At 44.5% G+C, this 57,671-nt stretch carries 46 protein-coding genes (2 of these 46 only partly in view); 24 read left to right on the plus strand and 22 right to left on the minus strand.

The features are described 5' to 3' along the window. Positions 1-260, plus strand: partial view of a hypothetical protein gene (locus tag MKY52_RS07735; protein ID WP_042184178.1) — the end only. 574 nt of this gene lie to the left of the window's left edge; only the last 260 of its 834 coding nucleotides appear in the window; the start codon falls outside the window, past its left edge; its stop codon occupies positions 258-260. A gap of 75 nt (positions 261-335) precedes the next feature. Here MKY52_RS07735 and MKY52_RS07740 read toward each other — a convergent pair whose 3' ends face one another. The 6 genes from MKY52_RS07740 to MKY52_RS07765 all read right to left on the minus strand — a co-directional run bounded on the left by MKY52_RS07740 (position 336) and on the right by MKY52_RS07765 (position 6,257). Next, the gene (locus MKY52_RS07740; protein ID WP_341050780.1) at positions 336-791 is read right to left on the minus strand and encodes a hypothetical protein; all 456 of its coding nucleotides are present in this window, start codon (positions 789-791) and stop codon (positions 336-338) included. Between the two features lie 34 nt (positions 792-825). Continuing rightward, positions 826-1,746: an ABC transporter ATP-binding protein gene (locus MKY52_RS07745; RefSeq protein ID WP_143759515.1), complete on the minus strand. Its 921-nt coding sequence runs from the start codon at positions 1,744-1,746 to the stop codon at positions 826-828. Next, positions 1,736-2,755 (minus strand): ABC transporter ATP-binding protein, encoded by a 1,020-nt coding sequence (locus MKY52_RS07750; RefSeq protein WP_076299926.1) that lies wholly within the window; start codon positions 2,753-2,755, stop codon positions 1,736-1,738. Before MKY52_RS07750 ends, MKY52_RS07745 begins: the two co-directional genes overlap by 11 nt. A 15-nt stretch (positions 2,756-2,770) precedes the next feature. Next, a complete protein-coding gene (locus MKY52_RS07755; RefSeq protein WP_042184173.1) occupies positions 2,771-3,616 on the minus strand; it encodes an ABC transporter permease in 846 nt (281 codons plus the stop codon). 4 nt (positions 3,617-3,620) lie between these two features. Then, positions 3,621-4,571 (minus strand): ABC transporter permease, encoded by a 951-nt coding sequence (locus tag MKY52_RS07760; protein ID WP_042123467.1) that lies wholly within the window; start codon positions 4,569-4,571, stop codon positions 3,621-3,623. Between the two features lie 69 nt (positions 4,572-4,640). Beyond that, on the minus strand, positions 4,641-6,257 hold the full coding sequence (locus MKY52_RS07765) for an ABC transporter substrate-binding protein (protein WP_341050783.1): 1,617 nt from the start codon (positions 6,255-6,257) through the stop codon (positions 4,641-4,643). Positions 6,258-6,585: 328 nt separating this feature from the next. On the opposite strand from MKY52_RS07765, the gene MKY52_RS07770 reads away from it, so the two are divergent. After that, positions 6,586-8,226, plus strand: coding sequence for a glycosyltransferase family 2 protein (locus MKY52_RS07770; protein ID WP_341050784.1), 1,641 nt, complete (start codon positions 6,586-6,588; stop codon positions 8,224-8,226). A gap of 92 nt (positions 8,227-8,318) precedes the next feature. Here the strand turns inward: MKY52_RS07770 and clpB are convergent, their stop codons facing one another. From clpB to MKY52_RS07785, 3 genes are all read right to left on the minus strand, one after another. Then, the gene (gene clpB, locus MKY52_RS07775; RefSeq protein ID WP_341050786.1) at positions 8,319-10,961 is read right to left on the minus strand and encodes an ATP-dependent chaperone ClpB; all 2,643 of its coding nucleotides are present in this window, start codon (positions 10,959-10,961) and stop codon (positions 8,319-8,321) included. A gap of 293 nt (positions 10,962-11,254) precedes the next feature. After that, complete coding sequence (locus MKY52_RS07780) at positions 11,255-12,262, minus strand: J domain-containing protein (RefSeq protein ID WP_341050788.1); 1,008 nt, start codon at positions 12,260-12,262, stop codon at positions 11,255-11,257. 175 nt (positions 12,263-12,437) lie between these two features. Continuing rightward, positions 12,438-12,905 carry an Hsp20/alpha crystallin family protein gene (locus tag MKY52_RS07785; RefSeq protein ID WP_341050790.1) on the minus strand — a complete coding sequence of 156 codons (468 nt, stop codon included), beginning with the start codon at positions 12,903-12,905 and terminating at the stop codon, positions 12,438-12,440. 342 nt (positions 12,906-13,247) lie between these two features. Between MKY52_RS07785 and MKY52_RS07790 the strand changes: the two genes are divergently transcribed. Further along, positions 13,248-14,891 carry an SWIM zinc finger family protein gene (locus MKY52_RS07790; protein ID WP_341050793.1) on the plus strand — a complete coding sequence of 548 codons (1,644 nt, stop codon included), beginning with the start codon at positions 13,248-13,250 and terminating at the stop codon, positions 14,889-14,891. Further along, complete coding sequence (locus tag MKY52_RS07795; RefSeq protein ID WP_341050795.1) at positions 14,888-17,908, plus strand: DEAD/DEAH box helicase; 3,021 nt, start codon at positions 14,888-14,890, stop codon at positions 17,906-17,908. The genes MKY52_RS07790 and MKY52_RS07795 overlap by 4 nt, the downstream gene beginning before the upstream one ends. Positions 17,909-18,010: 102 nt before the next feature. Here the strand turns inward: MKY52_RS07795 and MKY52_RS07800 are convergent, their stop codons facing one another. After that, positions 18,011-18,814, minus strand: coding sequence for a hypothetical protein (locus tag MKY52_RS07800; protein WP_341050798.1), 804 nt, complete (start codon positions 18,812-18,814; stop codon positions 18,011-18,013). 590 nt (positions 18,815-19,404) lie between these two features. Here MKY52_RS07800 and hflX point away from each other — a divergent pair. After that, complete coding sequence (hflX, locus tag MKY52_RS07805; RefSeq protein ID WP_341050801.1) at positions 19,405-20,670, plus strand: GTPase HflX; 1,266 nt, start codon at positions 19,405-19,407, stop codon at positions 20,668-20,670. Positions 20,671-20,781: 111 nt separating this feature from the next. Here the strand turns inward: hflX and MKY52_RS07810 are convergent, their stop codons facing one another. The 6 genes from MKY52_RS07810 to MKY52_RS07835 all read right to left on the minus strand — a co-directional run bounded on the left by MKY52_RS07810 (position 20,782) and on the right by MKY52_RS07835 (position 30,309). After that, entirely contained in the window at positions 20,782-24,576 is a 3,795-nt protein-coding gene (locus MKY52_RS07810; RefSeq protein ID WP_341050803.1) for an S-layer homology domain-containing protein, read from the minus strand. 298 nt (positions 24,577-24,874) lie between these two features. Continuing rightward, positions 24,875-25,603, minus strand: a complete 729-nt coding sequence (locus MKY52_RS07815) for a protein-glutamine gamma-glutamyltransferase (RefSeq protein WP_341050806.1) — start codon at positions 25,601-25,603, stop codon at positions 24,875-24,877. Positions 25,604-25,681: 78 nt separating this feature from the next. Next, on the minus strand, positions 25,682-26,941 hold the full coding sequence (locus MKY52_RS07820) for a PucR family transcriptional regulator (RefSeq protein WP_341050808.1): 1,260 nt from the start codon (positions 26,939-26,941) through the stop codon (positions 25,682-25,684). 428 nt (positions 26,942-27,369) lie between these two features. Next, positions 27,370-27,546: a hypothetical protein gene (locus tag MKY52_RS07825; RefSeq protein ID WP_341050810.1), complete on the minus strand. Its 177-nt coding sequence runs from the start codon at positions 27,544-27,546 to the stop codon at positions 27,370-27,372. A gap of 121 nt (positions 27,547-27,667) precedes the next feature. Next, a complete protein-coding gene (ald, locus tag MKY52_RS07830; RefSeq protein ID WP_341053364.1) occupies positions 27,668-28,801 on the minus strand; it encodes an alanine dehydrogenase in 1,134 nt (377 codons plus the stop codon). Positions 28,802-29,082: 281 nt separating this feature from the next. Then, complete coding sequence (locus MKY52_RS07835) at positions 29,083-30,309, minus strand: Zn-dependent hydrolase (protein WP_341050812.1); 1,227 nt, start codon at positions 30,307-30,309, stop codon at positions 29,083-29,085. Positions 30,310-30,537: 228 nt separating this feature from the next. Between MKY52_RS07835 and MKY52_RS07840 the strand changes: the two genes are divergently transcribed. Genes MKY52_RS07840 through MKY52_RS07855 form a run of 4 tightly spaced genes read left to right on the plus strand, consistent with a single transcriptional unit; the run spans position 30,538 to position 35,551 of the window. Beyond that, on the plus strand, positions 30,538-31,569 hold the full coding sequence (locus tag MKY52_RS07840; protein ID WP_341050815.1) for a glycosyltransferase family 2 protein: 1,032 nt from the start codon (positions 30,538-30,540) through the stop codon (positions 31,567-31,569). Continuing rightward, entirely contained in the window at positions 31,566-32,693 is a 1,128-nt protein-coding gene (locus tag MKY52_RS07845) for a polysaccharide pyruvyl transferase family protein (protein WP_341050818.1), read from the plus strand. The genes MKY52_RS07840 and MKY52_RS07845 overlap by 4 nt, the downstream gene beginning before the upstream one ends. Further along, on the plus strand, positions 32,668-34,215 hold the full coding sequence (locus MKY52_RS07850) for a sugar isomerase (protein ID WP_341050821.1): 1,548 nt from the start codon (positions 32,668-32,670) through the stop codon (positions 34,213-34,215). Before MKY52_RS07845 ends, MKY52_RS07850 begins: the two co-directional genes overlap by 26 nt. Before the next feature lie 19 nt (positions 34,216-34,234). Continuing rightward, positions 34,235-35,551, plus strand: a complete 1,317-nt coding sequence (locus tag MKY52_RS07855; RefSeq protein WP_341050823.1) for a glycosyltransferase family A protein — start codon at positions 34,235-34,237, stop codon at positions 35,549-35,551. On the opposite strand, the gene MKY52_RS07860 is transcribed toward MKY52_RS07855, so the two are convergent. Continuing rightward, entirely contained in the window at positions 35,525-36,637 is a 1,113-nt protein-coding gene (locus MKY52_RS07860) for a threonine aldolase family protein (RefSeq protein WP_341050825.1), read from the minus strand. The two genes, MKY52_RS07855 and MKY52_RS07860, sit on opposite strands and share 27 nt — an antisense overlap. 157 nt (positions 36,638-36,794) lie before the next feature. Between MKY52_RS07860 and udk the strand changes: the two genes are divergently transcribed. The 5 genes from udk to MKY52_RS07885 all read left to right on the plus strand — a co-directional run bounded on the left by udk (position 36,795) and on the right by MKY52_RS07885 (position 41,768). Next, positions 36,795-37,421, plus strand: a complete 627-nt coding sequence (gene udk, locus MKY52_RS07865; protein ID WP_042184138.1) for a uridine kinase — start codon at positions 36,795-36,797, stop codon at positions 37,419-37,421. Positions 37,422-37,583: 162 nt separating this feature from the next. After that, positions 37,584-39,176, plus strand: coding sequence for a spore germination protein (locus tag MKY52_RS07870; protein ID WP_341050827.1), 1,593 nt, complete (start codon positions 37,584-37,586; stop codon positions 39,174-39,176). A 3-nt stretch (positions 39,177-39,179) separates the two neighbouring features. After that, complete coding sequence (locus tag MKY52_RS07875; RefSeq protein WP_341050829.1) at positions 39,180-40,379, plus strand: Ger(x)C family spore germination protein; 1,200 nt, start codon at positions 39,180-39,182, stop codon at positions 40,377-40,379. 21 nt (positions 40,380-40,400) lie between these two features. After that, on the plus strand, positions 40,401-41,513 hold the full coding sequence (locus MKY52_RS07880; RefSeq protein ID WP_341050831.1) for a GerAB/ArcD/ProY family transporter: 1,113 nt from the start codon (positions 40,401-40,403) through the stop codon (positions 41,511-41,513). A 24-nt stretch (positions 41,514-41,537) separates the two neighbouring features. Next, positions 41,538-41,768, plus strand: coding sequence for a hypothetical protein (locus MKY52_RS07885; RefSeq protein ID WP_341050833.1), 231 nt, complete (start codon positions 41,538-41,540; stop codon positions 41,766-41,768). Positions 41,769-41,830: 62 nt separating this feature from the next. Here the strand turns inward: MKY52_RS07885 and MKY52_RS07890 are convergent, their stop codons facing one another. From MKY52_RS07890 to MKY52_RS07905, 4 genes are all read right to left on the minus strand, one after another. Next, on the minus strand, positions 41,831-42,862 hold the full coding sequence (locus tag MKY52_RS07890; RefSeq protein ID WP_341050835.1) for a LacI family DNA-binding transcriptional regulator: 1,032 nt from the start codon (positions 42,860-42,862) through the stop codon (positions 41,831-41,833). Between the two features lie 100 nt (positions 42,863-42,962). Further along, positions 42,963-43,796 carry a carbohydrate ABC transporter permease gene (locus MKY52_RS07895; RefSeq protein WP_042184128.1) on the minus strand — a complete coding sequence of 278 codons (834 nt, stop codon included), beginning with the start codon at positions 43,794-43,796 and terminating at the stop codon, positions 42,963-42,965. After that, entirely contained in the window at positions 43,796-44,638 is an 843-nt protein-coding gene (locus MKY52_RS07900) for a carbohydrate ABC transporter permease (RefSeq protein ID WP_042184126.1), read from the minus strand. The genes MKY52_RS07895 and MKY52_RS07900 overlap by 1 nt, the downstream gene beginning before the upstream one ends. A 156-nt stretch (positions 44,639-44,794) precedes the next feature. Continuing rightward, positions 44,795-46,177, minus strand: a complete 1,383-nt coding sequence (locus MKY52_RS07905) for an ABC transporter substrate-binding protein (RefSeq protein ID WP_341050838.1) — start codon at positions 46,175-46,177, stop codon at positions 44,795-44,797. A gap of 285 nt (positions 46,178-46,462) precedes the next feature. Between MKY52_RS07905 and MKY52_RS07910 the strand changes: the two genes are divergently transcribed. The 3 genes from MKY52_RS07910 to MKY52_RS07920 all read left to right on the plus strand — a co-directional run bounded on the left by MKY52_RS07910 (position 46,463) and on the right by MKY52_RS07920 (position 49,591). Then, a complete protein-coding gene (locus MKY52_RS07910; RefSeq protein ID WP_341050840.1) occupies positions 46,463-47,113 on the plus strand; it encodes a hypothetical protein in 651 nt (216 codons plus the stop codon). A gap of 67 nt (positions 47,114-47,180) precedes the next feature. Further along, positions 47,181-48,227: a hypothetical protein gene (locus tag MKY52_RS07915; protein WP_341050843.1), complete on the plus strand. Its 1,047-nt coding sequence runs from the start codon at positions 47,181-47,183 to the stop codon at positions 48,225-48,227. Between the two features lie 14 nt (positions 48,228-48,241). After that, positions 48,242-49,591 (plus strand): bifunctional folylpolyglutamate synthase/dihydrofolate synthase, encoded by a 1,350-nt coding sequence (locus MKY52_RS07920; protein ID WP_341050846.1) that lies wholly within the window; start codon positions 48,242-48,244, stop codon positions 49,589-49,591. On the opposite strand, the gene MKY52_RS07925 is transcribed toward MKY52_RS07920, so the two are convergent. After that, on the minus strand, positions 49,586-50,383 hold the full coding sequence (locus MKY52_RS07925; protein ID WP_339799751.1) for an ATP-grasp domain-containing protein: 798 nt from the start codon (positions 50,381-50,383) through the stop codon (positions 49,586-49,588). The genes MKY52_RS07920 and MKY52_RS07925 overlap by 6 nt on opposite strands. A gap of 360 nt (positions 50,384-50,743) precedes the next feature. On the opposite strand from MKY52_RS07925, the gene MKY52_RS07930 reads away from it, so the two are divergent. The 7 genes from MKY52_RS07930 to MKY52_RS07960 form a co-directional block, all read left to right on the plus strand. Continuing rightward, positions 50,744-51,637, plus strand: coding sequence for a carbohydrate ABC transporter permease (locus MKY52_RS07930; RefSeq protein WP_042184117.1), 894 nt, complete (start codon positions 50,744-50,746; stop codon positions 51,635-51,637). Next, complete coding sequence (locus MKY52_RS07935; protein ID WP_042184115.1) at positions 51,634-52,512, plus strand: carbohydrate ABC transporter permease; 879 nt, start codon at positions 51,634-51,636, stop codon at positions 52,510-52,512. Before MKY52_RS07930 ends, MKY52_RS07935 begins: the two co-directional genes overlap by 4 nt. 53 nt (positions 52,513-52,565) lie before the next feature. Beyond that, complete coding sequence (locus tag MKY52_RS07940; protein ID WP_339244322.1) at positions 52,566-53,951, plus strand: ABC transporter substrate-binding protein; 1,386 nt, start codon at positions 52,566-52,568, stop codon at positions 53,949-53,951. Positions 53,952-54,084: 133 nt separating this feature from the next. Next, positions 54,085-55,074: a LacI family DNA-binding transcriptional regulator gene (locus MKY52_RS07945; protein WP_042184112.1), complete on the plus strand. Its 990-nt coding sequence runs from the start codon at positions 54,085-54,087 to the stop codon at positions 55,072-55,074. A 30-nt stretch (positions 55,075-55,104) separates the two neighbouring features. Further along, positions 55,105-56,118, plus strand: a complete 1,014-nt coding sequence (locus MKY52_RS07950; RefSeq protein ID WP_341050849.1) for an N-acetylglucosamine kinase — start codon at positions 55,105-55,107, stop codon at positions 56,116-56,118. Continuing rightward, positions 56,108-57,412, plus strand: a complete 1,305-nt coding sequence (locus MKY52_RS07955) for a 6-phospho-beta-glucosidase (protein WP_445670987.1) — start codon at positions 56,108-56,110, stop codon at positions 57,410-57,412. Before MKY52_RS07950 ends, MKY52_RS07955 begins: the two co-directional genes overlap by 11 nt. Before the next feature lie 21 nt (positions 57,413-57,433). After that, positions 57,434-57,671: the 5' end (the start) of a polysaccharide deacetylase family protein gene (locus MKY52_RS07960; protein WP_341050853.1), read on the plus strand. It continues 860 nt past the right edge of the window; 238 of the gene's 1,098 nt are visible here — the first part of the coding sequence; its start codon is at positions 57,434-57,436; its stop codon lies beyond the right edge, outside the window.

Below are 57,671 nucleotides of genomic sequence, written 5' to 3' on the forward strand. Positions count from 1 at the left end.
CCATCATCAAACGCCGCCCAGAACTCTACATCATTGCGCGGGTCTATACATTAGCGGCACATTTACTTCTACGCGCCTGCTTCGTTAGCCTGTTCCCGACACTAATGGATGCTTCATCGTGGTACAATGCAGACGTCATGAACTATTGGGGAATCATCAACTTTATTATGATTGTTCCGTTTGTATTCTGGCATATGTGGCAGCTGCACACCGGCAAAGCAGAAATCAGCTTCCGGCGTGGCCGGATTGAAGTGAACTAACCAAGAACGCCCTTATCCTTTCCATGAGGAAAAGGTAAGGGCGTTCTTTCTTTATTTCTTCTCTGCTCGGAGAGGTTATCGTTGAATCGGCTCGATCCGGTAGCTTGCGTTAGCGCTGGCATCGTCTTCCACGCCGGCTCCACCGTGAATCTGCCAGCCGAATGACAGCACAGATTCCAGCCGGTTCTTCTCGGCTGTCGTCAATACTATTTCTATGGCTTCTTTACCCTCTTCAAGCTCCAACTCTGCCTCTTTACCAAGAACAATCCATATCCAGCTACGAATGCCACGAATCGTGTTGTACTTGATCTGATAGCCTGTCTTCACCGCTTGCTCGAACAATTCTGGCTGCTCCGCTTGTAAAGTGGTCAACTGCTTATAATCAAATTCGTATTCACTCTCGTCAACGGGCAAATCGCCCTCCGCCACTTTACGAAGAATATCCTCGTTGGACCAGCCCAAAGCGCGAAGTGATTCTACCAGTAAAGCATCCCACTGGGATAACTTTACTCGGTTCAAATTGTCTGACATCCTGATTCCCCCCATACCTGTATATAGATTCTACTTATTCCGTGAAATCATAAGCAACATAATGACCCGGACTAACTTCCTGCAATGTAGAGGTCTCAGCCCTGCCGTACTCTGCCGAATATCCATCTAAAATAATTCTCTGATTAGCCCGCTTAGGGTCCGTCTCCAAAATCGAAGATAGCAGCGCCTTCGTATAAGGATGAATAGGGTTCTCGTATAGTTCGTCACTTTCGGCTACCTCTACGAGACGACCGCCATACATCACGCCAATCCGGTCCGAAATATGCCGTACCATCGACAGATCGTGCGCAACAAAGAGGTAGGTCAACCCAAATTCCGACTGCAAATCCTCTAGCATATTCACTACCTGAGCCTGAACAGATACATCCAGCGCTGAGATCGGTTCATCACACACTACGAATTCAGGCTTCACAGATAATGCTCGAGCGATCGAAATCCGTTGGCGTTGCCCACCACTGAATTCATGAGGAAAGCGATAAAGATGCTCTCTTTTTAAACCCACCTTATCCAGCAGTGCCGCAACTGCCTCTATACGCTCGTCGCCTTCGTGGATCCCGTGGATTTTCATAGGCTCACTGATCAGATCAAGCACATTCAGGCTTGGATTCAACGAGGAATATGGATCTTGAAAGATCGATTGAATCCGTCTGCGAAAAGGCTTAAGCTGCTTCTCTCCAAGCTTGCTCAGCGGCTGCCCGTCAAAAGACACTTCACCATCTGTATAGTCATACAATCGCAGCAAGCAGCGTCCAACCGTGGACTTGCCGCTCCCCGACTCTCCGACCAGTCCAAAGGTCTCCCCCTGACGAATCTGAAAGCTTACGCCATCTACCGCCTTAAGCACTGATGTATTACGTCCCCATATATCCTTGCCTTTGGAGAAATGTTTCTTCAGATTATTTACGTCCACTAGAATCTTATTATCACTCAACAGAACCGCTCCCTTCAACACCAGCTACGGCTGGAGTCTCCTGCACACCGTCTGCCAGCCAGCACATCGAACGATGGCCAGGCGATAATTCGATGACTGGAGGACGTTCGCTGCAACGGGCAAAAGCATTAGGGCAACGTTCCATAAAGGGACAGCCCGAAGGAGGATTCAGCAAATCCGGAGGTGTGCCTTCGATAGGGACAAGGCGTTCCCGCGACTTGCCGTCACGTTTTGGAATCGAGCGAAGCAGACCTTTCGTGTAAGGATGCTGTGGGCGATAAAAGATATCCTCTACCGTGCCCTCCTCCATTACAAGTCCACCATACATTACGATAACCCGTGTACATACCTGTGCTACCACACCCAAGTCATGGGTAATGAGCGCTACAGCTGTACTGGTATTATTTTTCAACTCTTTAAAAAGATCGAGAATTTGCGCCTGTATTGTTACATCGAGCGCAGTTGTCGGCTCATCCGCAATTAATAGCTCTGGCTTACAGGAAAGAGCCATGGCGATCATGACCCGCTGGCGCATCCCGCCGCTGAATTCATGCGGATATTGCTGCAGCCGCTGTTCAGGATTATTAATACCTACCTGACGCAAGATGCTTGCTGCCTCTTTAAGCGCTTCTTGTTTATTTAAACCTCGATGCCGACGGATGACTTCCGTAAGCTGCTGGCCGATTTTTTTTACAGGATTAAGAGAGGTCATGGGGTCCTGAAACACCATTGCTATACGATTGCCGCGTAGCTTTCTCCACTCTTTTTCCGAAAGGTTCGATAAATTCTCACCACGAAAATTAATATTTCCACCGATAATTTTACCCGGAGGTGTAATTAACGACATAATCGCCTTGGCAGTTACACTCTTCCCACTACCAGATTCTCCGACGATTCCTACCGTCTCACCAGCATCTATATGAAAGCTAACGCCGCGAACTGCTTGATTCTCTCCGTCCCTTGTATGGAACGAAACCTTCAAATCCTCGACAGACAATAGCCGTTCCGTCATGATGTCTTCACACTCCTATCTTCGGATCAGCTTCGGTTCAAAGCCTACCCGCAAAATATCACCCAAAACATTAAAGCTCAGTACCGTTAATAGTATCAATAATCCAGGGAATAAAGCCAGATATGGCGCTTGAGCGATATATCCCTGCGCATTGTTAAGCATACTGCCCCAAGTCGCATTCGGAGGCTGTACCCCGAACCCGAGGAAACTTAGGGACGACTCCATCATTATCGCCGAAGCGATATTATTCGTCGCACCTACAATGACAACAGGCACTAGCCCCGGAAGAATATGACGCCAAATAATTCCGAAATTGCTCTGTCCGGAGGCTTTTGCATAGAGTACATATTCGCGTTCCTTAATCGTCATCGTCTCTGCCCGAATGACACGGGCGATATTCATCCACATTAATAGAGCAATAATAATGATGATATTCCCAACACTCGGCTTCAGAAATACGCTAAGCAGCAGCAGAACTAAGAAAGAAGGAATGGACAGCACTACATCAAGCATCCGCATGAGAAGATTATCAACCCATCCGCCAAAGAATCCACTGATTACGCCCACCGTCACACCTATGCCTGTAGCAATGATCATTGAAGCAAAGCCAACTAGCAGTGATACCCGGCCACCATATAATGCGCGGGCAAAATAATCCCGGCCATAGTCATCCGTCCCGAACCAGTGATCGGCTCCCGGCGATTTCAGACGTGCCAGAACATCCATCGCATTCGGATCATGTCCAGATAAAAAAGCAAATATAGAGCCCAGTGAGAAGATGATTAAAGTAATGAGGGCTGCGACGCCCAATTTATTCGTAAATAGCTCATCTCCAACACTTTTCCATTTACTGCGATTCATGAGGTCACCTCGTTAATTTAATTCGTGGGTCCACGAAGCTATATAGAATATCCGCGACCAGATTACCGATGATCAGCATTAAAGAGGAGAATAGAGTAATTCCCATAATCACGGGGTAATCCATCCCTTTAACTGCAGTCATCCCCAAAGAGCCAATACCTGGCCATGAAAATACTGTTTCTGTAACAATTGCGCCTGCCACCAGATCACCCATAGACATCCCGAGCAATGTAATTACAGGAAGCAACACATGCTTCATTACATGACGGAACAGAATCGTTGTCTTGTTAGATCCAAAAGCATATTGAATCTGCACGTACTCTTCTTTTAGCTGTCCAATGGTACTAGAGCGAATGTATCGCACATAACCAGCCAAGAATCCAAAAGCAAGCACGGTGCAAGGCAGGATACCATGCTTGAATACATCAAACGCCGATTCCACACCAATCGTTCGCATCCCCATAATAGGAAGCAGATGCAGCTTAATCGCGAATAAGTACATTAGTAAGATGGCAAGCCAAAACAAAGGCACGGATATTCCGACATAGGATAAGAAATTAATCAGCTTATCTACCCAGCGGTTCCGGTTTGCTCCAGCAATAAGACCGAGTGGAATCGCCAGCAAAACAGCGAGACCGATCGCAGAACCCATCAAACCTGCCGTTGCAGGCAGGCGTTCTAGAATTTGATCCAATACTGGCTGATGATTCACTAGGGAATAACCGAAATTCCCCTGCAATATTTCTTTAATCCAGATTAAATATTGAATGTAGGCTGGCTTATCCAGCCCAAGGTTATGCCGGATGCGCTCAATATCATCTGCGTGCATATTCGGCGTAACGAAGGATAATACCGGATCCCCCGGAGCCAGCTTAATCATCGCAAAGCACACAACCGAAACAAAAAACAACATCGGCAGGGTTTGCAGTAATCTTCGGACGATAAGTTGTCTCATACGTTTATTCTCCCAGTTCTGTATCGGTAAAAAAGTAAGCTGGATAACCCAGCTTACTTTTTCCCGTTTTTATTTAAGGTAGATTTTCGATAAATCTTCAAAAATAACGACAGGCTTCAAGACTGCTTCTTCTAGACCGCCGTAGTTCTTGGAGACAGCTACAATAGTCTTAGTATTAGCAATTGGATAAATCGGTGCATCGTCAGCAATGATCTCTTGGATCTTCTTATAGATCTCACCACGTTTAGTCACATCTGCTTCTCCTGCACCTTCATTAAACAACTTATCGACTTCAGCATTATTATAATGCGAGTAGTTAGAGTCAGCAGTAGAAGTATACAAAATTCTGTAAGCATCAGGATCGTAACCCATAATATAACCCGCAATCGCAAGTTCAAAATCTGTTGAATTCATATCACTGAACTTCTGACCATATGCCGAGGCATCCATATTTTGCAGTTCAACTTCAGCGCCAATGGCCTTTAGCTTTTGCTGCACGTATAGTGAAATAGCTTCCTGAGCTTTATTACCGCTCGATACAATCAATCTCAATTTCAGATTGCTAACCCCTGCCGATTGCAGAAGCTCTTTCGCTTTTTCCACATCATTATCGAAAGAAGGTACGTCATTAGTATAGAACAATGCATCCGGAGTCAAGAATGACTTCGCCGGGTCAGCATACTCGCTAGAGGAATAAGCAGCCTGAATGATTTCATCACGGCTTAGTGCTAGAGACAAGGCTTGACGAACTTCTTTTTTAGCAAGAGCACCTCTATCGCTGTTCGCATTGAACAACAGGTAGGACAATCGGCCTTCACTATAAGGAAGGATCTCGAAATTGTTCGAAGCTTCAATCGTTCCAACATCCTGAGGATCGAGATATTTAATGTTGATCTCACCACTCTGAAGTGCGAGATTCGCAGCATTCGTATCTTTAGCAATCCGGTACGTTACAGAATCAAGATGTGGCTTGCCGCCGAAGTAGTTATCAAATCTTTCTAATGTAACATATTCGCCTGCTTTATATTCTTTAAATTTAAATGGTCCAGATCCAACAGGATTAGCATTCTTGGTGCTTTTCTCTAGATCCGTCTCATTTTCAAAAATATGCTTTGGAATCGGAAATACTTGCACTAGTGTAGCTTCAAAAGCTGGGCTGACCTGCGGAAGCTTGAACTCTACGGTCAGATCATCCACCTTAACGGCCTTAACGGGTTTATCACCGATGAATAAGTTCGCTCTCAACATGCTGTTTTGCTTCTCATCGAGGATACTATCAATCGTGAACACGACATCGTCAGCAGTAAGCTTTTCTCCGTCATGCCATGTCAGTCCGCTTTTCAGCTTCAACGTATAAGTCAGGTTATCTTCTGAAAGGGTTAGGCTGTCTGCCAAGTAGAAGGTCTTCTTACCATCATTTACTTGGAACAGTGGAGCATATAGCGCTTGGTCAATCGTAAGACTGACACGGTCACCCGCGTAGTTCGGATTTAGAATAACAGGATCAGCAGCGACTCCAATAATCAAGTTGCCTCCATCTTTTATCTCAGTGCTTGCTGTCGTTCCATCATTAGTAGCAGGTGTCTGATTTGTATTTGTAGAAGTGGCGGTGTTCCCTCCGGAGCACGCACTAATCAAAAATGTTAACAAAATCAAAGTAATAACTCCAGATAATCCTTTACGCATAAGTTTCTCCCCCGTATTCTATGTTCTGCGTTGCTTGTGTTTTTTATATTGTATATCGGAATACTAGGAATTACAATGGATAGCATTTCACATTAATGTAATATTGAGGGAATCGATTGATGGTTTATCCATAGCGCTCATCCTTTGCTGTTCATATTGTCATCTAATTATTCGGTTATTGTACAGCAGATCGTTACGAATTAATACATCTAATACTCATTTACTTTACAGAACTTTGAAAAATAAGGATTATTGCCGCTCTCCTGTAAATATATTGAGAACATAAGGATCATCCAAGGAAAGAGGGGCGTTCCCCAAGGAGGCGGCAATGACGGAAAACAAGATTCGCGTATTGATTGGCAGTCCAATCCACCAGAAGCCTATGGTTTTAAAAGAATTTCTGAATTCCCTGCTTCGTCTGAATATTGCCGATATTGAGCTGGATTTCCATCTAGTTGATGATAATGATGATGGGGAGTCAAGTCGGCTGCTCCAGGAATTCCAAAGCATGGGTGATCATATTTATCTTCAGAGCTCCGGCTTTCACGATGCGTATATTCGCAATGACACTACCCACTTTTGGAATACCAACTTAGTCTGGAAAGTAGCCAATTTTAAGAATCTCATGATCAACCGCGCCCAAACCTTGAACTATGATTATTTATTCCTTATTGACTCTGATCTCATTCTCCATCCCGATACCCTCAGACATCTAATAGGTACGAACAAGGATATTATTTCAGAGGTATTCTGGACGCAGTGGCAGCCCGAGACTATGTTTCAGCCGCAGGTATGGATGCACGACGAATACAATCAGTGGGAGTTACTGCCCGGTGAAAAACTGCAACCAGAGGAGATTAATCGCAGATTTCATGAATTCATAGCAAAGATGCGGATTCCCGGAATCTATGAGGTGGGCGGACTCGGGGCTTGTACATTGATTAGTCAGCATGCGATAAAAGCTGGAGTTAGCTATAATCAAATTCGCAACATTTCATACTGGGGAGAAGACCGTCATTTCTGCATTCGTGCCGCAGCCCTTGGTATTCCCTTGTTCGTCGATACCCATTATCCGGCGCTACACTTGTATAGAGACAGTGATTTGAGTAAAGTAGAGGATTTCATCAAAGAAACTACGGAGACCAAAGCTGAAGCCACTGATACTGAGAACAGTTCATCTACGGACGAAGTACCTGCATCAGTAATGCCAACACCCACAACAGACAATCCAGACAACGAAAGCTCCAAGGAGACAGTCCCTCCAGCCAGAAAACGGCCCAAGCTAACCCTCACCATGGTTGTGAAAAATGAAAGTGGACGCTTTCTGCGACAGGTTCTGGAAGAGCATCGCAAATACATCGACGAGGCCGTCATTATCGATGATGGCAGCACCGATAATTCAGCAGCTATCTGCCTGGAGGTGCTTGAAGGCATTCCCGTCCATCTCGTGCACAATACCATATCCAAATTCAGCAATGAAATCGAGCTGCGAAAGCAGCAATGGGAAGAGGTTCTGAAGACGAAGCCCGAGTGGATTCTAAGTCTGGACGCAGACGAAATCTTTGAAGCGAGCTTCGCGGCAAATATCGAACCCCTGCTGTACGCTGACGAGGTCGATTTATTCTGTTTCCGTCTCTATGATTTATGGAACGCCACCCATTACAGAGAAGATATTTACTGGCGCTCTCATTTGAATTACCGTCCTTTTTTGCTTCGTTATAAAGAAGACTTCAACTATGTATGGAATGAATCTCCACAGCATTGTGGGCGATTCCCGGAGAATGTCTTCGAGCTTCCCCACCAGCTAAGTAACTTGCGACTCAAGCATCTAGGCTGGTCGAAGGCAGAATTCCGCTTAGAAAAATATCTGCGTTACATGCTCCTTGATCCCGATGGCCAATACGGCTGGAAGGAGCAATACCTGTCCATTCTGGATGAACACCCTCATTTAATACCTTGGGTGGAATGAGGGTAATCATAAAAAGGACGTCCACAAAACCTTAGTGGCTTTGTGGACGCCTTTTATTTTTACATAGTACGATCCGTTTTGCTAACTTCTTCTTATTCAGTACGCTGTGGTTCATCGAGATCTGGTTTCATAATGCTCACCGTCAGGCCGCCGCCGGATTCGTCTACTTGAATCACCGTACCTTCTGCGGCTTCACCAGCAATGATCGCACGTGCCACACGGGTCTCCAGACTTCGCTGGATGAAGCGTTTCAGCGGTCTCGCCCCATACACTGGATCAAAACCTTCCTTAGCGATAAAACGTACCGCGGGCTCAGTTAACTCAAGACCAATCTCCCGGTCAGCAAGACGTAAACGTAATCCGTCTACCAGTTTGTCCACGATTTTCTCGATCTCGCCCAGGGTCAACGGCTTGAACATCACAATATCGTCAACCCGGTTCAGGAACTCTGGACGGAAATGACCAGTTAGTTCCTTCATTACGCTATCCTTGGCAGCCTCCGTAAGCTGACCCTTCTCATCGGTGCCTTGAATCAGATGTGGTGAACCGATATTTGAGGTCATGATAATGATCGTGTTCTTGAAGTCGACCATCCGGCCCTGCGAATCGGTCAGCCGTCCATCATCAAGCAGTTGCAGTAGAATATTAAATACATCGGGATGCGCCTTCTCCACTTCATCGAGCAGCACTACTGTATACGGTTGACGCCGTACAGCTTCTGTAAGTTGGCCTCCCTCCTCATATCCAACGTATCCCGGAGGTGCACCGACTAGGCGAGAAACACTGTGCTTCTCCATATACTCCGACATATCGATACGGATCATGCCATCTTCGCGATCAAAGAGAGAGACCGCGAGCGATTTAGCCAACTCCGTCTTCCCCACCCCAGTCGGACCGAGGAACAGGAAGGAACCGATCGGCCGATTCGGATCTTTGATCCCGGCTCTTGCCCGAAGCACGGCATCGGCCACCAAGCTGACAGCTTCATCTTGGCCCACAACTCGTTCATGCAGCGTTTCTTCCAGACGCAGCAGCTTATCGCGTTCGCCTTCAACCAGTCGGCTAACCGGCACACCCGTCCAGCGCGATACAATATCTGCGATTTCCTCCTCGGTTACAGCTTCACGCAATAATCTTGTATCCTGATCCTGCTGTGCCGCTTCTTCCGCTGCCTTCAATTGCCGCTCCAGATCAGGAATGATGCCATAGCTGAGTTCGGCCGATTTATTAAGATCGTATTCCTCCTGTGCATCGACCAGATCCTTGCGGGCTTGCTCCAGCCGTTTTTTGAGGTCGCGGATGCCTTGAATCGCTGACTTTTCCTTCTCCCAACGCGCCGTCATCCCAAGCTGCTTCTCCTTCAGATCGGCGAGTTCACGTTGCAAGATTTCCAGACGGCGTTTGCTGGCGTCATCGGTTTCTTTTTTGAGTGCCGCTTCTTCAATCTCCATCTGCATTAGGCGGCGGGTCACTTCATCCATCTCACCCGGCATGGAATCAATCTCTGTACGGATCATGGCACAAGCTTCATCTACTAAGTCGATCGCTTTATCCGGCAAAAAACGATCCGTAATGTAGCGGTTAGACAGAACGCCTGCAGCGACGAGGGCGCTGTCATGGATTTTGACTCCATGATGGACTTCGAACCGTTCCTTCAGACCGCGTAGAATGGAGATCGTATCCTCTACATCCGGTTCACTGACCAGCACCTGTTGGAAACGGCGCTCCAGCGCAGGGTCCTTCTCTATATACTTGCGGTATTCATCGAGCGTTGTGGCACCGATACAGTGCAGTTCGCCGCGAGCCAGCATCGGCTTCAGCATATTGCCCGCATCCATCGAGCCTTCGGTTTTACCTGCGCCTACAATCGTGTGCAGCTCATCAATAAAAAGAATAATACGGCCGTTACTTTCACGAACTTCCCTAAGCACCGCCTGCAAGCGTTCCTCGAATTCACCTCGGAACTTCGCGCCTGCTACAAGGGAACTCATATCCAGCGAGAAAATCGTCTTGTCCTTCAGCCCCTCTGGCACGTCTTTGCGTACAATCCGGTGAGCCAAGCCTTCCACAATCGCTGTTTTACCTACACCTGGCTCACCGATCAATACAGGGTTATTCTTCGTTTTACGGGACAGAATTCGGATCACACGACGTATCTCAGCGTCACGTCCGATGACTGGATCGATCTTACCCGCGCGAACCTCTGCTACAAGATCACGTCCGTATTTCTCCAGCACCTCATAAGTAGCCTCCGGCTCCCGACTCGTTACACGCTGATGCCCACGAATCTCAGCAAGGATAGACATCAGCTTCTCGCGTGTTAATCCACGACTGACAAAAAGATCACGCAGCTCACGGTTATCCCTGCTCGAATCCGACACCATGGCCAGCACAGCATGCTCTACCGAAACAAACTCGTCTTGCATCTTCGCTGCTTCTTTCTCCGCCTGTTCCAGCAGATGAATCAGCGATTGCGAGGCATAACGCCGTACTGTGCTTGCTCCTGATCCGCTTATGCTTGGCTTACGCCCAAGCAGTTCATCCGTGCTGCGCAGCAGCTCAGCTATGGGGACGTTCATCTTTTGCAGCAATCTTGGCAGCAAGCCTTCTTGCTGCTGGAGTAATGCTTTTAACAGATGGAGATTATCGATCTCCTGATGACCGCCGCCCGAAGCAAGCGACTGCGCCGCAGCCACTGCTTCTTGCAGCTTTTGAGTAAGTTTATTGAAATCCATAGCTCTCTCACCTTTCTATTTAAGAATGATATATGGGATCGGCCGTTTTGGCCGGGATAGATTAATTTAGCGGGATTAATACCTTTGAATTGGGGCGGATGAGCCGAATCCGGCTCATTCTGGGGCATTTTCACCCCTCTTTTCACTCGTCGAGCCGAAATCGGCACCTTTAGAACACTTTTACCCTTCCTTTTCCCGACACTTCTCACAGGTCTCTACTATAGTTAGTTTCTAATTAAGTTACTTTTCTACTACTAGCACTCTATTCATACAAAGTTACCTCTACCTACCTATTAATTACCCACTTTTGCCTTCGGGCGCTGCGCACTAGCGCTTTGACGTTTAGCTCTAGCCTCGAAATGGCTGGATTCAGCCAGTTTACGGTACAAATTCTTCTCCGCTTCGCTGGTTGGCTCAGGGACAACAATCTCAATACCAAATAAAATATCACCGTTCGCACCATTCTCACGCTTCAAACCTTTGCCTGGGATGCGCAGCGTTTTACCACTTTGAATTCCTGCAGGAATCTTCAATTTCACGGCACCGCCACCCGGTAATGGAACCTTCACCTCACCACCCAATACCGCTTGCCATGGAGCAACTTCAACTACACCGTATAAATCGCCAGCACGAAGCTCGTATATATCATGAGGAAGAATATGAAGTACCAGCAGTATATCCCCACCTGGAGCTATGCCACTCTGAGTGGTTACTGCGATTTTTAAAATCGTGCCTTCACTAGAACCCGGGGGAACTTGAACGTCCACAGTTTTATCACTGATCTGCACTCTTACAGTTGCTCCCTTATAGGCCTGCTCCAACGTAATATCCAGCTTCGCCTGCGTCGAACTACGCGCCTCACCCCATGGATTGCCGTTCGAACGCCCACTACCACTACTAGAAAAGAAATCAAAGCCAGCGCGATCCGCCGATCCCCGATTCCCAAAAAACATTCCGAACAAATCTTCCTCCGAAATGCCAGAACCACCTGCAGAATAAGTTCCGCCGCTCCAGCTTCCACCATAGTTTGAATCCCACGAAGAGGCTCCGCTCGACGCACCTCCACCAGCTCTACCACGCTGAGCCCCATAAAGCAGCTCCTCATCGTAAAGCTTGCGTTTCTCCTCATTGCCCAGCACTTCATAGGCTTCAGCCGCTTCTTTGAATTTCGCCTCTGCCTCAGAGGCTTTGTTCACATCGGGATGCCACTTCTTGGCCAGCTTTTGATAAGCCTTCTTAATTTCCTGTTTAGTTGCTGTTTTGCTCACGCCCAAAGCATCATAATAGCTTTTGTTAGCCATTCGGATTCCTCCTTTCAACGCTTGATTAAATACAACTCATCGTACGATTCCGAGAAAAGACGCACCATAGCCGGAATCCTCCACTACAATGCGCCTTTTATTCATAACACTATATTAAAAGCTCGCTGCCTATCTCTAAGATGCTGAGCGGAAACTATTACCGCCTAAATTATGCTTATTCAGACTGCGATGCGCTAGAATCTCCGTCTTGAATCTCAATGCGTTTCCCTTGTGGTTTTTGCTGTTTTGGAACTTCCAGCTTCAGTAATCCGTCTTTCAAAGACGCGCGAATCTCTTCCACTCCAATATCCTGAACATAGAATCTGCGAACATATTCACCATATCGACGTTCTCTACGTACAATTTGATGATCCTTGTTCTCCTCCGCATTCTCTTCCTTCCGCACCGCTTTAATCGTCAAGTAAGGGCTGGCATAATCAATGTCGATTTCTTCTTTTTTAAAGCCAGGAAGTTCAGCTTCAATCAGGTAAGCCTGCTCGCTCTCGTGGATATCCGTTCTGAAGGACATCGTCGAGCTCTTGATCGGTGCAAAAAAATCATCATTAAAAACATCATTCAAAGACTTAGCCAGCATACCAAAAGCATCATCTCTACGTTTACCAAAAGGAACTAAATCAAACATTATCCATTCTCCTCTCATTGACTTTGACTTTATTTGACCTATGACCTTATTATAGTCCCCTATCAAAGGAATAACAAAACCGATTTAAGCGAATTTTCGGTCAAATTCAGGCAAATCAGCTGATTTAATGCTACAAATTTTAATGTTTTTAATGTTTTGACCTTTTTTGACCTTTGTTTGATCTATACTTCAAAATTCAGCACGATTAGTATATGTTTAGGCCCCACGTTCCATACAAGCCAGCAATTTCGCTTTCATTACAACGCCAAAACATCCTACTCAAAAAGAAATGATATAATGAAGGTCAAATAACGACCATTTTTCTTACGGGAGACCAATTGTATGCAACCAACCTATACTATGGATGATACGCAGTGGAGTAAGCTCATCCAGAATGTCGCCTATTATTTCGATGACCTCACCCTCAAACGAGGGTTCCAATATTATAAGCAAAGCCGTATTCGTTCGTTCACTATGACGGAGCCATCTAAGATTAATGCCCTTGTTGAAGGTAGAGAAGATTACCGCGTTACTATTGATCTGGACAGCTTCACTCGGTGCCATTGCAACTGCCCAGTTTCAGGACATTGCAAGCATATGGCCGCCGTGCTACTCAGTTTTGCTGAACAACAGAATAGGTCTGTACAAGTTCTAGCTAACGCCAAAGCCGCATCTTTTCTCCCAAAAACATCAAGTAGTTCACCTGTCGGAACCGATGGAAAGCACCAGCAGCAGCTAAAAGAACATGCCAGCAGGATCGCTGACGGAGGCATCACGGAGTGGCGCGAGTATTTTGCGTTCTGCATCACGCCTCTGGCACATACCACTCGGAATCCTGAATATGTGGATCGGGCATTGTCTTCCATTACTAAATTTAAGCCGAAGTTATCACCGGAAATGGACAAGTTATTTACCCTGCATGCCCATCTTTTTCTTCTAGAAAAGCTGGCTAAGCCTTCCGCCAATCTACCCGGTCAGGTCGCCTTTACCTCATCACTCGGCTATTACACGCAAGTAGCGGTCTCTGAACTACAGGAAGCAATCACACGTCTGTTAAAAAGCACACTTCCGCTGTCGCCCGAGCAAGAGCAGGAATACGATCTGTGGCCGCATATCGTCGAGACCCTCTCCTACTTGCGGCGTGAGATGTTGACGGAGTCGCGCGATCGCTTGCGAGATCAACCCTCTTTTTCACTGTGCTATGACCTGCTGTGGAGAAACTGGATTTATCCGAATACAGGTGGAACTAAGCTTTATCTGGATGAAATCAAACAGCTTCAGCAGGCAGAAAGTGAATTAGGCGCTTCCCTGTCACGCCATGCGTGGCTGTTAGCCCAGAGCCGCATGTATTTTTATCTGAAGGATGACCAGAAGGCTTGGGAATTATTGACTACGGCTGCCGAGCGCCCAGGTCTCCATCCTGATGAGCTTATGAGCTTCACCTCCCCGCTTCTGGATGCAGGTGAATGGTCACGCTTGGTCGGCTGGCTTGCTCAGATCGGTCCACTGCTGAGCAGCAGACTCTATAATCTGAATAACTATTCGAACAGATGGGAAGAGGCCGTTCGCCACCTTCCTGAAGCTGAGCCGCAGATGTGGAATATATTAGCCACCATGTTACCTATCTCTGGAGAAGTATACGAAGAGAAATTAATTACCTATGAAAAATGGCAGACATGGATGGATTATCAACTGTCCATCGGTAAGCTGCCTTCCGAATTTCGTGTTACAGACCTCCAGCCTATGGAGAAAAATGCACCCGAAGTTCTACTCCCCTTCTACCATCAGGCCGTCGAAAGATTTGTGCTGGATAAGAATAGACATAGCTACAAGGCGGCTGTGAAACTATTGAAGCGATTATCCAAGTTGTATAAAAAAATGAAACAAGAAGAACGGTGGGAAGAGTTCCTCATTGCCTTCACCACAAAGCACAGCAGACTCCGTGCGCTGCAAGAGGAGCTTCGGAAAGGAAAGCTAATACCATGAACATGCATTTGCGCACACTGACCATCCGGCTTGCATTAAGCCAGTATGGCGACGCTTTAATATACGGAATGAATGAAAGAGAAGATCTCGTGCCCGGTTTGCAGCTTAAACAGCGGTTATTCGCCTGGCATGAGGCGTCTTTTTATGGAACGGAGTTAACGGTTCAACCAGCTGGCGAAGGTGTAGAGCTAGTGATTCTACCTGCGGAGCAGGTCATCCCTTTCTTTGCAGAGCAGAAGCTGCTGGCGCATATCGAATGGAACTGGGAGGGCGATGCGGCTCACCTGACTGAACTGGCGCCACTTCTAACTATATGTCTGGAGAACAAACAGTATATTCCAGATATCTCCGCTTATCGCGCTGGGAGGTTGCAATGGACCTGGGATGAGGGCGCTTTTGCGCAGGTGGCAGTGGAGAATGACACTGCCAAAGGGGCCCTTGAGGCGCTAAATGGCGGCAGCGAATTTAGCCGTGGGTTACGCGCGGCGTTCTCCGCCGCCGTGTCGCAGAGGTATTACAGCACGGAGGCCGAGGCAGGCGACCTCCGGAGCGAATTCCCGCTTCTATTCGATAGAAGCGGGGCCCTTGCAGCGGGCATGGATACCGCTGCATGGCTTATCGCCATTGGCTGGAAAGCGGATACCGCGCCTTTCCGGCCTGCACTTCAGCTGCTGGAGCCGGAAGGGGATGAATCCCCTTGGCGGCTGCAGCTGATCCTTCAGGACAAGCGCGATGAATCCGCGCTTGTTCCCATCAGGCTCGCCGATGATGGCGAGCCGCACGGCTTGTGGCCGACAGCATGGTCGGCCCACGTGCACGAACGCGCCGCGGGATGGCTGGAGCGCCTCCGCGGCAGTCTGCCGCCCGAGCGCTTCGCGGCGGGCGGCGACGTGCTGGCCGAACCGCTCAGCGATGCCATCGCTTGGCGGTTCTTGACGGCCGAGAGCCAGCGGCTGCTGGAAGCAGGCTGGCAAGTGTTGCTGCCGGCGTGGTGGGAAGCCGCCAGCCGGAAAAAACCGCGCCTGCGCGCCAAGATCAGCTCCGGCGAGGACAAACGTAGCGGCGGCGAGTCGCTGTTCGGCCTCGATTCGATCATCGATTTCGATTGGCGAATCTCCATCGGCGACGTCGACCTCACCGAAGCTGAATTTGCCGAGCTGGTCGCAAGAGGAGAACGACTCGTCCGCTTCAAAGGCAAATGGGTCTCGCTCGATCCCGCGCTGCTGGCGCAAATCCAAAGAGCCATGGCTGGTATGGACAAGTCGCAAGGCTTGTCTTTCCAAGATGTGCTTCAGCTTCATTTGCTACAAGCGAGTGAGGAAGCTGATGCTGAGGCTACAGAAGAGCAGCTTCAAGAGGATGCGGCGCGCCTGCGGCTCGAGGTAGAGCTAAACGAGCATTTGATCAGCCTCATTGGTCAGCTCGGCCAGCGCTCACAGTGGCCGAAGCCTCCAGTGCCCGCAGGTCTCCAGGCAGAGCTACGCACCTATCAGCATGAAGGATATGCTTGGCTGACTTTCCTGCGTCAATTCGGTTTGGGGGCTTGTCTAGCCGATGATATGGGGCTTGGCAAGACCGTCCAACTCATCGCATATTTACTTCATATCAAAGAAAATACCGATCCTAGCTCATCCCGTCGCCAGACCGACCCTCCGGGGTGGCCTGCTCTGATCATCTGCCCTACCTCCGTGCTGGGCAACTGGCAGAAGGAATTGCAGCGCTTTGCGCCTTCTTTGAATGTGATGCTGCACTACGGAAGTCGCCGTTTGGACGCAGGATTCTTCTATGGCGCTGCTTCGCAAGCTGACGTGGTACTCACCTCTTATGCGACTGCAGCGCTTGATCAGGAGTTGCTGAAGGAATTCACTTGGGCGGCGATTTGCCTGGACGAAGCACAGAACATCAAGAATGCTCAAACGAAGCAGTCGGTAGCTGTGCGCAGCTTCCCGGCTTTACACCGGATTGCGCTGACAGGAACACCTATTGAGAATAGATTATCTGAGCTGTGGTCCATTTATGATTTTATAACCCCAGGTTATCTGGGTAGTGCCAAAGCCTTTAACGACCGATTCAGTAATGCCATTGAGAAGGAACGCGACGAGAAGCGTACAGCGGACTTACAGAATCTCGTGAAGCCGTTCATGCTACGCCGTAAGAAAAAGGATCCTAACATTCAGCTCGATCTTCCAGATAAAAACGAGATGAAGACCTATGTCCATCTGACAGCTGAACAAGCTGCGCTCTATGACCAGACCGTAAACGGGCTGCTCGACCGTATGCAGAAGTTGGAAGGTATTGAGCGTAAGGGCGCCATTCTTGGGGCTTTGACCGGACTTAAGCAGCTATGTGATCACCCGATGCTTGTGACTAAGGAGGCCCTCCCTGAAACGGATTCGGACAACAAACTGGATACCAGTCTACTCATTAACCGTTCCTCTAAACTTGAAAGACTGCTGGATATGGTTAAGGAACTGCGTGCAGAGGATGAGCGCTGTCTCATCTTTACGCAATATGTCGGGATGGGAAAAATGCTTCAGGCTGTTCTACAGCAGGAGCTTGGGGAGCCTGTCCTTTATTTGAACGGAAGCACCTCCAAACAGGCGCGTGACCGAATGATTGAGCGATTCCAGACGCCTGCACCTTCCGCGGACGAAGGGTCCAGACGTCCAGATGCACCACCGTCTGATCAGCCGAATGTATTCATCCTTTCTCTCAAAGCCGGAGGTGTCGGTCTGAACTTAACCGCAGCCAATCACGTATTCCACTTCGATCGCTGGTGGAATCCGGCCGTTGAGAATCAGGCGACAGACCGCGCCTATCGGATGGGCCAGACGCGTGATGTACAGGTGCATAAGTTCATCGCTCTCGGGACGCTCGAGGAAAAGATTGATGAGATGCTGGAGAGTAAGCAGCAGCTAAGTGATAATGTCATCTCCAGCTCCGAAGGCTGGATTACCGAGCTGTCTACTGAGGCTTTGAAAGACCTATTTACATTACGGAGAGGCTTAACAGACTAATCTTAACGCTTGCAACGACCATCAAAAGGAACATTCGCATCTACGCGGATGTTCCTTTTTTGAATTACTAGAATTTATCTTCAGTACTGGATTAAAGAACGCTCACCATTGCTCGGACATCTTAAAGGTGACTGCGAGATCATCATCACCTGAAAGTGAGTTAACCACCAAAGTAACCGGCTCATTCTGAAGCTCGTAAGAGAGTCGCTCGTTAAGCAAATTAACAGCCAAATTCGCATAAGCACCGGAGATTCCCGATCCTGTACCTTGCATAATCACCTTTCCACCCGTGACCGTAGTGCAGGTGTAATTCACCAGCAGTGCCGTGTCCGTGACAGGAATATCCGTAGTTGGCGTTGGAAAATTTTCGAATGTCCCATCCAGAGTGCCACCTGCGACGACCATATATCGCACAGGTCTTTTGGATAGAATATCTAAAGCCGCCGGTCTAATCTCAGCCGCAAGACCTTGTGGAATAGTAAAGGCAGAACTCCTCATAAAGCTAATCGCCGCGAAGTCAGTCGATGTAACCGATACGTTATCACGGATTTCCGAGGTTATACGGCTTACTTGAAACACTTCCAGATTAACAGCCGTCCAGACACCGTTCACATCCACAAGAAAAACCTGAATCTTCAATTGTTCCTGTGAATACACAAAATTAAATTGGAATAAATCCTCTACAATCGTGTAGGTCTTGCTTGACGTTTCCTGATATTGCAGCTCAAATAATTCTTCAATAAAGACTGTCTGAGGACTTGCACTATTGGCTAAACCCGTTAAATAACAAGCCACGCCAGCTAATCCATTGTTAACCACTTTAATCACAACTTGATCTATTGGACGAGTACCGTCGACAGGTAAATTAATGATGGTGTTTGTAGAGAGGACAGGCAATGTCTTCACACCTCCTATTCATATCAAATTATATATATATGGTATGCAATCATTCTTTAGAATTCTTGGATTGATATTAAAATAGAGATGTGCTCCACCGAGCATAAAATACAGATTTGCCACCAAATAAAGGATGTGGTAAACTCGACTTAACTTTTTATGAACGGAGGGTTACGTGTGATAGACTTTATCCGAGTTAGAACTTTGCGCGGCTAATTGAATAGCGCTAAAGCTCTGCCCATGTGCAGAGGACTCAGGATAGGTCTACCCATTTAACTCCATAGAAGCCAACAAACTAAAACGCCTTCGGCGTCCTTATAAGGACGGTAGCGTTTATGTGAGAATTATAAGGATAAAGTATATCGTGAAACTTATACTTTCTTATAATTTAAACCAACTGCTGCTCGTAAGGGATTAGGTTATCATTTCCCTACGCCCCAGCCGTTGTTTAATTCGATATATCTATGGAAGACCCTAATGTCGTAATGGAGATTTCTCCTTACACATTTGTTCTGACGTCCTCTAACGAACCGTAAGCACAGGCAGATGTCCTGTGTTTTTTTGCGTTTACTATTTACTATTGGAGGATGAATAAATATATGAAACAACTACGAGAAAAAGCTATTATAGTCGGTGTTCAGCTACAAAACGAAACAAACTTCGATTATTCTATGGAAGAACTCAGTAATCTGGCAGCTGCCTGTGACCTAGAAGTTGTCGGAGAACTTAGTCAGAAGGCAAGCCGGATCAACCCTTCCCACTATATCGGCACAGGCAAAATCCAAGAAGTATCTGCGCTCTTAGAAGCGCATGATGCTCCTATTGTTATTTTTAATGATGAGCTGTCTCCTTCACAGATTCGCAATTTGGAGTCTTCTCTAGGCCGTCAGGTCATTGACCGAACGATTCTGATCTTGAATATTTTCGCAGAACGAGCAAAGACCAAAGAAGCACAGCTGCAAGTAGAAGTAGCCAAGCTGCAGTATATGCTGCCCCGCCTGACAGGTCTCCGAGAATCCCTCGGAAGACAAGGCGGTGGTGCTGGGCTGAAGAACAGAGGCGCTGGTGAAACGAAGCTGGAGCTGGATCGCAGAAGAATAGAAGAACGTATTTCAGCGTTACAAGTTGAGCTTCAACAGCAAGTAGCAAGGCGCCAAATTCAGCGAAAGCAGCGGCATAAGAATGAGGTTCCTGTCGTCTGTCTCGTCGGCTATACGAATACCGGCAAGTCCAGCTTAATGAATGTGATCGTGGAGACGTATCATCCCGGCTCTAATAAGCAAGTGTTCGCCAAGGATATGTTATTCGCTACGCTGGAGACATCCGTTCGGAGCATTGAGCTACCGGATCACAAAACCTTTTTATTAACAGATACCGTCGGATTCGTCAGCCAGCTTCCCCATCATCTGGTCAAAGCCTTCCGCTCCACGCTCGAAGAGGTGACCGAAGCTGACTTATTGATTCACGTAGTCGATATTTCCGATCCACAGCATGAGCAGCATATGGCCGTCACTGATGAGACTTTGAAAGCGCTCGGCGCGGACCAAATTCCAACGGTTTATGCCTACAACAAAGCTGACCTAACTGACTTGCCTTACCCTCACCTTGAGGGTGACAATGTCTATCTCTCTGCCAAACAAAATAGTGGGGTAGCTGAACTTACAGATCTGATTCGCAGCCATGTGTTTACGGATTATGTACAGTGTGAAATTCTGATTCCATTTGATCGCGGCAATGTAGTCTCCTATTTCAACGAGCATGCCCATGTTCAATCCACTAGCTATGAAGAAACAGGCACACGGCTTGCGCTAGAATGTAGAAAATCTGATTTCGAGAAATTCCGCAACGACTTTGTTGAGCTTTAGGCTATTAGACACAGCAAAGGGGCTGTCCCATAAGTCATAATGACTCAGGGACAGCCCCTTCTTTTTCTTATTGGTGGAGCTGAATCCGGTTAACTACCCGAAACATTTCACTTAGTGTGCAAGTAATTTATCCAACAAACGAATGATCATCGCAACCGACTCCGCACGGGATGCAGCATCATTTGGTTTGAACAACTCGTTGCCTTTACCAGTTACTATGCCAGCAGTTGCAAAAGCATTGATTTGTTCTGAAGCCCAGTTCGTAGCTACATCCAAAAATAGATTGGATGCGTTAGGAACATAGTTTGTCAGACGAGCAAGCATTGCAACGATCTCAGCGCGGGAAATTTCTTGATTCGGATGGAAAGAACCATCACTGTAACCCGTAATTACCCCTTTAGCTTGTAATGCTGCAATCGATTCTGAAGCCCAATGCCCTTGCGTGTCAGAGAAAGATGAACCGCTTGAATTCGGTAGACCAAAAGCTTTTGCTAGCATTGTGGCGAACTCGGCGCGAGTTACCTTTTGATTCGGATGGTAAGAACCATCACTATAACCCGTTACAATCCCCATCTTAGCTGCACGCTCCACTACAGAGGCACTCCACGATGATGCCGGAACATCCGTAAAGTTTATAGTGGGAGCAGACTTCTCTTTTTCCACGATAGCCTTAACTGCATCTACATTTACCTTGTCGTTGAATACCGGCTTCGACGCTGTTGGCTTCGATGTCGATGTTGGCGGTGTTGGCATCGCTGTTGGCTTCGGTGTTGATGTTGGTGTAAGCGTTGCTGTTGGCTTTTGTGTAGATGTTGGTGGCGTTGATGTTGAGTTCGGTGTTGGTGGCGTTGATGTTGGTGTCGGTGTTGGTGTTGGTGTTGGTGTTGGTGTTGGTGTTGGTGTTGGTGTTGGTGTTGGTGTTGGTGTTGGTGTTGGTGTTGGTGTCTCAGTTTCCTCCCCTTTCTCGACAGAAAACTCATCGATTAATGTACCCGCACTTGTACGTGCCTCCACATGAATCGCATCCTCAGTAATTTTAATAGCGGAGTATACAGGAACGTCTTCATCAAAAATATAATTCAAATAATTATATTGGGTGCCATCATAGAATTTCCAGCCTGAAGCACCACCATCAAGGTATACAGTACCCTCATTGGTAGCTTTATTTGGCTTTCCATCCATCATTGGATAGGTGCGCGCATATACATGATCATGACCAACCAGAACCAAATCGACTTTTTTCTTTTCTAATATGGGTGCAAAATAGGTTTGGGTGTACTCAACAAGGGATTCTCGACCATTCTCTGTATGATAAGCTGGACGGTGGAACATAACGACAGTCCATTTTTTATCATTCTGATCCAAATCGTCCTTTAACCATGTTGCTTGGTCAACCATCTGTTCCTCTGTGCCTTCTGAGTTCAATACGACAAAATGAGTATCATCGACTTCATAAGAGTAAGCATATTGCAGTTGCGATTCTGGTCCGTTTTCCGGGAAATTTGCACCTTTGGTGAACACATCTTTCCCTTCACTCTTCACATCATGGTTGCCCAGTGTTAGTGCAGTCGGGAGTTTTGTTGCATAGATAGAAGATGCTAGCCAGAACTTTTGCCATTCTTCGAATGCACCGCCTACATCAACCATATCTCCACCATGCATAATAAACTGTGTTAATGGATATTGTGTCAAAGCGTTAGTCATTAGCTCTTGATAGATTTGTAATCCTGGCAGTTGATTCGTATGGGAATCCGTAATAAACAAGAATGATGTCGGTGTTGATTTATCCTGATCGACAGTAGAATATTCATTCCACTCCGACCATTTGTCTTCATCACCTACACGATATTTGTAAGTGGTATCTGCTTTCAAACCCTTAACCAGGACATTATGAAAACGGATTTCACCCTTCGTTCCATTTTCCTTCATACTAAGCACCTGCAGCTCACTCTCGGCTTGCTGCTGCTTTACACTATTGATGTCTGGGCTTGCACCTGCTCCCCATTCACCAGCTTCGATGTATTGAATATACGTAGAGGTTTGATCTGGTTTTGTTTGCCAGGCAGCACTCAGTTGTGAAGACATATCCTCTGCGACATAGGTTTGAATATATTGCGGTTCATTCATACCATACTGCTCTACAACTTCATAATTGACAACCTTACTGTTCTGATCACCGATGACTGCTTGAACCTGATAGGTTCCAAGTGCCAATGTAGTGAGGTCTGTTATTAACTGTCCTTTAGCATCTGTTTTACCAAGGCTGCCGCTCAATAACTGACTACTAACATCAGCTTCAGAGATATAACCTGTTGTTTGTCCGTCTGCGAGAATAACCTCGTAAAATCCATTCTTAGCTGCTGTTGAAGCATAGTAACGTTCACCAGCATTTGCAACCATGATTACATTAGAAGATGTATCATCATCCTCATATACACTAGACGTAACAGTGTTAACTGTAACGACTGAGCTTTGCTTTAATAATCCAGTGAAAACAATATACGCACCTTCATACGGATTGCCTCCATGGTCTAACACTGTAAAGGTAGACGGTGTACCCAAACCAACTCCCGTCATTTTTAGCTGATAAGGGAAACCGATTGTATAATGAATAGGCGCAGCTAACGGTGTACTCGTCTGAACGCCGCCAGCAGTAAGACTCGCATTACTCATTGTTATGGTTTTGTACGCTTCACCACGCCCTAAGACGGCATGAGAGCTCACTCTGAAGTTAACAGTAACGACATTTTGAGCTGCTGCTATTACGTTATCAAGCGCTACTTGAACCATGCCGTGCTCATTATCAATATCTGAGGTTAGGGAGACTCCAGCCGCCTGAGTAATGCTTTCAACTTGAAGGGTGCTTGCATCATAATTTAAGCTGAATTTTGCCTGCTCTGCTTTCAAGTAATCTTTGATATTAATATGAACAGGATAGATTTCATTACTTATGGCTTCTTCGTCTGCAGTCATGAACAAACGCTCTCCTGCATTTATTGTGAAGGTGAGTTTTTTTGCTGCCGGGTTACCATTCTTGTCCTTCACTTCAATCACAAGCTCATGATAACCGCCATCTACATATTCTCCTGGGTAAGTTAATAAATTTGTATCTGGAGAATAGTGCACTTCATCCGTGATATCCGTTCCATCTAACTGAACAGATAAGGTACCCAAATCCAGACCTGATCCGTTATCGGTCAGCTCAACCTTCAATTCATCAAGTGGAGTGTTTAAGACTTCATTTTCAACAGGGGCTTTAGGTTTAATGGCAGGAACGTCCTTATCCTCATCAACTTCATCATAGATAAAGGTAATATCATCTACCCAAATAGAGCCCTTGTTTTTCTTGCTCATATTCGATTGTTTCAATTGGAAAAACAATTCAAGAACAATCGGACCCGGTTTACCCTGCGGAATATCTGCCTCGATATATTTCCAGCCGGACCAGTTGATACCCACTTGATTTACATCATAAAATTCTGCCTGGAAAGAAGATCCGCCTATATCTCTAAATTTTGTCGTCAGCAAATGTCCTTCATTGTTTGCATAAACCCACATACCTACTTTAGTAGGGTAACCTGTAACTGGGATATTCCCCGTTTTATACCCGACTTCAATTTGAGAGGGGTTATCTACTATGCCGATCATATCGTAATCAATTCTAGCCGAATATTGCCCATTTCTTACAAGCTTCTTGTTATCTTCCAAATGCAGCGTAGCATTATACATACGTTTAGGATTAAATTTCACATCATTGATTCCATCTTCAAAATCTTCGACCAGGATGGATGGCGTAGTATCATCTGCTGCGTAGACATAATTATTTTGACTAAAGCCTGTATTAAACCCTCCTCCTAGCAACGTTATCGCTGATGCAATCACTATTGTCTTACGTACTGTATTCATGCGCTTATCCTTCCCCCTGTTAGTAAAGTATTGATCAATGAGTACTATAACAGTTCAATGTAAAATTAAACCTTTGCTATTATTAAAGATTTAAATTGTATGCATGACGTAATATGCAAGAATCACAAAGAGGTGCAATACAGCTGCTCAAGCTTTAATGACTACGAACTAGAACTATTGAATCCACACGAAAAAAAGACACCCTAGATGGTGTCTTTACTGAAACTACGTATGACGGATAAACGGATGGTGAAGTGATTTTTCAGGAAGATTGCTCTTCTTGGTACCCTCTTAGCTGTTAGATCTTATTAATGTAGCTTCTAGTCCCTATTCTTGAAAACACAGTGCACTCAGAGCCTCTATTTTCCGCTCCGGGTAAGACAGAACCTGAAGATAATCTCTGTAAATAGTTAAAATCAGGATGAATGGATTCATTCGTAAGAAACGCTGAGGTATTGCTTCCGGGCGATCTTTCCTCATTAAGAGAGGCTATGATGACTTCTGCAGTGGTTATCCCAATGCCGTGGCCATAATACAGGTCTTCTTCAAGCTTAACAGCATTCTCACCCTGCCATTCTGGCTTGCTAGGCGCATGATCTGGATTCCTGAAATACACAATATCTCCCCGCAGCATCTGATCCTTATTATAGTTCGTAACTAAGCGTAGATTCTCGTCGTAGTTCCAATCCCATAAGAACAAATCCTTAAAATACCTATTAAAGGCTTCTTCACCTATAGCTTCAATTGTCGCCCTGTACATAACAATGACCATCGCTGTCGCGCATTCGAAGGCATATAAATGTCCGTTCTGAAAAATGTCTTTAATCCCCACCGAAGGCGCCACACCAGCGTTCAGCTGTAGTCCTCCAATATCTGTACGCGTCCAAAACTGCGGGTTGCAGCGCGACTCATCAAATGTTGCAAAATCCGCTCCACTATTATTTAAAGCTTCCGCCGATTCCACGATGCTGTCTCTCATTTTCCGTTCAAAGTCAAGGGCATCGGGTGAACGAACTTCCTTCACCATGCTTAGTCCCTCCAATATTATAGGTTCTAAATATAGGTTATTGTACGTGTTCGCTGCCCAGTTGGTGCTTAATTCATTTTATTCCCCTGACTCAACAAACCACTGATTGAGCTGCCTGGTCTCTTCCGTCAAAATATCCAAATATATAGAAGTGCGGTATCCCGTATCCTTTAAGCTTTTTCCCGTAATCTCTGCTATGCGATTTAATCTGTACAGCAATGTGTTGGTATGAATATGTAAAAAAGCGGCGGATTCCTTCAAGTTTCCACTGAGTGATAAATAAACGGCAATCGTTTTTAGAAAATCACTTTTATGCTCGCGATCATGCTCTTTTAACGGATACAGTAAAGGACTTTTACGGGTCCGACTACGTTTTTGCTCTATAATAGCCGGAACATACGCCCAAAATCCAATATCCTCATACAATAGTAACTCTCGGCCGTGAAAAGGCAGCAGCTTCTTGATTTCCAGAATGGAACCCGCTTCCCAGTACGCAATGGCTGCCGACATATATTCAGTGTAATCCAGGCTACAGCCTGCAGCCAGCATACAGTTCTCACTCTTACGCATATCCTCGATAATTTTGTGCATGAACGAATACAGACCACCCGTCCCTTCCATGCGGAAGCTGAATGAAAACAATATAATTAACCGATTGTGCTCAGCAGTCAGAAACAATAATTTCAGCCCCGGATAGGAGGTCATAGTTTGCCGAAACCGAAGTACGAAGTGGTCATTGATGACCTTGTCACTCTCAAACACGCTAATATAATATTTGTCCGGCAAAAGAATCGACCAAACTTCCGCATCCTGCTTGATATTCGCTTCATTGTCGTAATGGGAGGTGAGCAGCTTCCAGAAAAAATCCTCCTGCGTTTTCTCCTGCTTCGTCTTCCAACCCCGTTGCTTCAATATATAACGACCAACGATGGCCGCCGCTTTCTCTACAATATTCTCTGCGTGTCCTTCAACTAGATTGCCTGCATCCACTACCCATATGTACCCGAGTATTTCCTTCTGATGTTTGATGCAAATAGCGAGTCGGGGGCCAAGACCTACCTCCATGACCGCAGGAATCCGAATCGGACGTGTAGCGCTCTCAAGCTGCTGCATAATCCCCTTCTTGCGCAAGCCAATAATGACAGCGTTAGGCACGCGCTTTCCAATAATGGTCGAAATTCTCGCGGAATCACTCTCAAATTGATGGGAGCTGTATCCGATCACATGATGATTGCTGTCCTCAATCGTAACTTGGGATTGAAGAGATTCACTAATCGCATCCGCCAACGATTCCATACTATCGAAGAAACGATCAAACAATGGATCCTTTTCCGTCACTAGCCCCACCCCTGCCTGAAAAAATAGCCGAACCTTGTACTCTAGAGTGATTTTATTATAGTATGCGTGCTCCTAGCTGACTATAAGATAATGGGATGGGGGCGAGATGGCGGGCCTTGAGATCGCCGGGTGGAGGAGTTACGAGGTTATAGATTTCAGTGAGAACGGAGTTGCTGAGTTACGGGTTACGTTGGTTACAGGGTTGCGGGTTTGCATGGGACGGAGTTGCCGGCTACGTTGATGCGGGTTACGGCGTGACGGAGTGGCGCGACAGCACATAAACCGCTACTTGAGAGAGCCCCTTTAGAGTTTTTAGGGAATTCCTCCCTAAAAATCATCTTCAACAAATCTCTCACCGTAACAAAAAACCAAATACTAACTAATCAAGCTGTAACTAGCCAAATCAGGCTACACATAGTTGAAACTTGCTAGTTTTGATCGAATTCAAACCAACTTCTACGTTGTCTATCCACCTTTAGCGTCGCGCTGGCAACATCAACAGTACCTAACCATACCAAATACAACTTAGCTACTTTTAACAATACACCAACAAACATCCACCCGATCCAACGATCTTCATAACGCAGTCCTACAACCTTTAACACCGAACTGAGCCGAAAATATTACTCCCAGAAACAACAAACAGCAAACTCCCAAAGTGGGAATTCGCTGTCTATTGGTTTTCAAATATTATAAATCATTTGGAATGCATCTATTTAGCTCTATTTAGCTCATCATGAACGTCTGCTCCATAGCTAGTTCTACCGTAAAATGTTTCTCGCCAAGTGCTTCAGCCACGGCTTGGCAGGTGATTTTTCCATTGGCGACATTTACGCCGCTTCTTAGACCGGCATTCTCCTGAATCGCCTTGATCACGCCTTTATTGGCAATTTGCAGGGCGTATGGCACGGTGACATTGGTTAAAGCGATCGTCGAAGTTTTGGCCACAGCGCCCGGCATATTAGCAACAGAATAATGCAGCACGCCGTGCTTGATAAACACAGGATTATCATGTGTTGTCACTCTGTCGATCGTCTCTACGATACCACCTTGGTCAATGGCCACATCGACAATCACCGATCCCGGCTTCATGGTCTTGACCATTTCTTCTGTAACCAGCTTCGGTGCTTTCGCACCCGGAATCAGCACCGCACCTACCAACAGATCTGCCTCAGCTACCACTTTGGCAATATTGTAAGGGTTAGAGATCAGCGTATTGATCTGTGCCCCAAAAATATCATCTAATTGACGCAATCTTTCAGCACTGAGGTCAACAATTGTAACATCAGCACCCAAACCGATAGCCATTTTTGCAGCGTTTGTACCTACTACTCCACCGCCGATGATGCTAACTTTGCCACGACTAACCCCGGGAACACCGGAGAGAAGAATCCCTTGTCCGCCATAGTTTTTTTGCAAAAACTGAGCGCCAAGCTGCACAGACATCCGGCCCGCTACTTCACTCATCGGTGTTAATAACGGCAAGGTACGTTCATGAACAACCGTCTCATACCCGATGGCAAAGACACCCTTGTCTTTGAGCGCAGCGGCCAGAGAAGGTTCAGGCGCAAGATGCAGATACGTGAACAAGATAAGGCCTGGACGGAAATAAGGGTACTCGCTTTCCAGCGGTTCTTTCACTTTCATCACCATTTCGGCAGAGCTCCAGACCGTAGCTGCGTCCTGAATCAGCTTCGCTCCGGCAGAAGCATACTCTTCGTTCGGAAATCCACTTCCCACACCAGCCCCAGCTTCCACCAGCACTTGATGTCCTTCTTTAATAAGGCTAACTACACCCGCAGGCGTTATGGCTACACGATTCTCATTATTTTTAATTTCTTTAGGCACTCCGATAATCATCATTCATCTCTCCCGTCTAATATAGATCCCTTATGTAAAGAATGATAACATACGTTTAGTATTCCCAATTTGGTAAAAAATTAAAATATTATCTATCATCATTGTGTTTTTACACAAAGGATTCGACTTAAACCGCCCAGTAACTTTATGTCATTTGGTACCTAACACAACCCTAATCATTATCTCATAAAAAAAGACACTGCTTAAAGTGTCTTTTTGACGATTTTGTATGAAATTAAAACACTACTTCCATATTGGAATGTTATGTTTAGTGACGCGTATTACTTTGACAGTAATAACAACACCGTTTCTAGGACTACATTTACCCCTTTTTCACAGTCTTCATAGGAGGTAAACTCCTCTTCACAATGACTTTTTCCCTTCACACTAGGTACAAACACCATCGCGGATGGCAGAAAGCTGGCTACGAACTGAGCATCATGCCCTGCGCCACTTGCGATCTTCCGATTAGAATAACACAAGGCTTGTGCCGCTTGCTCCACTAAATCACATATCCCCCGGTCAAACCAAACAGTCTCTCTGCCCCAAAGCTTGGTCTTACTTACTACGCAGTCCAGTAGCATCTCCGGCAAGCTATGAATAATAGCTTCCACCTCACGGACAATCTCCATATCTTTATGTCTAGCCTCAATGGTGAAGATCACTTTATTGGGAATGACGGTATGAATATTAGGAAACACATTCATTCTGCCCATGGTATACACCAGTTCAGAATCGAGCGCACTAAGCTTGCTTCTAAGCTCCGTGATCAAATCCGTGGCAGCGAACAAGGCATCCTTGCGCATTGCCATAGGCGTGGTGCCCGCATGATCCGATTCCCCCGTCGCCTCAATCTCATAACAGGCCATGCCAACTACACAGTCCACCAGACCAATCGACAGTTCTTCTTGTTCTAGCACGGGACCTTGCTCGATGTGAAGCTCCAAATAAGCAGTGGCTTCGGTAATTCGATTGCTCGCGTCTCCCTCATATCCGCTCTCCTCCAGCGCTTCGCCAAAGGTAATGCCCTCCGGATCTTTTTTATTCAACATTTCTGCCTTATCGAACTTACCGGCCAGCACACCAGAAGCCATCATCGAAGGCTCAAATCGAGCCCCTTCTTCATTTGTGAAATTCATAATGGTCACCGGTAGCTTCGGTTTTATCCCGTGATCCACGAGTGTGCGGACTACCTCTAGTCCAGCGATTACCCCAAGGATACCATCAAATCTGCCACCTTTTTTCACAGTATCCATATGTGAACCAATCACAATAGGAGGCCCAGACTCTACACCCGCAAGCGTAGCGTACATCGTGCCCATATCGTCCACCTTCACAGACATCCCCAATTCTTCACAACAGGATCGAAAATAATCCCGAACCTTAAGATCCTCTTCCGTCAGCGATAACCGGGTCACGCCGTTGTTATCTGTACGCCCATAATCCGCAAATGCCTCAATCGTATTCTTTAATCTCTCACCGTTCACGAATATTTTTTGCAGCTGCATCGTAGGTCCCTCCGCTTCGAGCGTTTATGATTTTATAGACTTTCTATATATGTTATACCAATCGATATGATTGTCATTTTACATACTGTAATAATTATTATTCACGTGATGTTACAACGAATTAGAGGTAGCAATAAGTAAACTAAAGTAGTATATACAATCTTTTGATACGAAGGGTAAGCTTAAGATAGCTATTTATCCAGTTCTACCAAGGAAAGGAGCCAGCACATGAATCTAAGCATTGTGGTCCCTGTATACAATATTGAACATTATATAACCCCTATGTTTGATTCACTCCTTACCCAAAGTGAACCGCATTTCGAGGTCATTATCGTGGACGACGGATCTACAGATAACACCTACAACGTGATAGCAAATATTCTCGCACTTCACCCCGATCTTTCTTGCAAAGTCATTCGAACAGAGAATCAGGGAGTTAGTGCGGCTAGAAATAGAGGCTTAACAGAAGCTACAGGGAAATATGTGCTGTTTCTGGATGGTGATGATTATATCTCTACAGACTTAGTACGAACCATTCATAATTATACTCAACCATCTGACCCCGAGATTATTTGCTGGGGATATAGCCATGTCACAGAGGATGGAGTCACTACTTTGAGCTACACCTCCGCTTATAGCAACATAACAGGCAGTGAAGCACTGACTCATATTTTTGTGAACAAAAGCTTGCGAATATGGACAGGGAGCATAGCGTATAACCGGGAATTGCTTCTCCTTCATGGGCTCCAATATACGGAACGCTGTGTGAATGGAGAAGATCAGGAATTTATCTACAAAGCCTTATCCAGAGCCGCTACAGTCATCACATTGCCGGATATATTATCGTTTTATTTACAAAGAAACACGTCGATTTCCAACAGCTATAATGTGAAAAAATTTGATGTCGTTGGTGTATTCAAACGGGTAGATGCTTATTTCGAGGCCCATCCCTTTGAGAAGCTGGATATGATATCTCCTTATATAAGAAATCGCGAATTGATCGAGAATTACTTTTTCAACCTAAAAACCTGTCTAAATGGGACAGAAGGCGTAAGCATTCATAAGTTACTTCGCGACATCGATCATACCTATCCGGAACTAAACCAAGAAATGTATGAACTCATAAGACGTTATAGAGGGAATGATCGAAGATTAGCCCTTTATATCCGAGCATTCTTAATCTCCCCGCTTCTATATCACAGATTCATTTCTGTGGAGAGAAGCTTATCCAGGTTCAAGCGAAAGGAATCTAGAATATGAAGAAGATGCTGATCTATGCCTATACCGAATTTAATTTGGGCGATGATTTATTCATAAAGGTGCTATGTGAAAGGTATCCGGATACCGAATTCAGAATCTGTGCTCCACGCCTATACAAGCTATGCTTCAAAGAGATCAGGAACCTCAAAGTGTATCCTTCCGATTCCATTTTCTTAAGAGGCATTGCCTTTATTTGCAGAAGGTTAAAGATACATAATCTGGCGCAAAAATTTATGGCAAATCACTCCGATGGTGTTGTTCATATCGGCGGCTCGATCTTTATGCAGGCAGAGCATTGGGAGGAGCATTTCAAGAACGCAGAAGCCATCCGAAATAAGAATAAGCCTTACTATTTATTAGGATCGAATTTCGGCCCTTATACAGATAAAGAATATTATGAGGAACACAGGCGGATATTTAAGGACTATACAGACATCTGCTTTAGAGAAAAGTACTCTTATGATTTATTTGAGGATCTGGATCATGTCCGTTTAGCACCCGATATTATTTTTCAGCTTAACCCGTCAGATCTTCAAACTGAACCAGAGGATTATATCGTCTTATCCGTCATTAAGCCTTCTGTTAAAGGTCTGAACGGTTTTGACAACCTCTATTATGAAAAAATGAAAGAACTCGCAATTTATTTCATTGAAAAAGGATACGCTGTTCATTTCATGTCATTTTGTGAACACGAAGGCGATCAGCTGGCGATTGAGGAAATCCGGAGTCTTATGGGTCCCTCCTATGAGGATGCCACCCAAGTGCATTTATATAAAACGAATATGGAAGAGGTCTTGGCCGTTCTAGCCCATTCCAGCTTTATCGTAGCTTCAAGATTCCATGCGATGATCCTCGGCTGGGTATTGGGTAAACCAGTGTTTCCCGTCGCTTACAGCAAAAAAATGATCAATGTAATGGAAGATGCCCAGTTCAAAGGGTTATATACCGATTTCACTACACTGGAGCAGCTCCAGCCTGCGCAGGTTTTTGAAAGTATGACTACTCACTACATGGATGTCACGCCGCAAGCCAAAGATGCCGAAAGGCATTTCGAGCATCTGGATACGTATTTATCGCTTTACGAAAGGAGGATACGTTATGAGAGCCAAGCGGAGCATTCTTAACTTATCTTTTGGACTCGGGAGTCAGCTCATTACGATCATCCTCGGTTTTTTTATCCCCCGACTGATTATGGTCAACTATGGCTCAGAGGCCAATGGTTTAATCGCCTCTATTGTACAAATTATTAGTTATTTGGCACTGCTGGAAGCCGGCGTAGGCGCCGCTTCGATCCAAGCCCTATACAAGCCAGTAGCTTCGGATGATAAGAACCACATCAACTCTATTTTGGCCGCCACCTCTAGCTATTATAAAAAAACAGGCATTTATTATTTCTTCGCCGTCCTTCTAATCGCCACCGTGTATCCATTAGTGATCACTTCTGACATCGATCGATTATCGATTATGCTCATTATTTTACTTACAGGGATGGGCGGAGCGATCAATTATTATTTTCAAGGGAAATTCAAAGTGCTTCTCGCTGCAGAGGGAAAAAGCTATGTAGAGACTTCTATAGTCACCGTAGCTAATATTCTGAACAATGTAATTCGGATTCTGTTATTACTTCAAGGAGTTAACATCATTGCTGTGCAAGCTTCCTATTTCATACTGACCATACTTCAAATCGTCGTCTTCTATATTTATATCAATAAGCATTACAAATGGATCAACCTAAATCTTAAACCAGACTATGAAGCCATTGGTCAAAAAAATTCTGTCTTAATCCATGAGATCTCCTACTTAGTGTTTAGAAATACTGACGTGCTAATCCTGACTATATTTACGAACTTAAAGATCGTCAGCATTTATGTCATGTACAACATGATCTTTACAATTGTAGATAACATCGTCCAAACCATAAACGGAAGCGTGAAGGCTGCTCTCGGTCAGAGCTTTCATGAGAGTAAAGAAGCCTTTATTAAATTTTATGATGCTTACGAAGTGTATTTTATGGGGCTCATTTTCTCGATTCTAACGGTAGCTTACATTCTAATTCTACCTTTTATGAAACTGTATACCGCTGGGGTAAATGACGTGAATTATATCGATATGTGGCTGCCGATCCTGTTCGTAGTCATCAAATTATTAACCAATGCCAGAGCTTCCTCCAATAATGTGATTACGATCGCCGGACATTTCAAGAACACACAGAACCGTTCCATTCTAGAATCCGCTATCAATCTAGTCGCTTCTATTGTCTTCGTTATCTTTATGGGGATTTACGGTGTATTGATGGGGACGATAGCCGCTCTCTTGTACCGTTCCATAGATATCGTGGTCTATGCTAGCAGACATCTGCTGGATCGTAGCCCTTGGGTCACTTTTAGAAGATGGTTAACGAATGCAGTGGTTTTTGTGGGCATTATTCTGATCTCTAGTGCTATCAATATCCCCATCCATTCCTATGCGGGAATTATGTTGTGGGGTGTACTGTTAGGGCTTGTGATCCTGCCCGTATATTTCGTAATTGCCTCCTTAATGGAACGGGAAGTATTCCTGTATACATGGAGGCATCTCAAAACGTATCGATATAAACTCAAAAGTAAAATTGCAGCTAGACCTAAGGTAAGTGGTTTATCCAAATAACATAGCAGGAGGCCCCCAAATGGATCATAGCGAGGTTTTACAGCAAGCCTGTTACGTCTTTCTAAATGACCTTAATGATGAAATCAACCCTTCATCTGCCCTTCAATTGGATGATCAAGAGATATTCCAACGATGCCGCCTGATCATAGATAAAGAACAAAATCCGCAAGTTAAAACCTATCTAGAAATCTTATCTGAGGTGATCCGTGCTTATCTCACAGGGAGAGCTTCAGAAGATGCATTAAGGTTCTATCTGTCAGAGCAATTCAGTATTGTGAACGAAGAAATTGACGGGTTAATCCATGGGATCGTTGCAATCAAACATCAGTCCTCCCATACGGATACTTCACACTCAGCACTCCTGTCCTTTGCCGATTATCCCAAGGTTAGTGTCATTATCACTACTTACAATAGAAAGGCATTTCTATATCAAGCGATCCAAAGCATCTTAAAGCAAGACTATCCTTATATAGAGATCACAGTTATTGATGATTGCTCTACAGATGGCACGGAAGAGTTAATGCATCAAAGCTTCGGAAGCGAGTCACGGGTAATATATATGCGGAACGAAAAAAATAGCGGGCCGGGAAATAATCGCCGAAAGGCTTTTGCTGCTCATGGTGATGGGGAGTATGTTCTTTTTCTCGATGATGATGACTATCTGATTGACATGAATTATTTAAGTAAGGCTGTGGACTTTCACAATCACCATCCCGAAATATCATTTGTGGCTGCTAATGTGTTTCTTGAATTTTCAAAGGCCAAGCAACTGAAGATCAGTAGCCTACAGCTAAGCAGGATTATTAAAAAGCAGGATTATTTCATGAATTTCGAGAAAAAAGGATATCCGAAGCCCTCCTCCACCTTAACAACTGTCTTTAAGCGTGAGGCTTTAATGGCTATGGATATCCTGAATATGAACATGGTTAACGATGCTTCTATTTATCTGCGTTCCTTGTTGGTCGGTGATGCTGGCTTCATAGATACCCTTGCCGGTGTGTACAGATTACACGGGGACAACATTACTTTTAATTTGAGTCAGCGATTCTTAATTGAGAATCTGGAGGAGAAGCTGTTAATTAAGAATATGGCCATTCAGAAATATGGCTATCACGAGCAGGAAATGACGGAATGGTTTAACCATAATGCATATGATACGATCTCATACTATTTATTAAATTCTGCGAAAGACGCCACAGACTTTAAATTCATGTATCATTGGGCCCTTAACCATTGCCCGCCGATCTACAATCAATTAAGAAATGAATTCCGTACAAAGCTTATTAAAAAACAATTATTACGGATCTCGTTACTTCGAACGCTGCTCGGAAGATGATTCACGCATTAGCTTATCGAGCAGCAGTAAGAATCCTTTTACCTCTTCTTTTGGGATGTCTGCGTACTTGTCTCCAATACTGATCTCGCAATAAGAACTATGTTCTCCCGTTGGTCTTATCGCTGCGCTTAAACCGATTCCTGTTGCCTCATATGCAGAAGACAGGATCGGTTCAATGCTCTCCCTAGACATTTGAAAATGCATATGAAACATGTTGGAGACAGGCTCAGCAGGTAACGTAGTCACCGCATGACATTGATTAACTAAAACAGCAAGCTCTTTAGCCCCTTCATAATACTGCTGCATCTTATCTACTCTTTGCTGGTAGTAATAATCAGAGGAAATAATGTATGGATACAGACTGATTAGGTCGCCACCATGCCGCCGTTTCCATATCTTCGATTGCTTCGTAAACTCCTCACCGCCTGCAAGAATCGCTCCAGCAATTCCTCCGATTCCTTTATACAGTGAGATATAGACACTATCAAAGAGGGCGCAGATCTCAGCAGCTGTCTTTCCATAATAGGGAAGCGTCTCAAGCAATCTTGCGCCATCCAAATGCAGCTTAATTCCCCGAGCACGGCAATGTGCAGAAATCGCTTCAAGCTCCTGATACTCCGGTAACTGTCCGCCAATCTCACGCTGCGGCAATTCAAGCAGCAGACAAGCAATGTCTTCCTTCATTTGTAATACATCATCCAAGGTAATTAGTCGATTCTTATCAGCAAGTAGGACAGGCTCGATATGATGCAATTCCTTCAACCCATCCTGCTCATGGATCTCTAAATGACATAAAGGGTGATAGGCGACGCTCTTGAGTCCTTTTTCATCACACCATATTCTTAAAGCGATTTGCTGTGCCATCGTTCCGCTCGGAAAGAAGACTGCTGTTTCTTTTCCCAAAAGCTTCGCCATTTCCGACTGGAAATCCTCAATCACCTTTCCCGATCCATAAATATCAGATGGTGTACTATTCTCCACAGCTTCAAAGGCTTCCTTCAAGACTTGAACATCTCGATCCCCATGTCCTACGATTCGATAAGTCGTTTCATTAAACGCCTCTTGCACTGATTTTTTTCCGTTCATTGGTAGAATTGCCCCTTCCGTGTTTGCCTTGTCCCTAATATAGACGAATTTCAAAAAATCCCATCTTAATTTTACCCGATCTAAGGTGAAAAAACATGAGCGCTGTGCTACAATATTGGAATTGCAACGGCAATCTTAGGGAGGGTTATTGAATCACATGCTCATCATTGGTATCGCCGGCGGCACCGGCTCGGGAAAAACAACCGTAGCCCGCTCCGTCATTGACCGTCTTGGAACGGGAAAGGTAACTTTCATATCTCAAGATAACTACTATAAAGATCATTCACACCTCAGCTTCGCTGAACGTGAATCCATCAATTACGATCATCCTTTCGCTTTCGATAACGAGCTGCTTATTGAGCATCTTAAATGTCTGCGAGAAGATCAGACTGCATATGCACCGGTGTATGACTTCACAGTTCATGCCCGCTCCACTACGGAGACTGTAGAACTGAAACCCAACAATATTGTAATCATCGAGGGACTCCATGTTCTATCCGACGAGAACCTCCGCGATATGCTTGATATCAAAGTCTTTGTTGATGCTGATCCTGATGTACGCATCCTCCGCCGGGTACTCCGCGATATCGAGGAACGCGGTCGGAGCATTCAATCGATCCATCACCAATATTTGAGCACGGTTAAACCGATGCACGAAGCTTTTATTGAGCCATCCAAAAAATACGCCGATTTGATCATCCCTGAAGGTGGCCATAATGAGGTCGGTATCCAGTTGTTGTCCATCCTAACTGAGAAACATTTATATAACGACTGGACGTCCTAAAGTTCTTAAATACCTAGTTCTAACCCTAGCTGTCGAGATTCTCTCGACGGCTTTCTTTTGCATGCTCATCCCCAAATCTGCAGTAGATTATTCAAAGAATAATCCCACCGCATTTTGGTAATAGCTAATTTCACAGCAGCTTGCGGAAGAGGGATAACAACTATGGGATTTCTGAACAGAACAATCACTAAAATATTCAAAAACCCTACATTAGGGCACCCCAGCCCCACTAAAGAATTACCTAAAGAACCTCTCAAGGAAAACCTTCAAGATAATATTGAACATATAAAAACAGCACTCGGCAATAGCACAGACCTTGTGGTCAGAGATTTCTTCATTGGCTCCAAGCATCAAATGAAAGCCGCTATTTTCTATACGGATGGACTTGCTGATAGTAAAGCTATTCAAGATTTCATTCTGGAGTCCCTTGTCTTAGAAATTCCAGATTTGAGCTTAGAACCTGAGAAAGACAACTATTCCTTATTAAAAAATCACATGCTTACCGTAGGTGATATCAAAGATGCGACGGAGTTCAATTCTTTGTTAACCTCCCTATTATCCGGAGATGTGATCCTCTTACTAGATGGATACGCTAAGGGTTTCACGATTGGCATGCGTGGATGGAAAGATCGTGGTGTAACAGAAAGTGCTACAGAAACGGTGATCCGTGGTCCCAAGGAAGCTTTCACAGAAAGCATGCGTACCAACACCGCATTAATCCGGCGTAAAATAAAAGACCCTAACTTATGGTTAGAAACACAACCCATTGGGCGTGTCACCCAAACAGATGTAGCCATTATGTATATTAAAGGGATTGTAGATGACGGGGTGGTGCAAGAAGTACATTCACGTTTAGATCGGATAGACATTGACGGCATCTTGGAGAGTGGTTATATCGAGGAATTAATCGAGGATGAAACCTATACTCCATTTCCAACCATTCATCATACCGAACGTCCTGATGTTATTGCAGCTGCTCTTATGGAAGGAAAAGTAGCTATATTAGTAGATGGAACGCCTATAGTAATGACGGTTCCTACTACATTCGTTTCCTTCATGCAGACCGCTGAGGATTATTACCAACGCGCAGATGTTGGTACCTTAGTTCGGATGCTCCGTTATTTCTGTATATTCATTTCCCTGCTAGCCCCATCTTTATATGTAGCTATTACTACCTTCCATCAAGAGATGTTGCCTACAACGCTGCTCATTAGTTTGGCTGCTCAACGGGAAGGCGTGCCGCTTCCAGCATTTATTGAAGCACTCTTAATGGAGCTTGCCTTTGAGATTCTGAGGGAAGCCAGTGTACGCATGCCTCAAACCATAGCCCAATCTGTTTCCATTGTAGGAACACTAGTCATTGGAACGGCGGCAGTAGATGCCGGCATTGTTTCTGCCGCCATGCTCATTGTCGTTGCTGTTACGGCGATCTCCAGCTTTGTTCTGCCAGCCTTTGATCTCGCCTTGACGGTCAGAATGCTTCGTTTCCCAATGATGTTTTTAGCGGCTTCCTTTGGATTGTTCGGAATTATCATTGGTGTTATCGCGATAGTGCTTCATATGTGTAGTTTACGCTCCTTTGGAGTTCCTTATATGAGCCCGCTAGCTCCGTTTAATCTTGTTGATCAAAAGGACACCTTTTTCCGAATGCCTCGTTGGGCTATGTTTACACGTCCTAAGCTAATCAATCAAAAAAATCTCGTTCGGGAAAAGAGTACACCACCGAAAAAACCGGGAGATCTAACGGAGGAATAAACCATGAAACGAAGATCACTCCTGCTTTGCGTTGTTATACTCTTGCAAATATTCATAACAGGTTGCTGGAGTCGCCGTGAATTGAACGATCTTGCGATTACTGTCGGGCTCGGCATCGATAAGATCGGAGATCAATATCAAGTTTCTGCACAAGTGGTGTTGCCCAGTCAGATTGCAGGCTCAAAGGGCGGAAGTCCTCAGTCACCCGTAAACCTATATAAAGCCACTGGAAGCACCGTTTATGAAGCCGTAAGGAAAATTACAACCCTTAGCCCCCGCAAAATTTACATCGCTCATTTGCGAATATTAGTTCTGGGCGAAGATTTAGCAAAGGAAGGAATCAGTCCAGTTCTTGATCTCTTGGCTAGAGATACGGAAGTGAGAAATGACTTTTTTATAGTCGTATCCAAAAACTCCAAAGCATCAGACGCTTTGAAAATATTAACCAGCCTCGAAAAGATTCCTGCCATGCGATTATATTCTAGTCTGGAAACATCGGAGAAACAATGGGCTCCTACATCTACTGTGACATTAGGAACACTGATAACAGAGCTTGTTACTAAAGGTAAGAATCCAGTCTTAACCGGGGTTATTATCGATGGAAATGTAGATGTGGGAGAAACTCAGCAGAATGTTGAAACAGTAGACTCTCCAACAGAATTGAAATACTCCGGATTGGCTGTATTTAAAGAGGACAAATTGATTGGCTGGCTGAATCAAGAGGAATCAAAGGTATATAACTATTTAACTAATAAGGTGAAGAGCACCGTATTCTACATCAATTGTCCGGAAGGAAGGAAGGTGTCTCTTGATGTATTTGACGCCCATTCCACAATAAAAGGCAGCATGAAAAATGGCAAGCCAGAAATCAGTATCAAACAACATATAGAATCAAATATAGGAGAAGTTCAATGCAGAAATCTGGACCTGACCAATCCAAAGACCATCACCCAATTAGAGCAAATCGCTAACCTGAAAGTACAACAATTATTCGAAACTACGATTAAGAAAGTACAACAAGAATACAAATCTGATATTTTTGGCTTCGGTGAGGTCATTCACCGCTCTGACCCACAGGCATGGAAGAAACTAAAAGACATATGGGATCAGACCTTTGTTAACCTGCCAGTAAGTGTGAAGGCGGACATTGAGATTCGCCTGTTAGGGAAAGTAACTAACTCTTTCTTAGAAGAGATGAAGTGATACAATGGAGGGAACGAAGCTATGCTTGAAAAGGGTAAAATAAGTACTAGACAGCTGACCATACTGGTTATGCTTCTGACTATCGGAGATTCCGTTCTTGTAATCCCCCCTTCCACTACACAATATGCCAGACAAAATGCTTGGATTTCCACCCTCATAGGGATGGCAGCTGGTTTGTTAACCATCTATATGTACAGCAGGTTTACAAAGTTATATCCCAAATTGACGTTTATTGAAGCGATTCAAAAAGCTTTTGGAAAATGGATAGGGACTATAATTTCGCTTATGACATTAATATTTTTTCTTATCGTCACCGTTGGAAGTATGCGGGAGGTCAGTGATTTTGTGATTTCAGAGATGTTGCCTGCAACCCCTGTTCCACCTATTCTAATCTTATTCATACTAATCGTGATTATGGCAACACGACTCGGTATTGAGGTCATTGGACGAGCTGGCGAGATCTTTACACCCATAATTATTATCCTATTTCTGACGCTAACGGTTGCAATTGTCCCTCAGATGGATGCGATCAGATTGCTGCCCATATTGGAGGATGGGATAAAGCCTGTGCTAAGAGGGTCTATTCCCATTACAGCTTATACCTTTTTAGAACCGGTTGTCTTCCTAATGATCCTCCCTTGTGTAAACCAACAACAAAAGATAACAAAAGGATTACTTCGGGGCTGTTTCTTAGGTGGCCTTGTAATCTTCATAACAGTTACTATTTCCATATTAGTGTTAGGTCCGGATCTGACAACTAGAGATATATACCCAAGCTATAATATAGCAAGGCGCATATCGGTTGGTGGATTCTTCGAGCGAGTTGAAGCACTAATAGCTATCCTGTGGATGTTAACCTTGTTTATTGAAGTCACTTTGTACTTCTATGCTTTCATTCTGGGTTTATCCCAATTATTTAAATTAAAGGAGTACCGCGTGTTAACCTTACCCACAGGGCTAATATTGGTTGCACTGGCACCTCTTATTGCCCCAAATTACACATATTACAACGCAGTATTCGATAATGGTTGGGTCTACTATATTATAACCTTCGGGTTATTTCTCCCCTTAGTGTTATTAGGCGTCGCGATGTTTCGAAGAGCAATCAGCAAAGATTTAAAATCTCAAAACTAAATATGGTTTGGGAGGTCGTAAACATTGGATTTAGTAGTAATCCTCGTCGTTGTGGCTGTTATTATAGCCATCGAAGTACCCCTTATGTGGAGGAGAAAATTAATCAAGGAGATGTGGGTGTTCTCATTTCTTCTTTTGTTTGGAACCTTCTTAGGCATTATTAACGCATTGCATATTCCGGTCCCTAATCCTTTAGGTTGGATGATATTTATCTATAATCCCGTAGCTGACATGGTAAGTTCCTGGTTATCTTAACCCTAGGACTAAACCTATATGAGCTGGCTTAGTCCCCGTAACGGAACCTTCCGAACCAGAATTTAAAAGATAGATCTCGTAGATTCTCTAACGATTAATTCTGCAGGGAAAATCTGATGCGCATGATTGACCTTCTTATTAATGAGATCAAACAAAATCTTAATCGACGCTTCCGCAATTTCTACTACTGGCTGTTTGATGGTAGTGATAGAAGGATTATAATAGAAGGAAATATCCAGTCCGTCATAACCTGCCACAGAGTAATCTTCAGGAACTCGCTTGCCTGCTTCAAATATGGCTTTACAAGCGCCGATGGCCATACTATCTGATAAGGTGAAAATAGCGGTAAACTCTTCCCCTGACTCCAGCAGTTCTTTTGTAACCGCATACCCATTTTCCATACTATAGCTATCAATATCTTCTTTCATCCGCCGTACTAGCCGTTCATTATAAGCTATTCCATGATCAGAAAGAGCCTTTTTATATCCTTCATATCTTAATTTACCGATACTCACATCATCTTCAGGCGCGGTAATAACTGCGATTTTCTCATGTCCTAGATTACATAAATAGTCTACAATTTTGTAGCTCTCATTAAAGTCATCTACAGATACAGAAGAATAGTTACTTAGATCAAACTCTTCCGTCATCCCAATCGTGCTGAGGACAAATGGAACCGTCAATTGCTGTAATTTTTCTTGAGAGTGTGAGAATAACCCCCCCAGGAACACAATTCCCTTCAGGCGCTTTTCTTTCTCCAGCTCAATTGCCACTTCAATCTCATCTTGATTCTCATCAACTCGTTGTAGGATAAAGGAATACTTCTTTCGCTGGATCTCTTTTTCAAATACTTTAATCATCGGGCTGAAAAATGGATTTGATATCCCTTTGATCAATACTGCAATCGTTTTCGAATCGGAACGTTTTAAATTTCTGGCACTGTTATTCGGTACATAATGGTTTTCTTTGATGACTTTCATAACCATCGCTTTTGTTTCTTCATTAATATCCGGATGATTATTTATAGCTCTAGATACTGTAGTCACGCCAACCCCACATAATTTGGCGATATCTATGATAGTCAATCTCTCCATTTCTACCTTTCCTTTACACGTTAAATAAGAAAGTAGGGGATTCTTGAAGAGAAGACTCAACAAGAAAAGCACCCTACTCGCTTCTACATACATATTCTATTTAACCCTTAACGGCTCCTGCAACGACACCTTCGATAATATATTTTTGGCAGGTGAGGTAGAAAATAATGATGGGTACAATAGCTAGAACTAGCATCGCCATCATAGCTCCCATATCAATCGATCCGTATCCACCTTTTAGGTACTGTATCGCAATAGGAATGGTTTTGTATTCAGTACCGATCAACAGGTCAGGCAACAGGAAGTCATTCCATACCCACATTACATTAAGGATCGCTACGGTTACAGCTATAGGCTTAAGGATGGGCAATACCACTTTAAAGAACGCCTGCGGTGGATTACATCCATCAATCATAACCGCCTCTTCAACCTCCAGTGGGATGGACTTCACAAATCCACTAAACATAAATACCGATAGCCCTGATCCAAATCCCAGATAGATCAAGATTATCCCAATCGGATTGTCGAGATGCAGTACATTGGCTGTCTTAGTCATTGTGAACATCACCATTTGGAACGGTACGATCATCGAGAACACAAATGCGTAATACATCAAGTTCGTAAATTTTGATTTCACCCGAGTAATATACCATGCGGTCATGGAAGTGAATAACACGATTACAGCAACCGAACACACCGTGATAAACAAGGACATTCCGAAAGCACTGAAGAAATCAATCTTCGCTATACCGCTGGTATAGTTCTTCAAACCAACAAAAGTTGTTCCATTAGGAAATAAGAACGGTGTATCACTAATGTAGAACTTCCCTTTGAAGGAGTTCATCAGAACAATAAAGATCGGAGATAAGAACGCAATGGCCAAGACCAACAAAATAGTGAATATGGAATAGTCTTTTGCTCTAGTCTGTTGCATTAGTTCTCAACCTCCTTTCTTCTAGTAATGACAAGTTGTACTAAGGCGATTAAGGCTACCAGTGCAAAGAATACGACGGCTTTCGCTTGACCCACACCTTCCCATCCTGTTTTTCCGTAGAAGGTATTGTAGATATCCAGTGCTAACATCGAGGTCTGCTTAGAAGGAGCACCAGCGGTCAACGCTAAGTTTTGGTCAAACAATTTGAATGAATTTGATAACGTTAAGAATAAACAAATGGTAATGGATGGCATTACGAGTGGAATCGTCACATTACGTAAAATCTTTGAACGTGAAGCTCCATCAATTCTTGCGGCTTCTACTATATCCTTAGGCACATTTTGAATACCTGCAACATAGATAATCATCATGTAACCTATCAATTGCCAATTCATAAGGATAATTAATCCCCAAAATCCATAAGTTGCGTCAGAGGTCAAAGTGACTCCAAATTTATACAGAATTCCATTAAAGATCAGCTGCCAGATGTATCCTAATACGATACCGCCTATCAAGTTAGGCATGAAAAAAATAGTTCTAAATACGTTAGTCCCTTTTAGCTTTCTAGTTAACAACATCGCCAGTATGAAGGCGAATACATTAATCGTAAGAACAGATAGAACTGTAAATTTAACAGTAAAGCCTAGTGCATTTAGAAATTCTTGATTTGAAAATGCTTTAATGTAATTGCCAAAACCTATCCATTTTGCATCATTGACGGTAGTAAACTCTGTAAAGGATAAATATATACCTAGAAGAAAAGGTACAACAAATGCGATCCCAAAGGCTATTATGGTCGGTAATGCAAAAAGAGCAAAATATTTTCTTATCGATTTTTCCATGGAGTCTTCTCCTATCTCAGTATGGAAAATGATGAAACAGATGAATTCACTCGAATTGTTGCTTAGTGCCACTGAAATTCCAAAGGGAATCCAGTGGCACTAAGCTTTTATCTTTATAACAACTGAGAGTTATTCAATCATTTTTCCATGCATTTATTATTTTGCCTTTTCAGCCTTCCAAGTGTCCTTAAAGATGGTTACAACTTCATCCCAGGTTTTATTGCCTTGAGCGTATTGCAAGAGCGCATCACCAAAGACATTTTTGAACTCTTCACTTGGGAATGCCGCAAATGTCCAAGCCACGGAAGTCAGATCTTTCTCCATCCAAGCGGATACTTCTTTAGCAAGTGGATCTGCTGGTTTTTCGCTGTCTTCAAACGTGTTGAATGGAGCGATGAAACCTAAGTCGTTCGTTACATAAGCTTTACCTTTTTCACTGGAGAACAACCATTCCAAAAATGCGATAGAAGCTTGTTGTTTCTCAGCAGAGGCTTTGCTGTTGATTGCCAAATAGTTTTCTGTACCTACAGCCAGACCTTGTTTTTCTTCACCTTCCATACCTGTGTAGATAGGCAAGAATTTGATGTCCTCAGCTTTAACTACGTTACCATCTACATCATTGATTTGTGACCACGCCCAGTTGCCGTTTTGAACCATTGCTGCGTTACCCAGTGCGAATTCAGCCATGGAGTCCGCTACAGATTTACTACCCAGAAGGGATTCTTTAGTCACAGAGTTTTTGATGTAAAGATCAAAGATGTTTTTGAATTTATCGTTGTATTTGAATTCAACTTCCTTAGAAGCCAGACCGGCAAGAACTGTGTTATCAAACTCAGTGTTGTCTTTGAATTCATAGTACAGTGGCAAGTTAGCCAAGTGAGTCTGCCATCTCCATTGTTCACCAGCAGCGAGGGAAGTCGAGGCGAATACACCTTTGATACCCAGTTGATCTTTTTTAGCGGTCATATCTTCTACTACTGCTTTCAAAGTCTCGAAATTATTGATTTCAGTTGTGGAAGAGATCGAAACAGCTTTGTCAGCTAAAGCAAAGTATTTCTTCATAATGGCGTCGTTGTAGATAATACCGTAGCCTTCAACTACGTAAGGGATACCATACACGCCTTCGCCTTCAGTTACAGCCAAGCTTTTGTCGGACAAGTAGCTGTATAGCTTAGTATCTTTCAAATCCAAGGTGTAATCTTTCCACGCTTGGAAACCAACAGGACCATTAATTTGGAAGATCGTAGGTGCATCGGACTTAGAAATTTCGGATTTCAATTTGGTTTCGTAAGTACCTGCTGCAGCTGTTACGACTTTTACTTTAACGCCTGTTTCCGCTTCGTAATCCTTAGCGATTTTTTCATATATTTCTGCAATTTCAGGCTTGAAGTTTAAAAAGTAAACCGATCCATTTTTACCAGATGAAGCGTTTCCACCATTGGTTGCTGTATTGTTCTCTTTATTCCCACACCCTGCTGCCAAGACTACAACCATAGACATTACCAACATGAGCCCTAGATATTTTTTAATATTCTTCATTTTTCTTCCCCCTCGAACTTTTTTATTAAATACTTCTCTTAAAGACGTCTCCGAGCTTGCTCACCGAGAATAATGTCAGCGTTTTCATTTCACTTAAATATTCTCCGCTTTTTTCCGGTATCCTTATCGGTAACGTTTTCAATTGAAATATTAGCACACCGTTTGGAACATTTCAATAACCATTTTATTGCAGAAACTCGCCATTACAAATCTTCAAACGTTATAATAGACAAGTATAAACGCCTTCGACTTTCTTATATTTTTAAAATAACTATGAATAGGTGATTGCATATCTTATCTCTGATCGAAAAGTATGAGTTACAATTCTCTAATAATAATTATTTTGGCGATATCGGGGTAGAGCCCTCTTACTCCATTGTAAAAGGTACTCTTCCTGTCCTTGTGTCCGCTCCGCATACCATTAATCACTATAGAGAGCATGCAGTAAAACCTGCGGACATGTATACAGGTTCTCTTGCGCTGCTGTTACAAAAGCTCACCAATTGTCACTGTATCTATTCCAATAGCTTCTCCAAAGAAGACCCCAATTACATCCTTGGCGGAGAATATAAGACTGCACTTGGAACAATTGTCAAAGAACATCAAATTAACTTTGTTATAGACTTGCATGGTGCCTCTAAGGATAGGGAATTTGATATTGATTTAGGTACATTACACGGAACTTCCATACAAGAAAATAATATAAATGAAATCGTACGTATTTTTTTCAATAATGGTATTACCAATGTTCATCAAAACCATACATTTTCTGCATCTCATCCGGGAACGGTCACATCGTATTCCGCCAAAGAACTGTTAGTTCAAAGTATTCAAATTGAAATTAATCGAAATTATCGTAACCCGAAATCATTTGATTTATTCCAAAAAACCATTCATTCCCTCGAACAAATCATCAATCAATTGGGAGGTGCCTAACATAAATATCGAGCAGACCTTCACCCTTTTGGACAAACAAAGCTATACTGCCCGGGAAGAACTCACGATGAACCCCGATGAGCTGGCTGAATTAGGCTTAGTCCACCATATCTTTGTCGAGCTTAAAGCAGAGAATGATGCTCAGGTTAGCTGTTTGCTTTTATCTAAAAGTGATATCCCTAGAGGCAGTATCCAATTATCTAAAAGAGCAAAGGACAAGCTAGGAGATTGCCCCATAACAGGATTAACCATTACTAAACCTGAGTACAACACGATCCTTCGGGGAATTCCTAAAGTGGACGAGATTGCCAAACCTTATGTCAAGGCTTGTCCAACGCTCGTCCGCAAGTATTCGAACCATGTAGAGCTGATTAATCCTAAGAATGGCTTTCGGGTAAACTTAACGTTAAAAGAGGATGACACAGCCAAGCCGAATGCACTATATTTCAACAGATATATCATGTTGTTACTTGAGACTCATGCCACTGAGGATGATCAACTAATTATTACCCGTGCAAGAACAAGTCCTCAGTCCAAGCCAGGCATACATAAACTTATACATCTGGGAATCAAACGGCCCTTAACCGCATTAGGAAATCTTTTTATTGGCAAAAGAGAGCTTACACTAAGAGTAGGACATCCCTATCCTTTTGATGAGCACCAAAATCTATGCCGAATTCACCCCAATGTTAGAAAGCTGCTGGGCATGGAAGAGACCGACAAAATCGTCATCACCTATAACAACAAAGAAATCACCGTCCCCATCTTAGATATAGACACTGAGCATATTGCCCAGTTGATCAAGCTAAATGAGGAGGATGATCAGCTCAAATTTAACGACAGTCACTTATTTATCGGAATCACCGCTTTGTCACGAAATGAACTAGAAATCCCCAGTATCGGCACATCGGTTACCGTAAAGAGAAGCATGAACTCCCTATTCTTAAAACACTTAAATAAGCTGGTCTTGCCTGTAATTGCTCTATTGTTTACAGTAGTACAGCTGTATAAGGATTTGAGCTGGAGCATCGCTCTGACCGTTGCTATTTCTCTGGTACTACTTCCGATAATCATCTATACGACGCTATCTGAAGAACGAGCAAAAATTAACTAAATGGAGCGATGATCGTGGTATTCACTTCACAAGCCCAGGTAGAAGATATGATCTACAGCTCTTATCTAAGAGCCATTAACAACATCACAGAAACTTTGGATGGACAAGTTAGACGACCGGAATTAACCAGAAAATTGCTGGATCTAGTCGGAAATCCGGATCGAGATCAACAATACATACTAGTCACAGGCAGTAAAGGTAAGGGCTCCACCTCAAGGTTTATCTCTTCTTTGTTAAGTCACCTAGGCTATAAAGTGGGCTTGTTCACCTCCCCTCATCTGGTGGATTTCAACGAAAGAATACGGATTGACGGGCGGGCCATATCCACAGAGGATTTTGTACGATTAGGAAATGTAGTTCGCGAGGGATTTCGAACGATTGAAGATCAGCTTGCCGCTGATGAGTATCAAGGTCCTGTTGGGGTGGGTCTGGCGATTGCGACGTTGTACTTCAAGGAGAATCATACCGATTTCAATGTAATTGAATGTGGAAGAGGCGGAAGGTTTGATGACACGAATGTCCTGAAGAATGATTGGGCTGTCATTACTCCGATTATGGAGGAACATGTAGCTAATTTAGGACCTGACCTGAACAGCATTACACTACATAAACTGGGCATCGTCAAAAACAAGGCTACTAACGTCTATATCAGCAAACAGAAATCGAGCGTACTTGCGACTATAAAAGCGAACCTCACTTCCAACGCTGTGCAGTATTATGAGGAGCAGTTCTGGGCTGACTCTATTGCAATAACACCCGTTGGAACTACTTTTAATGTTCAGACAAATCAAGCGGTTTACCCGTTCTTAACGATTCCGTTATTGGGGCAATTTCAAGCTCTAAATGCAGCCACTGCAGTCGCACTATGTGAGGATATTACAAGCGGTCCTCTGAATAGGGAACTCGTTCTCAAATGCTTTGCGCAATTGCAATGGCCGGGTCGCTGTGAAGTGATCTGCCATGATCCATTAACGATAATTGACGGAGCAATTCATAAAGAATCGGCACGCTATTTGGCTGAGCTTATTCAACTGGTGAATCCTGACCGCAGCCGAGCTGTAACTTCAATTATCGGGGTCCCTAAAGATAAAGATTACCCCGGGGTTATCGAAGTGATGAGTTCGGTCTCGGATCAATTAATCATCACAAAGCCCGATATTAGTCATCTTTCTTTTCCTACAGATGCACTCCATGTTGCCAAACGTTTTATCGAACAAAGTTACGAGTTCCCCTATTTAGAGGACGCTCTAACGCACATACAAACTCGCTCGTCTTCCGAGATTATTGTAATTGTTGGCACGCAAACCTTCATCGGAAATACCAAAAGATTATTCGGGCAATCGCTGCTCGATATCGGCTTATAGCTTCTCAAAGCGCTGGAGAATGACTTCCTGATAAAGATCAGATAGAGCTGGCACTTCACTTGGATTCTGCTTACAATACTCATCTAGCATAACCTTATGATTCACTTCGATCACCCTGAGGCCTTGATCTGTCTCCAAGATATCCACGGAGCAGAAATCAAGGCCCATCGCTTTAGAGGTCTCGGAAGCAAGCGCCGCAAGCGCCGCTCGTTTAGCCTGATCGCTAACCTCAATAGCAACAGCCCCGTTAATCAAATTGTGCTTCCAAGAGCGAACTCTTTTTTTTCCAAGGAATACACGCGCCTGGTGATTAAAAGTTACGATTCTATACTCAATCTCCGCTTCATAATAGGGACCTATTGCCCCATTAAGCTGTAAAGAAAATAATAAATCCAGCTTTTCGTGCAGATCGGCAATCTCATTAATTTTGTACACATGATTTCCCTGTGCCCCGTTATCCTGCTTCATAACTACCACCCCATTGAGCGTTTGGAAATAACGTTCAGCCAATGAATAAGGATTCAAGTTGTTAAATTTGGAGTCAGGATGTGGCAAATAGATATGTTCTACCGCGGGGATATTCGCCTTATGCAAAACGTCATAAGTTAGAGATTTACTCATAGCAATGATCGTAGAAGCACTGTTGTTTAGTCCGATCTCAGCGTCTACCATCACAAATGATTTCAATCCATCCGTAGCTCTATATACGAAATTCGGTGTAACTTCCTCAAAGGTAATCCCTGAGGTTGTAACAGAATGCTGGATCATTTTTAAGTAAGGTCTAGTCGTCATTCAGTTTCCTCATTTCTAACAAAATATGACCAAACCTAATCATAGCATGAGAAATATCAATCGAAAATAACATTCAGATGTTATAATTACTATCATAAAAAACTTAGAAATCTTGTTCGAGGGACTTTCTCAAAAAAATAACAGGGTTAATGTTATGTTTAATGACTGATAGCGTTCTTATAGTTAAAAATAAGTATTGATTATTTAGTGATCATCCTCTATGATAAGCTTATCAAGCGAACCAAAAAGTTAAAGCGGTTAAACTTTAATACAAAGGTATCTATTATTATTGCTACTTAATAGTATTAGCACGACCAAAAGTTAAAGCGCTTATACTTTAAAATGAGAGGTTGGTGTGTCATGATCAATCGCGAGAACAGGCGGCAGACTTTCTACATGTATCTGTTCATTTCTCCTTGGATTATCGGCTTCCTAGTATTCGCCCTTTATCCTATCTTATCATCGCTTTACTTCAGCTTTACTGATTATGACATCATACACCCGCCTAAGTTTATCGGGCTCGCTAACTACACAGAGATGTTTCACAATGACCTATTCTGGAAATCGGTGGTTGTCACGCTGAGATATACCTTCATCGGTGTACCTATCCAGCTTGTTCTCGGTCTTGGATTTGCGCTATTGCTTCACCAGACCATTCCTCTGCGCGGCTTTTTCCGAACGGCCATGTATTTTCCAAGCATGGTATCCGGCGTGGCCATGTCCCTCCTATGGTACTGGATCTTCAACCCGCAGATCGGGCTCTTCAATTACATCCTTTCCTGGTTCGGTATTCATGGACCGGCTTGGCTGATGAACCCGGACACTGCACTATATGCCTTGATCATCATGACCTTCTGGACAGCAGGCTCAGGAATGATTTTATTCCTCGCAGGTCTGCAAGGCGTACCGGCTAGCTTGATCGAAGCCGCTAACCTTGACGGTGCCGGACGCTTCAGAATTTTCTTGAACATTACCTTGCCGATGATCTCTCCCGTGCTGCTTTTTCAACTAATTATGGGACTGATTGATTCCTTCCAAGTCTTTACCCAAGCTTTTGTTATGACTCAAGGAGGTCCGAATTACTCTACCTGGTTCTATGTCTATAATCTCTACACCAGTGCTTTCAAAGAATATCGTGCCGGTTATTCCTCAGCCTTGGCATGGGTGCTCCTCATCGTAGTTATGCTGTGCACCGCACTAATTATGAAATTGTCTAACCGTTATGTTCACTACGAAGGAGGCGGACGCAAATGAGTACAGTCAGAGCGCTAAGCCCCCAGACTAAAGGAACCAAACGCCGCCGGAAAGTGGAGCCTGTTAAGATTTTTAGCTTTATTACTTTAGTAGTTACAACATTTCTGATGCTGCTTCCTTTGTTCTTCATGGTCTCCACTTCACTTAAGTCCAAACGTGAGATGCTGAAGTTCCCACCCACCTTTCTTCCAGAGAGCTGGCAGTGGAGCAATTACACAGAAATATTTGATACCCTGCAGTTCGGTACGCTTTACAAAAATAGTTTAATTATCGCCGGTCTCAGCGTTGTAGGCACCTTGATTTCTTCAGCGCTGGTCGCCTATGGATTCGCCAGATTCAGAGGTAGAGGGAATCAGATATGGTTCATCCTATTGTTGAGCACAATGATGTTGCCTTATCCAGCCATTATGATTCCACAGTTCGTACTCTTTTCGCAAATGAACTGGATCGACACCTTCCTACCCTTGATTGTGCCTGCTTTTTTCGGCTCAGCTTATAACATTTTCCTGCTGCGCCAATTCTTCTCCACGTTGCCTGAAGAGCTGTTTGATGCCGGACGCATTGATGGATGCGGCGAAATACGGATGTGGGCTACTATAGCACTCCCACTCTCCAAACCCGCACTTGCAACTGTAGCTATCTTTGCTTTTATCTACAACTGGAACGATCTGCTTACACCGGTGCTTTACCTAAGCTCGTCAGAGAAGTTCACGCTACCCGTCGGGATGGCTTCTCTCACCTCATCCAGATTCCGCATTCCACCTTGGCATTTGCTGATGGTCGCTTCGGTTCTAGCTATGGTTCCTATCGTAACGCTGTTTGCTGTAGCACAGAAACAGTTCGTCGAAGGGATTGTACTTACAGGGATTAAGTAATAATCCGCCACCCGGGCGGCCAAATATACTTGAAATCATGGAGGGTTTAGCTAATGAACAAGAACAGGAAAAGTAGTGCGCTTTTACTTGCAACAACCATGCTTGTTGTTCTGGCATTGTCAGGCTGTAGCGGCGGCAAATCGGCGGGTAACACTCTATCTGAAGGAAATGGTGGCTCGACCAATTCAGGAGGCAAAGCAGAAACGGTAACCATCACCCATTACACAATAGATTCAGAAGACCGGACTTTTGTTGAGAAATTAATTCCTGATTTCGAAAAGCAGCACCCGAACATTAAAGTAAAAGTGGAAAAAGCACCTTATGAGCAGTTCGACAGCAAGCTGCAAACACTAATTGCCGGTGGCAAATCACCCGATGTGACAAGTCACTGGGGTTATGGAGGTTTCGCAGAATACTACAACAAGGATATGCTGCTCGATTTGACCGACCTTTTAAAAGAGGATGGCTTCAAGGCAGCCGATTACAACATCCCAGAGAACCTGATGAACATTTATAAGGTTAAAGATCACACATATGGTATCCCAGTTAATATGTATGTCACCTTGATGCTCTATAACAAAGACATGTTTGATGCTGCCAAACTGACTTATCCAACAAGCGATTATGAAGATAAGAGCTGGACGTTTGAAAAGATGGTCGACCAGGCTAAACAAATGACTCTCGTCTCCGATGATATTGCCAAAACACAATATGGCGTAGACTTCACCTGGTCTGAACGCGATATGCGGCCTTTATATTTTGGAGCGCAGCCTTATTCAGAGGATACATGGACTAATGGCGGCGTGCCTTCCGAGACTTATTTTGATTCCCCTGAAGTGATTGCTGCCTACAACAAACTCTTTGATCTCGTCTTCAAAGATAAAGTCTCTCCTTCCTCCGAGTGGAGCAAAAGCGTAGCCGGACAGAACGGTGATCCCTTTGTTGCAGGCAAAATCGGGATGTCTATCGGTGGCTCATGGAACCTTGCAGGTGCGAATGACTTTCCCTTCAAAATCGGCGTAGCCGCTGTACCATGGGGAGGCAACGATAAGGTCCGCAGCACACTTTACGTCGATCCGCTGCTGATCTTGAAGGACTCCAAACATCCGAAGGAAGCTTTGGAATGGATCAAATATTTGATCACTACCGAAGTGCAGGAGAAATCCATTGAGCTTAGTGGCGGTAACCCGCCAGTCAACACCGAAGCTGCTGAAGCTTACTATAAACATTTTGACGGCATCGATCCACAAGATATCAAAAATGTCTACGAGGGTGCTGTGAACTATGGCTTCGAATCCTACAACCATTTGATCACCAACTACTCGCAAATTAATGACATGTTCATTAATGAATTGCAGCCAGTAGAAACTGGACATAAGACGGTGGAAGAGGTGATGACGACGATTCAGAAAAAAGTTACGGAGATCATTCATCGTTAATATTTGGCAGATATGCCGTCCCTTTAGGGACGGTATACCTGTTTGAAATCATACGTTTAGCGGACAGTCTGCCAACCCTGTATACTAAAGGTAGAAAACAGGATCGGAAAATCTGCCGCGAGGAGAACTAGAGATGAAAGTGAGTATTTTTGATGTAGCCAAAAAATCAGGATTATCGGTTGTAACCGTATCCCGGGTCTTAAATGGGGCCGAATCGGTACGCGAGAATAATCGCCAGAAGGTGCTGGAGGCCATTAAAGAGCTGGATTATCGCCCTAATGCAGCGGCACGCAGTCTGGCAAGCGGTAAGACGGGAATTATCGGGATTATTGTCACGACCCTGCAGGATTCTTTTTTTGACGCAGTGGTCAAAGAGCTGAATGAAGTCTTAGCGATGCATGGTTATTTTTTGGCCATCTCCATCTCAGCAGGCATCGAATCGGATGATAGCCATTATTTAATCCAGGAGGATCGTGTAGACGGTTTGTTTCTACTCTCTCCGATGGAAGAGGATAATTATATTGTGGAATTAAAACGGCGCGGCATCCCCTATGTGCTGATTGATAACCAAAAGCCCGAGAATGACACCTACTCTATCACGATTGACAACTTCAAAGGTGGCTACATGGCTACCAGTCATCTGTTAGCGCTCGGTCATACGTCAATTGCTCATCTATGTGGACAGGAGATGTTCCGTAGTACGCGGGAGCGGCGTGCCGGATTCCTACAAGCGCTTGAGGAAAAAGGTCTTACTCCATTTGAGATTGTACATGGTGATTTCGAAATTGGAATGGGATACGAAACCTGCAAGCGTTGGCTGAACGAAGGACAATTACCTACTGCGGTATTCGCTGGCGATGACAATATCGCCCTTGGCGTCATCAACGCGTTAATGGAAGCTGGCATTCGGGTACCCGAACAAGTAGCTGTGATTGGTTATGATGATCATTATATTGCTTCACAGCTTCATCCATATTTAACAACGATCCGTCAGCCTTCGGACAAAATTGGATTAGCAGCTGCCGAAATGCTCTTAAAGCGTATCTCTGGAAAGATGAAGCGCGGAGCTGGAGTAAAGATTGACCCGGAGTTAATTGTACGGGAATCTACTACTTCCAATTAATTAAATCATATAAACAAGGAGTGACAACCATTGACTTACTACTTGGGGATCGATGGTGGAGGCACCAAAACCTATGCTCTGCTATGCGATGAACATGGCAATGTCCTCGGTAAGGGCAGGAGCGGTAACGGCAACCACCAGACAGGCGCACTTGAGGCAGCCAACAGCATTCGAGAGGCCACATTCGGGGCACTAGATGAGGCTGGACTCCGATTGGAGGACATCCAGCATACCTATCTTGGGCTTGCCGGTGCTGACCGAGAGGCCGATTATCTCATTCTCCATCCAATGATTCGCGAGATCGGATTTATCAATTACACCATTAACTGTGACACCATGATCGGATTACGTGCAGGGACGACTCGCCCTTATGGAGTTGCACTAATCTGCGGTACAGGCACCAATTCGGCAGGCAGAAACACGCGAGGAGAGCACTATCAGTGTGGTGGCTTTGACTACATGTACGGTGACTTCGGTGGTGGCGGTGCTCTCAACATTGAAGTCTTTCGTTCTGTCATAAGAGCTTGGGATGGACGGGAGCAACCTACCCTCTTGACCGGACTTCTACTCAACTTGCTAGGTTATGAGGAAGTTGCAGATATGTTTAATGATTTCCTCAATCATTGGAAAAGGGTCCCTGTTCATGCTGCTCGTTTGCTTTTCGAAGCAGCAGCTGAAGGAGACGCTGTAGCTTTAGAGATTCTAAATCGGCAAGGCGTTGAGTTAGGGAAGTCCGCTGCGGCAGTCATCCACAAGCTTGGGATGGAGCAGGACACCTTCGATGTGGTTCTGGCGGGAAGTCTGCTAACCCGTGGGGATCGCGGCTGGATTCGCGGACCTATTGAGAAAGCTGTACAAGCCGCAGCTCCACATGCAACTGTGGTGACTCTTGCCACAGAGCCTGTAGTAGGTGCCGTATGGTCCGCGATGGATCAAGATGGTTTGACCCTTAGTAGTGAAGCGTATGAGACCATGCGGCAATTTCAAGATTATGAATCGATCCAACAAACAAAAAAGACAGGAGTGGTTGATCTTGGCAACTAATCAAGGATTAAAGATCGCAGTTATCGGTGGGGGTTCTTCGTATACACCCGAATTGGTAGAGGGATTTATTCTTCATTACAAGGAGCTTCCTGTTCGTGAACTATGGCTCGTAGACATCGAACCTGGACTTCGCAAGCTGAATATCGTTGGAAATCTCGCTAAACGCATGGTTGAGAAATCCGGGCTTCCGATTGAAGTTCATCTTACAACAGACCGCCGGAAGGCTATCGAAGGTGCAGACTTCGTCAGCACTCAGATGCGTGTCGGTATGCTTGATGCCCGCGCACGTGATGAATCGATTCCTCTTAAATATGGTGTCATTGGTCAAGAAACGACAGGTCCTGGCGGAATGATGAAAGCACTGCGTACGATCCCTGTCATTCTGGATGTATGCCGGGATATCGAAGAGCTGGCTCCTAACGCATGGCTGCTCAATTTCACCAATCCTGCAGGAATGGTCACTGAGGCTGTTCTGAAATACTCCAAAGTAAAGAGTATCGGTCTATGTAATGCACCAATCGGCCTGATCAAACAAGTATCCGCCAAATATAACGTAGCTGCCGACCGTGTTTATGCCGAATTTGTTGGTCTGAATCACTTACACTGGATTACTCGAATCGACGTTGAAGGTGAAGATAAGCTGGATGAAATGCTCACAGAGGGCTACAGTGCCAAGAACGTGCCAGCCCGAGAGTGGAATCCAGAATTCCTAAAATCTCTTCGCGCCGTGCCTTCCTACTATTTAAAATATTTCTATATGACGGATGCCATGCTCGAAGAGCAGATGGAATCGTTTAAGCAAGGTATCAACCGTGCTGAAGTCGTCAAACGCGTAGAAGAAGAGCTATTTGAGCTATACGCCAACTTAGAGCTGAGCGAGAAACCGAAACAGCTAGAACAACGCGGTGGTGCTTTCTATTCAGAAGCAGCAGTTAATCTCATGAGATCGCTCCATAACGGTTCAAACGACATCCAGACCTTGAATGTCGCTAACCGTGGCATACTGGACTTCTTACCAGATGATGCAAGCATTGAAGTGAACTGTGTTGTCACCAAGAACGGACCACTACCTCTACCACTGACTAAGATTCCACCGATGGCCAAAGGGCTTATTCATGCTGTCAAAACCTACGAGCAGCTAGCCATTGATGCCGCTGTGACCGGTGACCGTGCGCTTGCCCTTCAGGCAATGGTGCATCATCCACTCGTTCCATCTGTAGATGTGGCGGTTCGTATGCTGGATGAAATGCTGGAAGCCAATAAAGAGTTCTTGCCGAACTTTTTTACTAAATAACCATAGAGATGAGGCGTCAATATGTCAGCTAAAGCGGTTTGGAAAGGCGATGTGAACCAAGCCATCTGCGCGTTTACATTTGATGATGGGCCTTCCCAGCTTCCCGTTGAATTATGGCTTGATGTTTTGGAGGAGGAAGGTGCTGTCGGCACCTTTTTCTTCACTGGGGAATGGATGGATCGCTATCCAGAGAAGGCGAGATTGATCCTGTCCCGTGGTCATGTGCTTGCTCCGCATACGTACCATCATCGGCGAATGG

The organism is Paenibacillus sp. FSL P4-0184, from assembly GCF_038004625.1.
Classification (GTDB): Bacteria; Bacillota; Bacilli; order Paenibacillales; family Paenibacillaceae; genus Paenibacillus_AQ.

What these genes read in the sequence shown, in the direction of transcription:
- MKY52_RS07895 (WP_042184128.1), bottom strand. Translation starts at nt 43,796, where the DNA reads ATGCAACAGACTAGAGCAAAAGACTATTCCATATTCACTATTTTGTTG.
- MKY52_RS07760 (WP_042123467.1), bottom strand. Translation starts at nt 4,571, where the DNA reads ATGAGACAACTTATCGTCCGAAGATTACTGCAAACCCTGCCGATGTTG.
- udk (WP_042184138.1), top strand. Translation starts at nt 36,795, where the DNA reads ATGCTCATCATTGGTATCGCCGGCGGCACCGGCTCGGGAAAAACAACC.
- MKY52_RS07740 (WP_341050780.1), bottom strand. Translation starts at nt 791, where the DNA reads ATGTCAGACAATTTGAACCGAGTAAAGTTATCCCAGTGGGATGCTTTA.
- MKY52_RS07785 (WP_341050790.1), bottom strand. Translation starts at nt 12,905, where the DNA reads ATGTTTGATTTAGTTCCTTTTGGTAAACGTAGAGATGATGCTTTTGGT.
- MKY52_RS07940 (WP_339244322.1), top strand. Translation starts at nt 52,566, where the DNA reads ATGAACAAGAACAGGAAAAGTAGTGCGCTTTTACTTGCAACAACCATG.
- MKY52_RS07835 (WP_341050812.1), bottom strand. Translation starts at nt 30,309, where the DNA reads ATGCAGCTGCAAAAAATATTCGTGAACGGTGAGAGATTAAAGAATACG.
- MKY52_RS07900 (WP_042184126.1), bottom strand. Translation starts at nt 44,638, where the DNA reads ATGGAAAAATCGATAAGAAAATATTTTGCTCTTTTTGCATTACCGACC.
- MKY52_RS07870 (WP_341050827.1), top strand. Translation starts at nt 37,584, where the DNA reads ATGGGATTTCTGAACAGAACAATCACTAAAATATTCAAAAACCCTACA.
- MKY52_RS07840 (WP_341050815.1), top strand. Translation starts at nt 30,538, where the DNA reads ATGAATCTAAGCATTGTGGTCCCTGTATACAATATTGAACATTATATA.
- MKY52_RS07945 (WP_042184112.1), top strand. Translation starts at nt 54,085, where the DNA reads ATGAAAGTGAGTATTTTTGATGTAGCCAAAAAATCAGGATTATCGGTT.
- MKY52_RS07905 (WP_341050838.1), bottom strand. Translation starts at nt 46,177, where the DNA reads ATGAAGAATATTAAAAAATATCTAGGGCTCATGTTGGTAATGTCTATG.
- MKY52_RS07930 (WP_042184117.1), top strand. Translation starts at nt 50,744, where the DNA reads ATGATCAATCGCGAGAACAGGCGGCAGACTTTCTACATGTATCTGTTC.
- ald (WP_341053364.1), bottom strand. Translation starts at nt 28,801, where the DNA reads ATGATTATCGGAGTGCCTAAAGAAATTAAAAATAATGAGAATCGTGTA.
- MKY52_RS07890 (WP_341050835.1), bottom strand. Translation starts at nt 42,862, where the DNA reads ATGGAGAGATTGACTATCATAGATATCGCCAAATTATGTGGGGTTGGC.
- MKY52_RS07780 (WP_341050788.1), bottom strand. Translation starts at nt 12,262, where the DNA reads ATGGCTAACAAAAGCTATTATGATGCTTTGGGCGTGAGCAAAACAGCA.
- MKY52_RS07755 (WP_042184173.1), bottom strand. Translation starts at nt 3,616, where the DNA reads ATGAATCGCAGTAAATGGAAAAGTGTTGGAGATGAGCTATTTACGAAT.
- MKY52_RS07850 (WP_341050821.1), top strand. Translation starts at nt 32,668, where the DNA reads ATGAGAGCCAAGCGGAGCATTCTTAACTTATCTTTTGGACTCGGGAGT.
- MKY52_RS07875 (WP_341050829.1), top strand. Translation starts at nt 39,180, where the DNA reads ATGAAACGAAGATCACTCCTGCTTTGCGTTGTTATACTCTTGCAAATA.
- MKY52_RS07795 (WP_341050795.1), top strand. Translation starts at nt 14,888, where the DNA reads ATGAACATGCATTTGCGCACACTGACCATCCGGCTTGCATTAAGCCAG.
- MKY52_RS07770 (WP_341050784.1), top strand. Translation starts at nt 6,586, where the DNA reads ATGACGGAAAACAAGATTCGCGTATTGATTGGCAGTCCAATCCACCAG.
- MKY52_RS07810 (WP_341050803.1), bottom strand. Translation starts at nt 24,576, where the DNA reads ATGAATACAGTACGTAAGACAATAGTGATTGCATCAGCGATAACGTTG.
- MKY52_RS07855 (WP_341050823.1), top strand. Translation starts at nt 34,235, where the DNA reads ATGGATCATAGCGAGGTTTTACAGCAAGCCTGTTACGTCTTTCTAAAT.
- MKY52_RS07845 (WP_341050818.1), top strand. Translation starts at nt 31,566, where the DNA reads ATGAAGAAGATGCTGATCTATGCCTATACCGAATTTAATTTGGGCGAT.
- MKY52_RS07815 (WP_341050806.1), bottom strand. Translation starts at nt 25,603, where the DNA reads ATGGTGAAGGAAGTTCGTTCACCCGATGCCCTTGACTTTGAACGGAAA.
- MKY52_RS07790 (WP_341050793.1), top strand. Translation starts at nt 13,248, where the DNA reads ATGCAACCAACCTATACTATGGATGATACGCAGTGGAGTAAGCTCATC.
- MKY52_RS07925 (WP_339799751.1), bottom strand. Translation starts at nt 50,383, where the DNA reads ATGACGACTAGACCTTACTTAAAAATGATCCAGCATTCTGTTACAACC.
- MKY52_RS07750 (WP_076299926.1), bottom strand. Translation starts at nt 2,755, where the DNA reads ATGACGGAACGGCTATTGTCTGTCGAGGATTTGAAGGTTTCGTTCCAT.
- MKY52_RS07765 (WP_341050783.1), bottom strand. Translation starts at nt 6,257, where the DNA reads ATGCGTAAAGGATTATCTGGAGTTATTACTTTGATTTTGTTAACATTT.
- MKY52_RS07880 (WP_341050831.1), top strand. Translation starts at nt 40,401, where the DNA reads ATGCTTGAAAAGGGTAAAATAAGTACTAGACAGCTGACCATACTGGTT.
- MKY52_RS07935 (WP_042184115.1), top strand. Translation starts at nt 51,634, where the DNA reads ATGAGTACAGTCAGAGCGCTAAGCCCCCAGACTAAAGGAACCAAACGC.
- MKY52_RS07915 (WP_341050843.1), top strand. Translation starts at nt 47,181, where the DNA reads ATGAACCCCGATGAGCTGGCTGAATTAGGCTTAGTCCACCATATCTTT.
- clpB (WP_341050786.1), bottom strand. Translation starts at nt 10,961, where the DNA reads ATGGATTTCAATAAACTTACTCAAAAGCTGCAAGAAGCAGTGGCTGCG.
- MKY52_RS07860 (WP_341050825.1), bottom strand. Translation starts at nt 36,637, where the DNA reads ATGAACGGAAAAAAATCAGTGCAAGAGGCGTTTAATGAAACGACTTAT.
- hflX (WP_341050801.1), top strand. Translation starts at nt 19,405, where the DNA reads ATGAAACAACTACGAGAAAAAGCTATTATAGTCGGTGTTCAGCTACAA.